This window comes from Streptomyces sp. NPDC004031, from assembly GCF_053604375.1.
In genome coordinates, this window is the sequence record NZ_JBSGHL010000003.1 from 1 (window position 1) to 56,871 (window position 56,871).

The window sequence follows — 56,871 nt, forward strand, 5'->3', positions numbered from 1 at the left end:
CCGGCGCTCGCCGACGTCGGTGACGCGCCCTTCGCCGCCGCCCAGGTCGTCCGGCTGGAGGAGCTGCGCGGCGGTGCGGTCGAGGACCGTGTCGAGGCCGATCTGGCGCTCGGCAGGCACCGCTCGCTGGTCGCGGAGCTGGGCGCGGAGGTCGCCGCCCACCCGCTGCGGGAGCGGCTGCGCGGGCAGCTGATGCGGGCGCTGTACGGCAGCGGGCGGCAGAGCGAGGCGCTGGAGGCGTACGAGGACGCCCGCCGCGAGCTGGCCGAGTCCCTCGGTGCGGACCCCGGGCCCGAACTGGCCGCCGTCCACCTGGCGATCCTCCGCGGTGAACCGCTGGACATTCCGGCGAGCGCTGTTTCACGTGAAACAGCGGAAAACGCACCGAGCCGGGATGTTCCACGTGAAACGCCGACCGGTACCGCATCGTCGATACCCGTCGCGTCCTCGGTGCGGACACCGCCCGCCGTCCCTCCGGCCACCCCGCCGGACACGCCCTCCCCGCAGACCGCGCGGCACGACCTCCCGGCGCAGCTCACCAGCTTCGTCGGCCGTGGTGAGGAACTGTCGGTGATCGGCGAGCAGTTGGCCCGGCGGCGGCTGGTGACCCTCATAGGTCCGGGCGGCGCGGGCAAGACCCGGCTCGCGGTGCAGGCGGGCGCCCGCCATCCGCACGACGTGTGCTTCGTGGACCTGACCGGCGTGACCGAGGGCGCCGAGGTCCCGCAGGCGGTCCTCGGCGCCCTGGGCCTGCGCGACGGAGGACTGCTCCCGCCGTCCGGCCACCCAGGGCCCTCGGGTGCGGCCGATCTTGTGGCCCGGATCGCCGCCGCGCTCGCCGACCGGCCGCTGCTGCTGGTGCTGGACAACTGCGAGCACGTGGTGGCCGACGCCGCGGCGCTCGCCGAACGGCTGCTCGCCGCCTCCCCCTCCCTGCGGATCCTGGCCACCAGCCGGGAGGCGCTCGGCATCACCGCCGAGACACTGTGCCCGGTGCCCACGCTCGCTCTGCCGAGGCCGGGCAGCGACCGCGACCAGGTGCTCGCCTCTCCCGCCGTACGGCTCTTCGCCGAGCGCGCGGCGGCCGTCAGCCCCGGCTTCGACCTGGGCGCCGATCCGGCCACGGCCGACACCGTCCTGCGGCTGTGCACGACCCTCGACGGGCTGCCGCTGGCCATCGAGCTGGCCGCCGCCCGGCTGCGCACGCTGCCCGTCACCGAGATCGCCGCGCGGCTCGGCGCGCTGCCCGCCGACACGGCCCCGTACAGCCTCGGGCCGCGCCCCGATGTGCTCTTCCGGCTGCTGTCGCGCGGCAGCCGGACCGCCCAGCCGCGGCAGCGCACGCTGCGCGGGGTCGTCGACTGGAGCTGGGAACTGCTGCCGGAGGACGAGCGGGCCGTGCTGCGCCGCGCCTCGGTCTTCGCGGGCGGCTGGACCCCGGCGGCCGCCGAGGCGGTGTGCGCGGACGGCGACGGGGCGGAAGGGGGCATCGACCCCGAGGACATGCTCGACCTGATGGCCGCGCTGGTCGAGAAGTCGCTCGTGGTCGCCCAGCACACGGACGGGCCCGGCGGTGTCCGCTACCGGATGCTGGAGTCCATCCGCGCCTACGGCGCCGAGCGGCTCGCCGAGGCGGGTGAGACGGAGCGGACCCACCGCGCGCACGCCGCCCACTTCCTGGGCTTCGCCCTCGCCGCCGACCCCCATCTGCGCGGCGCGGGTCAACTGGAGTGGCTGCGGCTGCTGTCCGACGAGCGCGACAACCTCCAGGCCGCCCTGCACCGCACCCTCGACGCCGGTGACATCCCCGGGGCCATGCGGCTGATCTCGGCGCTCTCCTCGTACTGGCTGCTGCGCGGGGTGCGCTACGAGGGTGTCGGCCCCGCCCGGCAGGTGCTGGCGGCCGTCGGACCGCATGCGCCCGAGGGCCTGGAGGAGGAGTACGCGCTGTGCGTGCTCGCCGTCGTCAACGCGCTGAGCGACCCCTCCGGCTACACCGCGCACGTGGCCGAGGCCGCCGGGATCGTCGAGGGCTTCTACCGGGTGGCGAGCCGCTACCCCGTCCTGACGCTGCTGTGGGCCCCCTTCGCCGGGGCGCCCTCCGCCGACACCGACGACCTCGCCAAGGCCGAGGCACGGCTCGCCGCCCTCGACGACCCCTGGTACGACGCGCTGGGGCAGCTCGGGAGGGGCTTCCAGGCGTGGCTGACCCACCGTGACCAGGACACCGCCCGCGAGGCCTGCGGGACCGCGCTGGCGGGCTTCCGGCAGCAGGGCGACCGCTGGGGCATGATCACCTGCCTGCACCTGCTCGCCGACCTCGCCGACCACGCGGGGGACCTGCGGGCGGCGGTGGCGCTGCACGAGGAGGCGCTGGTGCTCGCCGAGGAGCTGGACTCCGCCCTCGACGTCGCGGAGCTGCTCGCCAACCGCGCCGCCTACCGGCTGCGGGGCGGGGACCTCGCGGGCGCCGAGGCCGACTGCGAGCGGGCCGCCACGCTCTCCCGGCGGGCCGGCGCCCCCGAGAGCCTGGCCGTCGCGCACAGGGGCCTCGCCGACATCGCGCGGCTGCGCGGCGATCTGCCGGGCGCCCGGGAACTGGCCGAGCAGGCCCTCGCCGAATGCCCCACCGGCTGGTTCTCCAGCAACGCGATCCGTACCGGCGTGCAGGTGGCGCTCGCCCGGATCGCGGTGGCCGCGGGCGACACGGAGGGCGCGCGGGACGCGCTGCGGGACGCAGTGACCTTCGACCCCGACGTGCTGCGGATGGCCGCGGAGACCGCGGCCACCGTCGCCGACGCCGCGGCCGCCCTCGCGCTGCTGGAGGGCGATCCCGGGCGGGCCGCCGCGCTGCTCGGGGCCGCCGAGGCCCTGCGTGGCGGCCCCGGCACCGGGCCGGACAGCACCGTCGTCCGGGAGGCGCTGCGGGCCGCGACGGGCGGCACGGACCGTCCGGCGGAGGTGCCCGGCGACCGGAACACCGCGTTCGCGCTGCTGACCTCGTACGTCTGCGGCGGCTGACCGCCACGCGCACCGCCCGCACGGCCCCGCACCACCCGCGGTGCGCGCGCGGTGCGTGAGCGGTGCGCGGACGGTCAGCCGCCGGTCAGCGGTGCCCCGCAGGCTGCCGTGCATGACGAAGACATCGACGCACGACACCACCGGCGCACCGGCCGCCGCCGACCGCGACGGGCGGCGCTGGGCCGTCCTGGCCATCTGCAGCGTCGCCTCCGCGCTGCTCGGCATCGACACCAGCGTGCTCAACTACGCGGTCCCCTCGCTCACCGCCCAGCTCGCACCGTCCGCCACCCAGCTGCTGTGGATCGTGGACGTCTACGGCTTCGTGCTGGGCGGCCTGCTCATCGTGATGGGCAACATCGGCGACCGGATAGGCCGCAAGAAGCTGCTGCTCATCGGGGTGACCGGCTTCGGCGCCGCCTCCGCGCTCACCGCCTACGCCGGCAGCCCGGAGATGCTCATCGCGGCCCGCGCGCTGCTGGGCCTGTTCGGCGCCACGATCATGCCCTCCACGCTCTCCCTGGTGCGGACGGTCTTCACCGACCCCAAGGAGCGCACCGCCGCCGTCGGCATCAGCGGCGGTGTGGCCGCGGCGAGCTTCGCGCTCGGCCCGGTCGTCGGCGGCCTGCTGCTGGACCACTTCTGGTGGGGCTCGGTCTTCCTGGTGAACGTGCCGGTGATGGCCCTGGTGCTGGCCCTGGGCCTGGTCGTGCTGCCGGAGAGCCGCAACCCGAAGCCGGGGCGGCTGGACTGGGCCAGCGTGCCGCTGTCGGTGCTGGGCATGTTCGGCGTGATCTACGCGATCAAGACCGCCGCCCGGGACGGCGTCGCCGAGCCCTCGGTGTGGATCGCGGCCGGTCTGGGCGCGGCGCTGCTCCTGACCTTCCTGCGCCGTCAGACCCGGCTTGCCGAGCCGCTGCTGGACCTCCGCCTGTTCCGCAACCCCGCCTTCTCCGGCGCGATCGGCGCCAACGTCGTGACGATGTTCGCCTCGACCGTGCTCTCCCTCGGCTTCTCGCTGTACTTCCAGGAGGTGCGCGGCTGGTCGCCGCTGACCGCGGGCCTCGCCGTGCTGCCCGGCCCGCTGGCCGCCGCGCTGGTCGCGCCCGCCGCCTCCGCCCTGATCCCGCTCATCGGCCGGGCCCGGACGGTCGCCGCCGGGCTGGTGCTCATGGGCCTCAGCACGGCGGGGCTGGGCCTGGCCACCGAGCACAGCGCGTACTGGCAGCTGCTGCCCGTGGTGATCGTCAACGGCGCGGGTCTGATGCTCACCTTCGCGGTGACCGCCGACACCATTCTCGCCAGCGCCCCGGCGACCCGTACCGGCGCGGCCGCGGCCACCTCGGAGACGGCGATGGAACTCGGCGGTGCCCTCGGTATCGCCATCCTCGGCTCGGTGCTCAACGCGTACTACCGCAGCGGCCTCACGCTGCCGTCCGGGCTGACGGCCGGCCAGACCGGCGCGGCCCGCGAGTCGGTGAGCGGCGGTGTGGCGACCGGTACGCAGCTGGGCGGCGGGCTCGGGCACCAGGTCGTCGAGGCGGCCCGGAACGCCTTCACCGACAGCCTGCACACCACGACCCTGATCGGCGGCGCCCTGATGCTCGCCGGAGCGGTCTTCGCGCTCGTCACCCTGCGCAAGGTGCCCGCGGTGCTGCTGGACCCGGAGCCCGCGACCGCCTGACATCCCGTAGGACGTCGCGGAGCCCTGGCCCCGCACCCCTGCCGAGGGGTGCGGGGCCAGGGCTCTGCGACGTGCCGGTGCCGGGGCGGGGGACGGGCCCCCGCCCCGGCGGGCGGCCTTACGCGCCTTCGGGCTTGTCGTCCTCGGACGACGAGGACTCGGCGTCCGCGTCCGTACCGGCGGAGCCGTCGACGAGGTCGACGTGCGCGCCGCTCTGGCCGTTGACCGACGACGGTGGCCCGTCCAGCGGGTCGACGACGGTCAGCGTGCTCGTACCGCTGATCGTCTCCTCCGGCGCCGGCGCCTCGGTGGCCTCGCCCGGCTCCACCAGCCACTCCGGGTCGGACTGGGCGCTCCACCAGCGCCAGGCGGCGTAGACGGCACCGCCCGCGGCCCCGGCCAGCAGCAGTGTGCGGAAAGCGCGCGCGGTCTGCTGCCGCCGGATCCGCTTGCGGACCAGCCGGTCGATCTCGGCTGCGGTCACCTGGCCGCGCAGCGCGTGCAGGGCCGCGCTGCCGCGCACCAGTGCCTCGGCGGTGACCGGCACGGCCACTGCCCGCGTCGCCGCGACCGCGGAACTCACCCGCGGTACGGCGTAGTCGGCGGCCGTCCGTGCGCCCTGGGCGGTCCGCTTGGCGGCGGTCTCGACCGCCTCCGCGGCCTTCGGCGGCACCGCCGCCCAGGCCTGCTCGCGCGCCTGCTTCACCTGGGCGGCGAGTCTGGCGTCGTAGGCCCGGCGGGCGGACGCGCCCGCCTGCTGGGCATAGACACCGGCCTGCTGTGCGTACCGCGCGGCCTCGTCCTTCGCGGTGTTGGCGTACGGCGCAGCCACCTCCGCGGCGTGCCGCACGCTGTCCTTCGTCATGTCAGCCGCGCTGCGCACGCTGTCGATGCGGGTCACAGGAACCTCCTCCTCGGTGGCGTACGGTTTTCGCCTTTCCATCCGGTTTGAAATCATGCCCGTCTACACCGCGTACGGCATGTGCGGACGCGCATACGGGTCAGTCGGCCCGGTTGCTGCGCAGTCGGCGGGCGCGGAGTGCGGGGGAAGGCCGCGCGGCGGTTCGCGCCGTGCGAGGATCAACCCCTGTCAGCGACGACTATGGAAGGTAGACCGTGGCCGAGGAGCTCTACGCCACCTTGAAGACCAACCAGGGCGACATCGTGATCCGGCTGCTGCCGAACCATGCCCCCAAGACCGTGGCCAATTTCGTGGGCCTCGCCGAGGGCACCCGGGAGTGGATCGACCCGAACACCGGTCGGGCCTCGCACGACCGCCTCTACGACGGCACGGTCTTCCACCGGGTGATCTCCGGTTTCATGATCCAGGGCGGCGACCCGCTGGGGAACGGCACCGGCGGTCCCGGTTACAAGTTCGCCGACGAGTTCCACCCGGACCTGGCCTTCAACAAGCCCTATCTGCTGGCGATGGCCAACGCGGGCCCGGGTACCAACGGCTCGCAGTTCTTCATCACCGTGTCCGCGACCGCGTGGCTGACAGGGAAGCACACGATCTTCGGCGAGGTCGCCGACGACGCGAGCCGCAAGGTCGTGGACGCGATCGTGGGCAGCCCCACCAACCCGCGCACCGACCGTCCGCTGGAGGACGTCGTGATCGAGTCGGTCGTCGTCGAGAAGCGCGGCTGACGTAGGCTGCGGGGTCTCCGGACGGCGCCTGGCGCCGTCCGGCCACCTGATCGAGCGGCGGGCACACGACGGGAACACCGCGCCCCGCCCGCACGTCGGAAGAGCGGGTGGGGCGTTCGGCGCCACGGGGGCGTCGCGACAGGGGAGTGGACTCATGGACCAGCCGGTCTGCTGCTATCGGCACCCGGACCGGGAGACCGGCATACGCTGCACCCGGTGCGAGCGGCCGATCTGTCCCGACTGCATGATCAGCGCCTCCGTCGGCTTCCAGTGCCCGGACTGCGTACGGCAGGGATCGTTCCCCCACACCCGGCAGCGCACGATCGCGGGCGGCGTGGTGGCCCACGATCCCTTCCTCGTCACCAAGATCCTCATCGCGCTCAACGTCGCCGTCTACGTCCTGGAACTGACGGTCGGCAAAAGGATCGCCGAGGACCTCGGACTGTGGGCGGCCTGCGGCCCCAAGGGCACGATCGGCCAGCGGTGCGGCGGTGTCGCCGACGGCGAGTGGTACCGCGTCATCACCTCGGCCTTCGTGCACGACCTGCCGCCCAACTTCACGCACATCCTCTTCAACATGCTGACGCTGTGGTGGATCGGCGGACCGCTGGAGCGCATGCTCGGCCGCAGCCGCTACCTGTCGCTCTACCTGGTCTCGGCGCTGGCGGGCAGTGCCTCGGTGCTGCTGCTGGACCCGGGCGCGCTCACCTTCGGCGCCTCCGGGGCGCTCTACGGGCTCTTCGGCGCGACCGCGGTCTTCGTGAAGCGGCTCAACTACGACATGCGCCCGATCCTGATCCTGCTCGGGCTGAACATCCTCTTCACCTTCACCTGGCCGCATGTGAGCTGGCAGGCGCACCTGGGCGGGCTGGTGGGCGGCACCGCGGTCGCCATAGCGATGTTCTACGCCCCGCGCGAGCGGCGGAACGCGGTGCAGTGGGGGACCACCGCGGGAGTGCTGGTGCTCTCGCTGGTGCTCAGCGTGATCGCTGTGGTCCAGGTCACGTCCTGAGGGCCGTAACCACAGCCGTTGATCACACGTTATCCACAGCGGGTAGGGAAGCCTGTGCGAGTTGTGCACACCCTGCGGAAGGGGTTGTGTGCAGGCGGCCGAGCGTTCGGATTGTCCCGTTTTATCCGGCAAGATCACTACGGTTCGGTGGCGGGACAGCAAACGACCGGTGGCCGTCAGCCGCGGCCACCGGTCGTACCGGCGTCAACCTCGTAGAGGTTATCCACAGATCTTCCGACCTTTTCCCCACTGTGGACATGGTTGTGGATAACTCTGTGGACAACCGTTCCGGCGCTGCCGCCGGAGGTGTCCGCTACTTCCACTGAGTGGAGACGACGAAGCCCCCGGCGATGAAGCCGAAGCCCACGACGATGTTCCAGTTGCCGAACGCGTCCACCGGCAGATCGCCCTGCGTGACGTAGAAGAGCACGATCCAGGCCAGCCCGACGACGAAGAACGCCAGCATCAGCGGGGCGACCCAGCCGCGGTTGCCCAGCTTTATGGCGGTTGCTGCCTTCACCGGGGGCGGGGTGAAGTCGGCCTTCTTGCGGATCCGTGACTTCGGCACGAGGGACTCTCCTGTCGATGCGCTGCGTAACCGCGCGGGGGTGCTGGGCGGTCCTGGCGGGTATGGGACGACGGTCTGCCACCGGCGGGGGCGGTGCCGCCGCCGGGCGTCCGTTAGCGTAGTGCTTCATCTGCTTGTTAAGGAGACAGCGTACGGTGGCGACGGATCCCGGCGGAAGCTCACCCGCCCCCTCCCCTCGCCCCGTCCCGCGCACGGTGGCGCTGCGGCTGGCCAGCGCGGGAGTCTTCGCGCTCGCCGGACTGATCTTCTGGATGAGTTTCGACACCGCCAAGGGCGTCGACATCCGCAGCGACGACCCGCTGCCGAAGCTCTCCGACACCATCCGCACCAAGAACGCCCACAACGAGCAGCTGGAGGACCAGCTCACCGGCGTCCGCGACGACGTGGACAAGCTCACCCGGCAGGGCAGCGGCCTCAGCGCCGCCGAGCAGGCCAGGATCGACGCCCTCCGCAAGGACGCCGGCACCGCCCCGCTCAGCGGCCCCTCCGTCGAGGTCACCCTGAACGACGCCCCGCAGGGCGCGACCCCGCTCATCCCCGGTGTGCCCGACCCGCAGCCCAACGACCTGGTCATCCACCAGCAGGACCTCCAGGCCGTGGTCAACGCGCTGTGGCAGGGCGGCGCCCGCGGTATCCGGGTCATGGACCAGCGGCTGATCTCCACCAGCGCGGTCCGCTGCGTCGGCAACACCCTGATCCTCCAGGGCCGCGTCTACTCCCCGCCCTACCGCATCACCGCGGTCGGCGACCAGGGGAAACTCCGCCAGGCTCTCGACGCGAGCCCCGCGATCCAGAACTACCTCCAGTACGTGGCCGCGTACGGCCTCGGCTGGAAGGTCTCCAGCGCGCGCTCCACCACCCTGCCGGGCTACGCCGGCTCGACGTCCCTTCACTATGCGCAGCCTGTGGACCAGCCCTGAAAAACCCCCGGATCACGGGGTCTTGGGCGCCGGACGCGCAGGTGAAGCCGGGACGAAGCTTTGTCCGGCTACCAACCCACTCCGGGCGATCTCCCCTTACTCTGTTCCGGGGAGCCGGAAGGAAGGGACCGCATGTACGGCTGGATCTGGCGGAATCTGCCGGGCAACGCGTGGATAAGGGCGCTGACCTGCCTGGTGCTGGTGCTGGCAGTCGTCTACCTCCTCTTCCAGTACGTCTTCCCCTGGGCGGAGCCGCTGCTGCCCTTCAATGACGTCACCGTCGACAACGGGATGGCCGCCGTCCGATGAGCACACGCATCCTCGTGGTCGACAACTACGACAGCTTCGTCTTCAACCTGGTCCAGTACCTCTACCAGCTCGGCGCCGAGTGCGAGGTGCTGCGCAACGACGAGGTGCGGCCCGCGCACGCGCAGGACGGCTTCGACGGCGTGCTGCTCTCCCCCGGCCCCGGCACCCCCGAGGAGGCCGGGGTGTGCATCGACATGGTGCGGCACTGCGCGGAAACCGGGGTGCCGGTCTTCGGCGTCTGCCTCGGTATGCAGTCCATCGCGGTCGCCTACGGCGGCGTCGTCAACCGGGCCCCCGAGCTGCTGCACGGCAAGACCTCGCTGGTGACGCACGAAGGGGCGGGCGTCTTCGCCGGACTGCCGTCGCCCTTCACCGCCACCCGCTACCACTCGCTCGCCGTCGAGGGCCCGACCCTCCCGGACCAGCTCCAGGTCACCGCGTGGACGGACAGCGGGATCATCATGGGGCTCAGACACCGGGAGGCGGCTGTGGAGGGCGTGCAGTTCCATCCCGAGTCGGTGCTCACCGAATGGGGGCACCGGATGCTGGCCAACTGGCTCGCCGAATGCGGTGACGCGGGCGCCAGGGACCGCTCGGAGGGCCTCGCGCCCGTTGTCGGGAGGGCGGGGGCGTGACCACGCTCCGCCCGGAGCGCCCCGCCGACGACGGCCCGATGTCGTACGAGAACACCGGGCAGTTCAGAGCTGTCGTGGAACAGCTCGACGATCCGCTGAACGACCCGCTGCCCGGCCGCCCCGCCGCCGTCCAGGAGGAGCCGCCGGAGGCCCCGGGCGCCGACCCGGCCCCGCAGCAGGGCGGCGTTCCGGAGCCGTACGCGGAGCAGGGCCCCGGGCCGGAGCAGGTGTACGCCCCCGCGCCGCAGGCCTTCGCCGGGCCCGCCTCCGCCTCCCCGTGGTTCAGCCCCGCCCAGCCCCTGGAGGCCGCCCCGGCCGCCCTCCCGTACGAGCAGCCCCCCGCCGCGCTGCCGTACGAGGAGCCCCCGGCACCCGCCGCCGCACCGTACGAGGAACCGGCCGCCCCGGCCGCGTACGAGGAGCCGACGCGCCCCGCACCGTACGAGGAGCCGACGCGGCCCGCGCAGTACGACGAGCCGACCGGGCCAGCACCGTACGACGAGCCGCGGGAGGGCGGGGAGGCGGCGGGTGGTGGGGACACCGCGGTGCTGCCGGTCGTGGCGCCCGAACCGGCGGAGCCCGAAGCCCCCGCGGCGGCCGTGGCCGCGGTCCCGGCGGCCGTACCGCCCGCGGACGGCGGACGGGCGGCGCGGCGCAAGGCCGCACGGCAGGGCGGCGGGCACCGGGCCCGCGGGGGAGGCCGGGAGGGCGCCCCCCAGGCCGCGCAGGCGCAGAGCGCGGCCCCGGCCGCACCACTGAGCCGGGTGGAGGCCAGACGGGCCGCGAAAGCCGCGAAGGAGAGCCCCGCGGTCATCGCCAGCCGGGTCGTCGGCGAGCTGTTCATCACCCTCGGCGTGCTGATGCTGCTGTTCGTCACCTACCAGCTGTGGTGGACCAACGTCCGCGCCCACCGCGAGGCCGCGGGCGCCGCGAACAACCTCCAGCAGAAGTGGGACAACGAGTCCTCCGACCCCAACCGGGTGCCCGGCACCTTCTCGCCCGGCCAGGGCTTCGCGATCATGTACATCCCCAAGCTGGACGTCAAGGCGCCCATCGCGCAGGGCGTCTCCAAGCACAACGTGCTCGACAAGGGCATGGTCGGCCACTACGACGGCTCCCTGAACACCGCGATGCCCTGGGACAAGACCGGCAACTTCGCCGTCGCCGCGCACCGCAACACCCACGGCGAGCCCTTCCGCTACATCAACCACCTCACGCCCGGCGACAAGGTGGTGGTCGAGACGGAGAGCGAGTACTACACCTACGTGATCACCAGCTCGCTGGCCAGTACGCCGCCGAGCAACATCAGCGTGCTCAAGCCGATCCCGAACGGATCGGGTTTCACCGCGCCGGGCCGCTACCTCACGCTCACCACCTGCACGCCGGAATTCACCAGCACCAACCGGCTGATCGTGTGGGGCAAACTGGTCGAGGAGCGCCCGCGCAGCAAGGGCAAGCCGGACGCGCTCGTCTCCGGCGACTGACGGATCCGCGGAGCCTTCCCCTCGCCGGCAGTGCCGCAGTGCCATCGGACGGAGAGCTGAACAGCGTGACGACCACCACGACCAGCGAGACGGGCGACCCCGGTGCTCCGGAGAGCGGCGACGGCCAGGCCGGGACCCCGCGCGGCAGGAGCGCCTTCGCCTCCGTCGTGAGCGTCGTCGGCGAGCTGCTCATCACGGCCGGGCTGGTCCTGGCCCTGTTCGTCGTCTACTCCCTGTGGTGGACGAACGTGCTGGCCGACCGGCACGAGGCCAAGGAGGCGGACAAGGTCCGCCAGGAGTGGTCCCACGCACCGCCCGGCGCGCCCGCCCGCGGCCTGGACACCGGCGGCGGCATAGGTTTTCTGCACGTCCCCGCGATGGGCAAGAACTACGAGGTGCTGGTCAAGAAGGGCACCTCCACCAAGGTACTCAACGAGGGGGTGGCCGGTTACTACACCAAGCCCATCCCGGCGGCGATGCCGTGGGCCACGACCGGCAACTTCACGCTCGCCGCGCACCGCGACGGCCACGGTGCGAAGTTCCACAACATCAACAAGATCGACAACGGCGACGCGATCGTCTTCGAGACCAAGGACACCTGGTACATCTACAAGGTCTACAAGATCCTCGACCAGACCTCGAAGTACAACGTCGGCGTGGCCGCCCAGGTGCCGAAGGAGTCCGGCCGCACCAAGCCGGGCCGCTACATCACCCTGACGACCTGCACCCCGGTCTACACCTCGCGCTACCGCTACATCGTGTGGGGCGAGCTGGTCCGCACCCAGAAGGTCGACGCACAAAGGACGCCGCCGCCCGAACTGCGCTAGTCCGGACGGCGGCGCCCCTGGTGCTGCGGTGGGCCCGGGGATGCCCCGGGCCCCGCGGGATCAGCCGCCGCCGGGGCCGCCGCCCATCGTCATCACCTGGACCGTCTGGCCCGGCTGGAGCGGTGTGCCCTGCGGTGTGGTGCTGTTGATCACCCGGGCGTTGTCGCCCTGCGGGCCGCCGCCGATGACCTCGACGTTCACGCCCATCGCCTGGAGCTGCTGCTTGACCTCGCCCAGCCGGTGGCCGGAGACGTCCGGCATGACCGCCTGCTGCGTCGGGTCCTGCGTCTGCTGCGTCGGGCCGGAGGAGACGATCAGGGTGATCGAGTCGTCCAGCTTCGCCGAGGAGCCCGCCTGCGGGTTGGTGCTGATGACCGTGCCGTTCTGATACTGCGTGTCGTCCGAGGGCTGGCGCTGGGTGTGGATGTTGGTGAAGCCCATGTCCTGGAGCTGCTTCTTCGCGCCGGCCTCGGTGTAGCCGGCGAGATCCGGGATCTGCTTCTCCGCCGGCTTGACCGCGACCTTCAGCGTGATGATCGTGTCCTTGGGCTCCTTGATGCCCGCCTTGGGATCCTGGCTGATGACGGTGTCCTCGTCGACCGTGGTGGACTCCTGGTCCACCCGCTTGACCTGGAAACCGGCGTTCGTCAGCTGGGTCTGCGCGTCCTCGAACTTGTCGTTGACGACATCCGGGACGGCCGTGGGCGCCGCACCCTTCGACAGGACGACCGTGACCGTCTTGTCGGACGGGATCGCGCTGTCGGCCGCCGGAGTCTGCGAGCAGATCAGGTCCTTGTCGACCGCGTCGCAGAAGGCGGGGGTGCCCGCGACGATCTTCAGGTCGACATTGCTCGCCGTCGTGTTCGCCTCGTCCATGGACTTGCCGACGAAGCTGGGCACCTTCTCGCTGCTGCCGGCGCCGTTGCCGCCGAAGAGCGCCTTGCCCAGGAAGATCGCGCCGACCAGCACCAGGACACCGGCCAGCACCAGCAGAACGGTGGACGCGTTGCCGCCGCTCTTCTTCTGCCGGCGGCGGTCGGGGCGCTCGTCGTAGCCGTAGCCGCCGTCGTCGTCACGGGCCGGCGGCAGCATCGAGGTGCGCGGGTCGGCCTGCTGCGGTAGCGCCGTGGTGGCGGCGCCGTCCCCGTACGACGGCGGGTAGCCGTAGCCGGCCGCGCCCATCGCGACGGCCGCGGCGACCGGCTGGCCGTCGAGCGCGCTCTCGACGTCGGCGCGCATCTCGTCGGCGCTCTGGTAGCGGTAGTCGGGGTCCTTGGTCAGCGCCTTGAGGACGATCGCGTCCATCGCGGGGGTGACCTCGGGGTCGAAGACCGACGGCGGCTGCGGGTCCTCGCGGACGTGCTGGTAGGCCACCGCGACGGGGGAGTCGCCCACGAAGGGCGGCCGCACGGTCAGCAGCTCGTAGAGCAGGCAGCCGGTCGAGTAGAGGTCCGAGCGGGCGTCGACCTGCTCGCCCTTGGCCTGCTCCGGCGACAGGTACTGCGCCGTGCCGATGACGGCGGCGGTCTGCGTCATCGTCATGCCGGCGTCGCCCATTGCACGGGCGATGCCGAAGTCCATGACCTTGACCTGGCCCGTACGGGTCAGCATCACGTTGGCCGGCTTGATGTCCCGGTGGACGATGCCCGCGCGGTGGCTGTACTCCAGCGCCTGGAGGATGCCCACGGTCATCTCCAGCGCCCGCTCCGGCAGCAGCTTGCGCCCGGAGTGGAGCAGCTCGCGCAGGGTCGAGCCGTCGACGTACTCCATCACGATGTAAGGGATCGAGACGCCGTCGACGTAGTCCTCGCCGGTGTCGTACACCGCGACGATCGAGGGGTGGTTGAGCGAGGCGGCCGACTGGGCCTCCCGGCGGAACCGGGCCTGGAACGACGGGTCGCGGGCGAGGTCCGCCCGCAGCGTCTTCACCGCCACGGTACGGCCGAGACGGGTGTCATGCGCGAGGTACACCTCCGCCATGCCACCGCGGCCGAGCACCGAGCCCAGCTCGTACCGGCCGCCGAGGCGACGCGGCTCTTCCATAGCTCTGCCCTCTCCTCAAACCCGTATCTTGACGTTCACGACCCGAATCCGTTAATCCCTGCCCTGCGCTGCACGGAGCTACGGTACCGGGCATTTCCCGCGGATCCGCGCCCGTGCCCTCCGCCGATACCTGACCGGTATGTGAACAGGGCCGACACCGTGCGTGACGTTGGTCTCACTTGTTGAGCACCGCCTCCATGACGCTCTTGGCGATGGGGGCCGCGAGGCCGCCGCCGCTGATGTCGTCACGGTTGGCGGCGCCGTCCTCGACGACGACCGCGACCGCCACCGGCGAGCCGTGGTCGGTCATGGCGTAGGAGACGAACCACGCGTACGGCGCCTTGTCGTTGTTGACGCCGTGCTGCGCGGTGCCGGTCTTGCCGCCGACCCGCACACCGGGGATCCGCGCGTTCTTGCCGGTGCCGTCGGTGACGACGGTCTCCATCATCGACTGGAGCGCCTGGGCGTTCTTCGGCGACAGCGGCGTGCTCATCTTCTGCGGGGTGGTCTGCGAGATGGTGCTGGTGTTGGGCGCCTCCAGCCGGTCCACCTCGTACGGCTGCATCAGCACACCGTTGTTGGCGATGGCCGACGCGACCATCGCCATCTGCAGCGGTGTCGCGGCCGTGTCGAACTGGCCGATGGAGGACTGGGCGACGTGGTCGATGCTCATCTCGGTGTCGAAGTTGCTCGCGTTGGCGCGCACCGGGACGAACTGCTCCTTGTTGAAGCCGAACTTCTCGGCCTCGTCCACCATGCCCTTCAGGCCGACGTCGGTGCCGAGCTTGCCGAAGACGGTGTTGCAGGACTGCCGCAGCGCGTCACGCAGCGTGGCGTCCTTGCACTTGATGCTGCCCTCGTTCTTCAGCTGCGTGGTGGTGCCCTGAGGGGTGTACGGGTCGGGCGACTGCGTCTTGTCGTCGATGTTGGTGACCTGGCCGTTCTCCAGCGCGGCGGCCGCGGTGACCAGCTTGAACGTCGAACCCGGCGGGTAGGTGATGCGCAGCGCGCGGTTCTGCGTGGGGTCGTCGGGGTCGTTCTTCTTGTCGAGCGCCGTCCACGCGTCGCCGTCATTGCTCCCGGCGATCGTCGAGGGGTCGTACGACGGGGTGCTCGCCATCGCCAGGATCGCGCCGGTGCGCGGGTCGAGCGCGACGACCGCGCCCTTCTTGTTGCCGAGCCCGTTGTACGCGGCCTTCTGCGCCTTGGCGTTGAGCGTCGTCACGACGTTGCCGCCCTGGCGCTGCTTGCCGGTGAGCAGGTCGATGGTGCGGTTGAAGAACAGCCGGTCGTCGTCGCCGGTGAGGAAGCTGTCCTCGACGCCCTCCAGCATCGTCGTCCCGTAGACCTGCGAGGCGTAACCCGTCACCGGGGCCCACATCTTGCCGTCGGTGTAGGTGCGCTTGTACTTGAAGTCGCTGCCGGTGGTCTCGGTGTGGCCGGTGACCGCCTTGCCGTCGACGATGATGTCGCCGCGCGGCTGGGCGAACTGGTTGATCGCCACCCGCCGGTTGTTCTTGTCGTTGTTGAGCTGGTCGGACTGGACGAACTGTACGTAGTTCACCCGCAGCAGCAGCGCGAGGACGAGCAGACCGCAGAAGATCGCAACCCGTCGCAGTGGCTTGTTCACTGGCTCTTCACCACCTGGGTCGCTTCGGCGTCGGGAGATCCGGCGGGGGTCGGGGCGGGCCGGCGCGCGGTGTCGCTGATCCGCAGCAGGATCGCCACCAGGGCCCAGTTGGCGATCACCGACGATCCGCCCTGGGCCATGAACGGCATGGTCATACCGGTGAGCGGGATGAGCCCGGTCACACCGCCGGCCACCACGAAGACCTGCAGCGCGAACGCGCCGGACAGGCCGATGGCCAGCAGCTTGCCGAACGGGTCGCGGGCGGCCAGCGCGGTGCGGATGCCGCGCTCGATCAGCAGCCCGTAGAGCAGCAGGACGGCCATCACACCGGCCAGGCCCATCTCCTCGCCGACGGTGGCGAGGATGTAGTCGCTCTTGGGCGCGATGCCGCCGATGAGGCGGGAGTAGCCCTGGCCCAGTCCGCTGCCGAACAGCCCGCCCGCGCCGAAGGCGTAGCGGGACTGGGCGGTCTCGGTCACACCGCCGTTGGAGGCCAGCGCGAGCGGGTGCAGCCAGTCCTGGACGCGGACCTTCACATGCGGCTCGGTCGAGGCGACCGCGACCGCCCCGGCGGCGCTGAGCAGCAGGCCGAAGACGATCCAGCTGGTGCGCTCGGTGGCCACGTAGAGCATGATCACGAAGAGGCCGAAGAAGAGCAGCGAGGTGCCCAGGTCGGTCTCGAAGATCAGGATGAGCAGGCTCATGGCCCAGATCACCAGGATCGGGCCGAGGTCGCGGCCGCGCGGCAGGTACAGGCCCATCACCCGGCGGCTGGCGAGCGCGAGCGCGTCACGTTTGACCATGAGGTAGCCCGCGAAGAAGACGGTGATCACGATCTTGGCGAACTCACCGGGCTGGAGCGAGCCGATGCCGGGCAGCGTCACCCAGATCCGGGCGCCGTAGACGGCCGGGAAGAACACCGGCAGGACCAGCAGGAAGAGCGCCAGCGCCATGGAGATGTAGGTGTAGCGCTGCAGGATGCGGTGGTCCTTGAGGAAGACCAGCACCGCGATGAAGAGCGCGACGCCGACCGTCGACCACATCAGCTGCTTGGACGCCATCGGGGTGCCCAGGCTCTTCTCCTGGTCGAGCCGCCAGATCAGCACCAGGCCGAGGCCGTTGAGCAGCGTCGCGATCGGCAGCATCAGCGGGTCGGAGTACGGCGCGAATTTGCGCACCAGCAGATGGGCCACCCCGGCCAGCAGGCCGAGGCCCACGCCGTAGCCGAGCAGGCCCGCCGGGACCGAACCCTTCATGGCCAGCCCGACGTTCGCATAGGCGAAGACCGGGATGAGGACCGCGAAGACGAGCAGGGCCAGCTCGGTGTTGCGGCGGTTGGGAGCGCCGATCGACGTGATGGTGGTGGTGTTGCTGGCGCTCATGACGAGCCGAGCCCTCCTGGTCTTACGACTGCCCCGACGGGCAGTTTCGGGCCTTCGCCTGCTCTTCCGGCGACAGGACCTCGGGGGTGGGCGGGGTCGTGGTCTTGCCGGTGTCGGCCTTGTCGGGGCCCGAGGCGTCAGGGCTGTTCTTGCCCGGGGTGGGCGTGCTCGTCGGGTCGCCCACCTCGGGGCCGGCCGCGCCGCCCGCGCCGGTGGACGGCAGGGCGGTGGCCTTCTTCACCTTGTCGAGCGGGCTCGCGGCCTTCTCGTCCTTGTCGGACGCGGTGTCCCCGGTGCTGCCGGACGACTTGGCGCCGTCCTGCGCCTTGGTGGTGTCCTGGGGCTTGGCGGTGTTCTGCGCCTTCACCCGCTCGGCCTTCTCGCACACCGCGACCTGCGTCGCCAGCTCGTCCGCCTTGTCGTCGGCCTGGCCGGCGCTGCTCATCGCGATGGTGCTGGCGACCTGGTTGCGCAGGTAGTCCGGCAGGTAGGCGAGCTTGATGTCGGGGCGGTCCTCGTGGAGCTTCGACATGCTGATCCACACCAGCTTCTGGTCGATGCCCCGGTAGACGGCCACGTGGTCGCCCTTGGCGCCGACGTAGTACTGCGTCTGCGCCCAGGTGTAGAAGCCGTAGAGGCCGCCGCCGGCGACCACCGCGAGCACGACCGCGCCGATCACCGAGCGCTTGACCCATGAGCGGCCCTTGCGCGGCTCGCCCTTCTCGGCGTCCTCGTGCTCGCCGAACGCGCCCAGCGGGGCGCCGGGGACCGGACCGCCGCTGCCGGGCGGGCCGAACGCGCCGGCCGGACCCGCCTGCTGCGGGGTACGGCCCAGCTCCGCGGCGCGGCCGGCCGGGGTCTGGAGGTGGCGGGCGTCGCTGAGCGGCAGCTGGGTGTCGGCGACCGCGCCGACCACCACGGGGGTGTCGTTGAGCTGTCCGGCCAGGGTGTCGCCGTCGTCGGTGTCCAGGACGTCGGCGACGATGCAGGTGATGTTGTCGGGGCCGCCGCCGCGCAGCGCGAGCTGGATGAGCTCCTGGACCGTCTCGTGCGGTGCCTGGTAGCCGGCCAGGGTGTCTTCGAGGGTCTGGTGGCTGACGACGCCGGACAGGCCGTCGGAGCAGATCAGGTAGCGGTCGCCGACCCGCACCTCACGGATGGACAGATCGGGCTCGACCCGCTCGCCGCTGCCCAGCGCGCGCATCAGCAGCGAGCGCTGCGGATGGGTGGTCGCCTCCTCCTCGGTGATCCGCCCCTCGTCCACCAGCCGCTGCACCCAGGTGTGGTCCTGGGTGATCTGGGTGAGGACGCCGTCGCGCAGCAGGTACGCGCGGGAGTCGCCGACGTGGACCAGGCCGAGCCGCTGGCCGGTCCAGAGCAGGGCGGTGAGCGTGGTGCCCATGCCCTCCAGCTGCGGGTCCTCCTGGACCATCTGCAGCAGCTGGTCGTTGGCGCGCTGCACCGCGGAACCGAGCGACGTCAGGATGTCGGAACCGGGAATGTCGTCGTCGAGCGAGACAATGGTGGAGATCACCTCGGAGGAGGCGACCTCTCCGGCGGCCTGGCCGCCCATGCCGTCGGCGATCGCGAGCAGACGGGGACCGGCGTAGCCGGAGTCCTCGTTCCCCTCGCGGATCATGCCCTTGTGCGAACCGGCGGCGAAACGCAGGCTCAGAGACATGCGTACCTCCCCCGTCGGCTCCGGGTACATCCGCACGCTGCCCACCCTCTCGCTCGCGCGTCGTGGCTCCGCTCGCTCATTGTGCGACTACTTCCGCAGCTCGATGACGGTCTTGCCGATGCGGATCGGAGCACCCAGCGGGACCGGGGTCGGCGTGGTGAGCCGATTCCGGTCGAGATAGGTGCCGTTCGTGGATCCGAGGTCCTCCACGATCCACTGGCCGTCCCGGTCCGGGTAGATCCTGGCATGCCGGCTGGACGCGTAGTCGTCGTCGAGGACGATCGTCGAATCGTGCGCCCGGCCGAGCGTGATCGTCTGGCCCTGCAGTGCCACCGTGGTGCCGGCGAGCGACCCCTCGGACACCACCAGCTTGGTGGGGGCGCCGCGCCGCTGGCGCGGGCTCTGCTGGGGCTGCTGCTGCTGCGCGCGCTGCGGCTGCGGGGCGGCCTGCTGGCGCTGCTGCGGCGGACGCGTCCCGGCGTCGCGGCGTCCCGCGCGCTGGGTCACCCGGGTCCCGAAGAGGTCACTGCGGATCACCTGCACCGCGACGATCACGAACAGCCACAGCACGGCGAGGAAACCCAGCCGCATGACCGTCAGGGTCAGCTCTGACATTGGCCCCGCTTCACCCTTCGGCTTGCCGGTAGACGATGGTCGTGCTCCCCACGACGATGCGGGAGCCGTCGCGGAGCGTAGCGCGCTGAGTGTGCTGTCCGTCCACCACAATGCCGTTTGTCGACCCGAGGTCCTGCACGAGCGACGGCATACCGACCCTGATCTCGCAGTGTTTGCGCGATACGCCCGGGTCGTCCACCCGGACGTCGGCCTCGGTCGAACGCCCCAGCACCAGGGTCTGCCGGGTGATCTGGTGGCGCGTCCCGTTGATCTCGATCCAGCGCCGCATGGACGCGCCGGGGGCGCCGGCCGGGACACCCGTGCCCGGGAGCCGGGTGACGGGCGCGCCGGGCCGCGCGCCGCCGCCGGGCGGCGGCGCGGCGGGCATGGGAGGCGGTGCGGCGGGGCGCGCCCCGGCGGAGGGGAGGGCCGGCGGTCCGCCGGCCGGTGGGTAGGGGGCGTGCTGCGGCGGATACCCCTGCGGGGCCTGCTGCTGGTGGGCAGCAGGCCGTTGCTGGCGCTCCGGCGGGAACTGCTGGGCCTGCTGCGGATTCTGGGGGTGCTGGGATTCGCTGGACGCCAGGGTGCGGCTGCGCACCCGGTAGAGCCCGGTGTCCAGGTCGTCGGCCCGCTCCAGGTGCACCTTGATGGACCCCATGAAGGTGTAGCGCTGCTGCTTGGCGTAGTCGCGGACCATCCCGGCCAGCTCGTCGCCCAGCTGGATCGCGTACGGGCTCAGCCGCTCGAAGTCGGTGCCGCTCAGCTCCACGATGAAGTCGTTGGGGACGACCGTGCGGTCGCGGTTCCAGATCGTGGCGTTGTTGTCGCACTCGCGCTGGAGCGCGCCCGCGATCTCGACGGGCTGCACCTCGCTCTTGAACACCTTGGCGAAGGTGCCGTTCACCAGTCCTTCCAGGCGCTGCTCAAAGCGCTTCAGCACTCCCACGGGGCACCTCCCTCCTCGGGTCTTCCTCCGAGTCGAATCCGATACTGCTTACTGATCGTATCCACGCGCGGGAAAAACCTGCGGTTCCCCGAACGCCCTGGACAGGGCAGTGTCAACCCTCACACGCCCGCGCTCGCGCGCCGTTCCCCTTGTCCCCCTTCGCCCAGCTCCACAGCGATGGTAGGTCCGGCTCCGTTCCAAGTGTCCCCAGTCTCCCGCACGACCGCGTACCCCCGTGCCGACTCCCGCAACCTGTCGCCGTGTTCCCGCCACCCTTTCCGCCACCGTCCCCGCCGTCCCTCCGGCCTGCATCCCGCCCGGCACCGGTCCGGCTCGGTCCGGCTCGGTCCGGCTCGGTCCGGTCCGCTTCCGGGGTGCGGCCGGTGTGCGTCCGGCCCAGGTCAAACGGATGTGATTCCACCCCGGACCCCGTGCTAATCTTCTGCATGTCGCAAGGCGCTCACCGCCACCGGACCGGACAGTCCACCGGATGTGTGAGAATCGAACGACAGCACCCATGCGCGGGTGGCGGAATAGGCAGACGCGCTGGATTCAGGTTCCAGTGCCCGAAAGGGCGTGGGGGTTCAACTCCCCCCTCGCGCACAATATGTGAGCACTCGGCGTGAAAGTGTGACCGAGATCTCATCACCCCCGCTCCGGATTCCTTCCGGAGCGGGGGTTTTTCGTGCTGCCGTGCCGTGCCGTGCCGTGCCGTGGGCTCAGGCGAGGCGGGCGCGGACGCGCTCGGGGTAGCGGGCGGTGACCGACTGTTCGACTCCTCGCTCGCCAACGTCTGGCCCGCCACGCAGAGCCAGGTCTACGGCGAGCTGGGGGAACTCGCGAGCGCCGGGCTGCTGGAGGTCGCCGCGGAGGGCCCGCGCGGCCGCAAGGAGTACACGATCACCGACCGCGGGCTCGCGGAGCGGCTGGAGGCCTCGGTCGACCGGGGGGAGGACAGGATCTCCGTCCACGGCCGACTGGCCCTGGAGTACGGGCTGCGGCTGACGGCTATGCGGCAGGAGTGGGCGGAGTGGGCCCGCGGCCAGGTGGCCGAGCTCGGCTGACCGCGTACGGTGGCAGCCCGCCGGGAACCGGGGCAGGGTGGTGTCCGTTGGAGCCATTGGGCAAAGAAATCGTCAAGTGGCGCGGCCCGCGCCGGATTGAGCAGGGAGATCCACCATGGGTGTCAGCCTTTCCAAGGGCGGCAATGTCTCACTGACGAAGGAGGCCCCCGGACTCACGGCGGTCGCCGTCGGCCTGGGCTGGGACGTTCGCACGACCACGGGCACGGACTTCGACCTCGACGCGAGCGCGCTGCTGCTCGACGCGTCGGGCAAGGTCGTCTCGGACAAGCACTTCGTCTTCTTCAACAACCTCAAGAGCCCCGACGGCTCGGTCGAGCACACCGGTGACAACCTCACCGGTGAGGGTGAGGGCGACGACGAGACCATCAACGTCAACCTGGCGGGCGTGCCCGCCGAGGTCGACAAGATCGTCTTCCCGGTCTCGATCTACGACGGCGAGACCCGGCAGCAGAGCTTCGGCCAGGTGCGCAACGCCTTCATCCGGGTCGTCAACCAGGCCGGTGGCGCCGAGATCGCCCGCTACGACCTGACCGAGGACGCCTCGACCGAGACGGCGATGGTCTTCGGTGAGCTGTACCGCAACGGGGCGGAGTGGAAGTTCCGCGCCGTCGGCCAGGGGTACGCCTCCGGCCTGCGCGGCATCGCGCAGGACTTCGGCGTCAACCTCTGACGTACGCCTCCGGCCTGCGCCTCGGCGTACGCGTGCCGCAGGTGTGACAGCCCCGTCCGCCGCCTTCCCGGGCGGTGGGCGGGGCTCACGCGGACAGGGCCGCCTCGGATCGGGGCGCGGGCGGGCTCAGGGGTGCGCCGCGGCGTCCTCGTTGTAGCGGACGAGGTAGCGCGCGAAGCGTTCCAGGTCCTCGGGGTCCCACGCGGCCAGTCGCGCCTGGATGGACTCCTGGCGGCTGCGGCGGGCGGAGGTGAGGATCTCCCTCCCGCCGGGTGCCAGGTGCAGCACCTGCACGCGGTGGTCCTTCTCGTCCACCCGGCGCTCGATGAAGCCCAGCTTCTCCAGGGCGGCGACCTGCCGGCTGACGGTGGACTTGTCCAGCATGTAGTGGGCGGCCAGGTCGGTCGCCCGGCAGCCCTGCTGCTCCTCCAGATGTGCCAGGATCGTGTACGACACGAGCGAGAGCTCGGGGTGCATGCGTGCCGCGGTGGCCCGCGCGCGGCGGGCGAACGCGGTCAGCTCGCGCTGGACGATGTCCAGGGACGACGGCTCCCGGGCATTCATGGCTGCGACTCCTCACACCGGCACTCCCGCCGGCCGTCCGACCAGGTGGTCCGGTGACCGCCCGCCGACGTTGAGTGTTGTAGAGTGCAACAATATCAGCTGGGTAGTGGAAGTTCGAACCACACGACCTTGCCCACCGCCTTGCGGCTCGTCCCCCAGCGCCGCGACATGTGTGACACCAGCGCCAGCCCGCGCCCCTCGACGTCGTCCGCTTCGGCGCGCTGCAACTGCGGCAGGTTGTGGTTGTCGTCGCTGACCTCGACCAGCAGCGTGCCGACGCGCATCAGCCGCAGCTCGACCTCGTAGGACGCCGCCCGGATCGCGTTGGTGACCAGCTCGCTGACCAGCAGTTCGGTGGTCTCGCTCAGCCGTTGCAGGCCCCAGCAGTCGAGCTGGCGCCGGGTCAGGTCGCGGGCCCGCGCGACATCGGACTCGTCCACCCGCAGCCGCCACTGCACCACGTCGCGCGGCGCGATGCCCTCGAACCTGGCGACCAGCAGCGCCACGTCGTCGCGCCGGTCCTCGGAGTGCACCCGCTGCAGGATCTGCGCGCAGACGTCCTCGGGTGTCTGCTCGGGTTCGATCACGTTCGCGCACAGCGCGGCGAGTCCGGCGTCTATACCCTGGCCGCGCACCTCCACCAGGCCGTCGGTGCACAGCACCAGCCAACTGCCGTCCGGTACCGGGATCTCCACCGTCTCGAACGGCACCCCGCCCACCCCGATCGGCGCGCCGCCGGGGATCGTCAGCAGCTCGCTGCGCCCGTCGTGGCCGGCCAGGACCGGCGGGATGTGCCCGGCGTTGGCGAGCGTGAGGGTGCGGTTGATCGGGTCGTAGACGGCGTAGACGCAGGTCGCGAGGTGGTCGGTGCCCAGGCGGTGGGCGAGGTTGTCCAGGTGCCGCAGCAGCTGGGCCGGTGGCAGGTCGAGGGCGGCCATGGTGATCACCGCGGTGCGGAACTGGCCCATCACGGCCGCCGCCTGGAGGCCGTGGCCCATCACGTCGCCGACGATCAGCGCGACCCGCCCGCCCGGCAGCTGGATCGCGTCGAACCAGTCGCCGCCGACCTGGGCCTGCCGGTCGCCCGGCATGTAGTGGTGGGCGATGCGCACGCCCGGGATGCGGGGCGGCCTGGTGGGCATCATCGAGCGCTGGAGGGTCGCGGCCGCGCGCGACTCCAGCCGGTGCAGCCGCGCGTTGTCGAGGTGGACGGCCCCGCGGGCGGCCACCTCGGCGGCCGTCGCCGCGTCCCGCGCGTCGAAGGGGCGGCGCCCGGGACCGCGGACGAAGCAGATCCGGCCCAGGACCGTACCGCGGGCGGTGAGCGGCGCGAGGATCAGCGAGTGGCCGGCCAGCAGGCCGCCGAGCCCCGCGACCCCCAGGTCGGCGGCGATGTCGGGGGCGAGCGAGGGGTCGACGACCGGGACGAGGACCGGGTCGCCGAGCCTGGGCACCGCGTCCTGCGCGGGCAGCGTCAGCAACTCGCCCTCCGGGAGCGCCGTCTCCCAGGCGGGCCAGGCCGTGGCGGGCTCGGGCTGGTGGGCGAGGGCGATCCGGCGGACCACGACACTGTCGGCCGCGCGGTCGTCCTTGAGCGGCTCGGTGTCGGAGAAGAGCTGGTCGACGACGAGCACGCTGGCCAGGTCCGCGAAGCGGGGGACGGTGACCGAGCAGAGTTCGCGCGCGGTCAGCTGGAGGTCCAGGGTGGAGCCGACGACGGAGCCGGTCTCGCGCAGCAGCGACAGCTGCTCGTCGAGCGCGCTGCCGGGCGAATTGCCGCGCCGTGCGGTCCGGGCGGCGGGACCGGCGCCGGGCGGTGGCATGGGCCCCGCGGAGCGTCCGGGGCGGCCCGGATCCGCGGGCGGTGGGGTGGCGGGGGAGACGGACGCGGGACGGCCGGGGGTGGGAGGCGGCACGGCGGTGAGCGCCGACGCGCTTGAACGGTCCGCACTTTGGGTAGTCGAATGACTGCGGGGAGTCGTCGGTTCGGGAGTGGCGGCCGGGTCCAGGCGGGGACCGGGCAGCAGTTCGCGGCGGGCCGCGCGGTCGGCCCGAGCGGCCGCGGCGACCTGCGCGTAGTCCTGCGGGGTGACGGGCAGCCGGACGCCGCCCTCGATCTCGATCGCGGGGTGCCCGAGCGGGGCGATCTGCCGGACGATGCGGTCCAGCCTGCCGGGGCTGACGCCGGGAAGCACGGTGCCCAGCCGGGCGGTCAGCGCGTGGCCCTGCGCGGGGTCGGGCGCGGGGGAAAGGACGGCGGCGACGGCGATGTCCTGCCGCCGCGGGCCCTCCGCGACGTAGGGCAGCAGCCGGCCGCCCACCGCGATGCGCAGCCCGCCGGTGCGCAGCGGCCTGCCGTGCGTGGCGATGGCGAGCAGGCTGCGCCCGCCGGGTTCGGTGATGCGGTACGTCCACCACAGCACGTCCTTGACGGTGCCGTCCCGGTCGGCGGCGGCCAGCGCGCCGGACCAGGCCGAGGTGGTGAGGTCGTCGAGGACGTCGAGGGTGTCCTGCCGCGTGGTGCCCGAGGCGGTGTGCAGGGCGCCCGCCGCGGTGCGGGTGGGGGTGAGCAGGCCCGAGGCGCGGTGGCCGAAGACGTGCTCCCAGCGGTGGCCGAACAGCTCCTCGGCGCCGCGGTTCCAGTACGAGATCCGGCCGTCCGGGTCGACGCACAGCACGGCGAGGCGGAGCAGCGCGGTCATGCCCGGGAGGCCGCCCGGCACGTCCGTGGGGGCGCTGCCGAACGGCTCGGCGGCAGGTGGCCCCGGGACGCCGTCGGCCGGGTGCGGCGGCGTGCCGTTCGCCGCGGGGCGCGCTCCGGCTAACCGGCGGGCGGCGGGGCGTGCCTGGCCGTCACGCTGCTCTTGGGGTGTGGGACGTTCCGTGTGATCATCTGCATCGGTGGCTGCGGGATGCCGGTTGATGTCGTCCAACGTCGTGCACCTGCGGTTCGCCGCTGAGTAGGGTCCTCTGGACTCAAGGCAAGCACGGATCGGGCGGCGGGGGCGGCCGAACAGCCGGATTGACCCCCGCAGTGGGTTACATCACGTGATGTCCGCTGACGCGGGCGGCTGGGGGGAGTTGTTCGGTGCACGCACGGGTGCCGCATGTGGCGGGGTTCGCGCGCTGGCCGCACGAGCGGTCGGCGAAACAGCAGGGCAAGGCGCTGCGCGAGAGCGTGCCGCGGGACGTCTTCGGACGGCCCGAGCTGTGGACGTGGCGGGAGCGGGAGAACGCGGGCGCCGGGGGCGGCGCGGCCGCCGTCGCCGCCGTCGAGGAGTCCAACGCCGGGCGGATACCCGAGCTGGTGCCGCTGCGCGTGGGGCGGATGGCGGCGAGCCCGTTCGCCTTCCTGCGCGGTTCCGCCGGGCTCATGGCCGCCGACCTCGCCGACCGGCCGGTGACCGGCCTCGCCGCCCAGATATGCGGCGACGCGCACGCGGCGAACTTCGGCCTCTACGGCGACGCCCGCGGCGGCCTGGTGATGGACATCAACGACTTCGACGAGACCGCGCGCGGCCCCTGGGAGTGGGACGTGCTGCGGCTCGCGGTGTCGCTGGTGCTGGCCGGGCGCGAGGCGGGCGCGGCCGAGGACGTCTGCCGGGCGGCGGCGTACGACGCGGTGGGCGCCTACCGGCGGACGATGCGGCTGCTGGCCAAGCTCCCGGTGCACGAGGCGTGGAACGCCATCGCCGACGAGCGGCTGGTCGCGCACGCCGGGGCCCACGACCTGGCCGGGACGCTGGAGCAGGTCTCCGCGAAGGCCCGGCGCAACACCAGCGCGAAGTTCGCGGCGCGCTCCACCGAGACGCTGGACGGGGGCGCGCGGCGCTTCACCGACGCCCCGCCGGTGCTGCGGCGGATACCGGACGCGGAGGCCGCGGCCGTCGCGGGCGCACTGGACGGCTACCTGCGCACGGTCGGCGAGGACCGGCTGCCGCTGCTCGCCCGCTACGCCGTGCACGACGTCGCCTTCCGGGTGGTCGGCACCGGCAGCGTGGGGACCAGGTCGTACGTGGTGCTGCTGCTGGACCACCTGGGGGAGCCGCTGGTGCTCCAGGTCAAGGAGGCCCGCGCCTCGGCGCTGCTGCCGCACCTGGCGAAGGCCGGTTTCGCCGCGGAACCCGCGGGGCACGAGGGGCGCCGGGTCGTGCTCGGCCAGAAACGGATGCAGGTCGTCAGCGACCTGCTGCTCGGCTGGACGGACGTGTCCGGTGTGCCGTACCAGGTGCGGCAGTTCCGGAACCGGAAGGGCAGCGTGGACCCCGCGACGCTGCCTCCCGGGCTGCTGGACGACTACGCCCGGATGACCGGTGCGCTGCTGGCCAGGGCGCACGCGCACAGCGCGGATCCGCGCGCGGTGGCCGGTTACTGCGGCAAGAACGAGGAACTGGACGACGCGGTGGCGGCCTTCGCGGTGGCCTACGCCGACCGGACCGAGGCCGACCACGCCGACCTGCTCGCGGCCGTCCGCAGCGGGCGGCTGGCCGCGGAGACGGAGGGCTGAGCCCGGTTGTGCGCGGTGCCGGGCCGGGGGCGGGGCGCGGGGCCGTGCCCGCCCGGCGCTTTCGGCGCGTTCGGCGGGACAGGGCCTAGGCTGTCCGGGTGACGAACACCTTCGGAACCGAGTCCGCCGCCGCGTCCGGCCCTGCCGCCGTGCCCGGTGCCGCGCCCGCGTCGGCAGGGCAGGAGCGGCTGGCGAAGGCGGTGCGCGCGGCCGAGCAGGCGCTGATCGAGTTCGAGATCGCCGTGGAGACCTTCCGGGTCGAGGTGGAGAACTTCTCGCGGCTGCACCACCAGCGGCTCGGCCCGATGTACGCGCGCCTGGACGAGCTGGACGCGCTGATCGCGGAGGCCGTCGCGGCCCACAGCGGGGACCGGGCGGACATCGAGCGGGCCTGGGAGGCCCGCGCCCTCGTCATGCCCATGCCTGGTGTGGAGGAGCTGTTCGGCGGGCTGCTCGGCTCGGACGGGGTACGCCCGGTGGAGGACCCCAACCCGCCGCGCCGGGTCCGCCCCGGCAAGGAGGCCCAGCGCCTCTACCGCGAACTGGTCCGCAAGGCCCACCCCGACCTCGCGCAGGACGACGAGGAGGAGAAGGAGCGGCGCAGCGCCTTCATCGCCCGCGTCAACGAGGCCTACGCCTACGCGGACGAGGACGCGCTCCAGGCCCTGGCCGAGGAGTGGGAGGCCGGGCCCGTACCGCTCGCGGACCTGCCCGGCGAGGCGGAGGTGCTCTACGCCCGGCTGGAGTGGCTGGCCGAGCGCAAGGAGATGCTGGCCGCCATGGTCACCGAGCTGGACGAGAGTGCGATCGGCCAGATGATGCGGCTCTCGCCCGAGGACCCGGACGCGCTGCTCAACGAGATCGCCGAGCAGCTTCTCGGCCAGGTCGCCCAGCGTGAGGCCAGGCTCGCCGAACTCGTCCAGGACCCCGCCGGCGGCTGAGGTAGCTTTGCGGGAGCCCACGCGTCACCGCGTTCTCCCGCGCCCCAGGAGGCCGACCCGATGTTCCGTTCGCAGCTGCCCTCGGTGGATGCCGCCGCCGTACCGGCCGGCGCCGTCCTGCTCGACGTCCGTGAGGACGACGAATGGGCGGCGGGCCACGCCGAAGGCGCCGTCCACATCCCCATGGGCGAGGTCGTCGCCCGGATCGACGAGGTGCCCGAGGGCGCCCCGCTCCATGTCGTCTGCCGGGTCGGCGGCCGGTCGGCCCAGGTCACGCAGTATCTGATCGCCCAGGGCCGGGACGCGGTGAACGTCAGCGGCGGCATGCTCGACTGGGAGGCCGCGGGCCGCCCTGTCGTCACCGGCGACGGCGCCGCGGGCTTCGTGGTCTGACGCTCCGCCCCGCGTCCGGCCCGTCCCGCGTCCGGCCCGTCCCACGGACGGCCGGTCCGCGGACCGCGGCCCGGCCGATGCGACCCGTCCGCCGGTCAGGCGTCGAAGTCGACCTCGACCTCGGGGGTGAGCGGGTGCGACTGGCAGGCCAGTACGTAGCCCGCCTCGGTCTCCTCCGGCTCCAGCGCGAAGTTGCGGTCCATCCGCACCTCGCCGGACACCAGCCGGCTCCGGCACGTCCCGCACACCCCGCCCTTGCAGGCGAACGGGGCGTCCGGCCGGTTGCGCAGCACCGTCTCCAGCACGCTCTCCCCGGCCTGCGAGCGCCAGCTGCCCGCCCGGCCGTCCAGCGTCGCCCGGACCGTGCCGCCGCCGGGTATCGCCGCGGCGGCGCCGGGCGCGGGCGGCTCGTCCACATGGAAGATCTCCTGGTGGACCCGCGACCGGGGCACGCCGAGCCCGCGCAGCGCGCGTTCGGCCGCGCCGACGAGGCCGAGCGGACCGCACAGATACCAGCCGTCCACCTCCGCGACGGGCAGCAGCGCGGGCAGCAGCGCCGTCAGGCGGTCGGTGTCCAGCCGCCCGGTCGGCAGCCCCGTCTGCTGCTCCTCCCGGGAGAGCGCGGAGACCAGCTGGAAGCGGTCCGGCCAGCGGTCCTTGAGCTCGGCCACCTCGTCCAGGAACATGGTGGAGGCCGCCGAACGGTCGCTGCGGACCAGGCAGAACCGCGCCCGGGGCTCGCGCGCCAGCAGTGTCGCGGCCTGCGACAGCACCGGGGTGATGCCGCTGCCGCCGACGACCGCGGCGAAGCGGCCCGGCCGCGGCTCCAGGACGAACCGGCCCGCGGGCGTCATGACGTCCAGGACGTCCCCGGGCGCCAGCTCCTTGAACGCGTACGTCGAGAACTCGCCCGTCTCCACCAGCCGCACCCCCACCCGCAGCCGCCGCGGCCCCGGGTCGGGGCCCGCGGCCACCGGGTCGCACAGCGAGTAGGTGCGGCGGATCTCCGCGCCGTCCACCCTGCGGCGGATCACGATGTGCTGGCCGGGCGCGTAGCGATACGCCCCGCGCAGCTCCTCGGGGACCTCGAACGTGAGGGTCACCGAGTCGTCGGTGAGCGGGCTGACCTCGGCCACCCGCAGCGGATGGAACATTCACACCTCCTTGAAGTGGTCGAACGGCTCGCCGCAGGACTCGCAGCGGCGCAGCGCCTTGCACGCCGTGGACGAGAAGCGGCTCAGCAGCACCGTCTCGGTGGAGCCGCAGTGCGGGCAGCGCACCGCCAGGTCGACGGCGACGGGCGTGCCCCGGTCGCCCGCGGCCGCGCCCGGACCGGCACCCGGCCGCGGTGGCGCGACGCCGTGCTCGGCGAGCTTGCGGCGGCCCTCGGCGCTGATCGCGTCGGTCGTCCAGGCGGGCGCCAGTACGGTGCGGACCTCCACGTCGGACATGCCGTGCTCGGTGAGCACCCGGGTGATGTCGGCCGCCATCGTGTCCAGCGCCGGGCAGCCCGTCCACGTCGGGGTCAGCTGCACCTCGACCCGGCCCGGTCCGGTGACCTCCACGCCGCGCAGCACCCCCAGGTCGGCGAGCGAGACCACCGGCAGCTCCGGATCCGGGACCTCGCCGACCAGCCGCAGCAGCTCGCGCTCCAGCGGGCTGTCGCTCACCATGACGCCCCCGGGTGGGCGCGGTGCAGATACTGCATCTCGGCCAGCAGGCGCCCGAAGGCCTCGGTGTGGACGCCCTGCCGTCCGCCGCCCGCCGACCACGCCGTGCGGTCGCTGCCCTGCGGCACGGCGAGGGTCGCCCGCTCCAGGACCGCCCCGATCCGCTCCAGCCAGGCCCCGCGCAGCGCGGGCAGCTCCACCGTAAGCCCGTCCAGCGGGTCGAACAGCTCCGCGGTGTACGGCCACAGCTCCTCCAGGGCGCGCTGCATCCTGCGGTGGCTCTCCTCCGTCCCGTCGCCGAGCCGCAGCGTCCACTGCTCGGCGTGGTCGCGGTGGTAGGCGACCTCCTTGACCGCCTTGGCGGCCAGCGGCGCCAGCTCGCCGTCGCCGCCGGCGAGCGCGCCGTACAGCAGCTCCTGGTAGACCGAGAAGAAGAGCTGGCGGGCGATGGTGTCGGCGAAGTCGCCGTTGGGGTGCTCCACCAGCTGGACGTTGCGGAACTGGTGGGCCTCGCGGCCGAAGGCCAGTTCGTCCTCGTCGCCGGTCAGGGAGAGCAGGGTGCGGGCCTGGCCGAGCAGGTCCAGGGCGATGTTGGTGAGGGCGACGTCCTCCTCCAGTACGGGGGCGTTCCCGGCCCACTCCCCCAGCCGCTGGGCGAGCACGAGGGCGTCGTCGCCCAGGGCCAGGGCGGCGGCCGCGGTGGCCGAGGGGCCCGGCGCGGTGGTCGGCGGGGTCACGGGCGCGGTCACAGGTGCTTCACCCCCTCGGGGATCGCGTAGAACGTCGGGTGGCGGTACGGCTTGTCGGCGGCGGGCTCGAAGAAGGCGTCCTTCTCGTCGGGGGAGGAGGCGGTGACCGCCGCGGACGGCACCACCCAGATCGACACGCCCTCCGCCCGCCGGGTGTAGAGATCCCGCGCGTTGCGCAGGGCCATCTCGGCGTCCGGGGCGTGCAGGCTGCCCGCGTGGGTGTGGCTGAGCCCGCGCCGGCTGCGGACGAAGACCTCCCACAGCGGCCACTCGCCGCCCGGCTGCTGCTGCCCGCTCATGCGTCCTTCTCCTGCCGCTGCTGTTCCTGCTGCCGCTGCCCGTTCGTGCGCCCATGCCCGTCCGCGCCCTCCGGTCCGGAGGCGTGCTTGGCGGCGTAGGCGGCCGCCGCCTGTCGCACCCAGGCGCCCTTCTCGTGGGCCGACCGGCGGCGCTCCAGCCGCTCGCGGTTGCACGGTCCGTTGCCCCGCAGCACCTCGCGGAACTCCGTCCAGTCGATCGGCCCGTGGTCGTAGCCGCCGCGCTCCTCGTTCCACCGCAGGTCGGGGTCGGGGAGCGTCAGGCCGAGGATCTCCGCCTGCGGGACGCATATGTCCACGAAGCGGCGCCGCAGCTCGTCGTTGGAATGGCGCTTGATCCGCCAGGCCATCGACTGGGCGGAATGCGCCGACTCGTCGTCGGGCGGGCCGAACATCATCAGCGAGGGCCACCACCAGCGGTTCACCGCGTCCTGCGCCATGGTGCGCTGCTCGGGGGTGCCGCGGCTGAGGGCGAGCAGCAGCTCGTACCCCTGCCGCTGGTGGAAGGACTCCTCTTTGCAGATGCGCACCATCGCCCGCGCGTACGGGCCGTAGGAGCAGCGGCACAGCGGCACCTGGTTGGTGATCGCGGCGCCGTCCACCAGCCAGCCGATGGCTCCGACGTCCGCCCAGGTGAGCGTGGGGTAGTTGAAGATCGAGGAATACCGCTGGCGGCCCGCGTGCAGTTTGTCCAGCAGGTCGTCGCGGCTGACGCCCAGGGTCTCGGTCGCGCTGTAGAGATAGAGGCCGTGGCCCGCCTCGTCCTGGACCTTGGCCATCAGTATCGCTTTGCGGCGCAGCGAGGGGGCGCGGGTGATCCAGTTGGCCTCGGGCTGCATGCCGATGATTTCCGAGTGGGCGTGTTGCGCCATCTGGCGGACCAGCGTGTCCCGGTAGGCGTCCGGCATCCAGTCGCGCGGCTCGATCCGCACCTCGTCGGCCACCGCCGCGTCGAAGGCCTCCGTGAGCGCTCTGACGTCCTCAGCGGCGGCCGCCTGGGCGGTCGCTCCGGTCGCTCCGGTCGCCCGGGGCGCGGCCGTGCCCGTCGTCGTCGCCGTGGTCGTCATGCGGACGCCTCCTTCGCGCGGATGCCCTGTCCTGCTCTGCCGGATGCACCACCGACCGATCGTTCGGTCCGTTCCATGGTCGATGGCCGGTCATGGGGGTGTCAAGGCATTCCGTCACCTGTGGATAACTCGGTAAGGTCACCGCCGGACTTCGGGATCGGTAGCGTGCTGCCCGGCATGAGCGCGCCTGGTGCGACGACGTGAGAGCGGAGAGACGATGGAGTCAGCGGAGGGGTCGACGCCCCAGGTGGCGACGTTGTCGCTGCCCGCACGAATAACGGTGGCGGTGACCGTCGGCGTCGTCGCCGTGGGAGCGCTCTTCCACCTCGGCATGGTGTTCCTGCACGTCTCGCCGTCGAACACGCTCAACACCCAGCACGCCGCGGCGGTGAGCGACTACATCTATCCCGAGTTCGAGCAGAACTGGAAGCTGTTCGCGCCCGATCCGGTCCAGCAGAACAATCATGTGCAGGCCAGGGCGGAGGTCCGCAAGCCGGACGGCAGCACCCAGACCACCGGATGGGTGGACCTGACGGCGCAGGACGTGGCGGCCATGCGGCACAACCCGATCCCCAGCCACACCGACCAGAACGAGCTACGGCGCGCCTGGGGCTACTACACCGACACCCACAACGACCAGAACCAGCCGACCTCGGGCAACGGCAGCGACCTGAGCGACACCTACCTGCGCAACATCATCTCCGAGCGCCTCGGCACGCACCTCGACGGCGGGACGGTCGTCCGCATCCAGGCGCGGGCGGCGGTCACCCCGGTCGCCAAGCCGGACTGGAGCGGCCAGGCCCCCAGCGCCACGACCACTTACCGTGAACTGCCGTGGTGGGTCCTCCCCACGGCCCCTGCCGGGCAGGAGAAGGCCTCGTGAGCGACCCACGCACCCCCGCCGGATCCGCCGCTCCCGACGCCCCCGGTGTTAGTGCCGGTACCGGTGCCGGTGCGGGTGGCAGCCACGCCGCGGCCGACGCTCCCGGCAAGGACGACGGGCCCGTGCCCTCGCCCTTCGCCGGGCTCGGCGCGGCCGTCGACCGCGGTATCGCCCAGGGCCTGGCCAAGGTCACCGGTTCCGCCCTCGGCCCCTACCAGGTCGCGATCGTCCGCATCGGCTTCGCGCTGACCTGGCTGCTCTTCCTGCTGCGCGAATTCCCGCACCGCTCGGAGCTGTACGGCCCCGACAGCCCGTGGAGCTTCGACCTCGCCAAGCGGCTGATCGCCGGCAACCACGCCTTCACCGCGCTGATGTGGAGCGACAGCCGCGGCTGGTTCGAGCTGGTCTACGCGGTGGCGATCGTCAGCAGCGCCATGCTGCTGGTCGGCTGGCGCACCAGGACCGCGTCCGTGCTCTTCATGATCGGCGTGCTGTCGCTGCAGAACCGCAGCGTCTTCATGGGCGACGGCGGCGACAACGTCGTCCACCTCATGGCCATCTACCTGGTCTTCACCCGCTGCGGCCAGGTCTGGTCGGTCGACCGCAGGCTCGCCGACCGGGCCGCGGCCAGGGCCGGGGCGCGGGGCGTGGTGGAGCCCGAACTCTCCGCCGACCTGCTGCCCGCGCGCACCGGGAGCGACCCCGTGGGCGTCGGGCTGTGGGTGCTGCTGGCCGCGGGCCTGGTCCTCGCCACGTCGATGGGCAAGCTCTCCACCGAGTGGAAGGTGGCCCTGTGGGCGGGCCTGCTGGTCCAGGCGCTGTGGTGGGCGGTGCGCCGCTACGCGCCCGGTGAGCCGCGCTCGGTGCTCGACATCATGGCCAACGTCATCCACAACGGCGCCATGCTGGTGATCGTCGTGGAGGTCTGCCTGATCTACTCCACGGCCGGCTGGTACAAGATCCAGGGCAGCCGGTGGGAGGACGGCACCGCGCTCTACTACCCGCTCCACCTGGACGACTTCACGCCGTGGCCCTCGCTCTCGCACACGCTGGCGGGCAACTCGCTGATGGTCATGCTGATCACCTACGGCACCGTCATCGTGCAGGTCGCCTTCCCCTTCACCCTCTTCAACCGCAAGGTGAAGAACGTGCTGCTGGGCGCGATGATGCTGGAGCACGCGTCGATCGCGATCGTGCTCGGGCTGCCCATCTTCTCGCTGGCGATGATCGCCGCCGACTCCGTCTTCCTGCCCACCAACTTCCTGCGCTGGATCGGCCAGCACGTGGCCCGGCTGCTGCGGCTGTCCACCGGTCCGCGCGAGGCGGCCGCGGTCCCGGGCAGCAGGCAGGCCGGCGACGTCCCCGCGGGCGGCACACCGGTGGCCGAGCCGGTGACCGACCTGACCTGAGGCCCCCGGGCCTGTCCCTTCCCGAGCCGCCCCGGCCTCCCGGACCACACCCGGGAGGCCGGGGCGGCTCGGCGTCCGGCCGTAGGCTGGGCGCCATGAGCGACGAGCAGGCCGCGATCCGGCTGTCCGGGGAGCGGTCCGCCGTGATCCGCTGGCACGAGCACGCCGCGGACGCGGTGCTGCTCGACGGCTTCCACGCCCTCAAGCACGCGCTGCGCTTCGGCGCCGACGTCCTCGTCGCGGTCAGCAGCGACAAGGAGGCCGTGCTGCGGCTCGCCGCCGACCTGGCGCCCGACCTGACGGCCGCCCTCAGGGCGTGCGTGACCGAGATCCCGGCCGCCGAGCTGCGCGGCCTGGTGGCCAGGGTCCACCCCACCGCGGTGGCCGCCCTCGCCGCCGCCCCCGACCCCGCGCGCCGTACCGCGGCGCTGACCGCGCTGCCCCGGCGCGCGCCCGTTGTCGTCCTCGACCGCCCCCGCAACCTCGGCAACGTCGGCGCCGTCGTCCGGCTCGCCGCCGGTTTCGGGGTGACGGGCGTGGTCACCACGGGCGACCTGGACCCCTGGCACCCCAACGCCGTACGCGCCGGCGCCGGACTGCACTACGCGACCGCGGTGGCCCGCACCGGCCCGGAGGGGCTGCCGCCGGGCCCGCTGCACGTCCTCGACCCGGAGGGCGAGGACATCCGGGCCGCCGAGCTGCCGGACGACGCGCTGATCGTCTTCGGCTCGGAGCGGCACGGGGTGTCCGAGGAGCTGCGGGCCCGCGCCACCGCGCTGGTGGCGCTGCCGATGCGCCCGCAGGTGTCCAGCTACAACCTCGCCACCAGCGTCGGCATGGCCCTCTACCACTGGGCGGCCACCTCGGCTTCCGTGCGGGTGCCGGGCCGCTCCTGAGCACCGGCGGGCCGCGGACGGGGCGCAGGCGGGCGGCGCGCCCCGGCCCCGGCCTGGTGCGGCTCAGGCGGGCCTGCGCACCTCCACCGTCCGGAAACGGCCCGCGACGAAGGCCGCGTCGCACAGGGCCGCGTTGGCCGCGGGATTGCCGCCGGAGCCGTGCAGGTCGGAGAAGGCGGCCGTCTGGTTCACGTACACCCCGCCGGTCAGGTTGAGCGACAGCTGGGCGCACTCCTCGAAGCACACCTCCTCCAGCCGCCGTTCGACCTCGGGCGAGGTCGTGTAGCCGCCGACCGTCATGGCGCCGTGGTCGCGGACGGTGCGGCGCAGCAGCTTCAGCGCCTCGTCGGTGGAGTCGACGGCGACGGCGAACGCGACCGGGCCGAAGCACTCGGCGGTGAAGAGGGCCTCGCTGTCGGGCTTGGCCGCGTCCAGCCGGACCAGGGCCGGGGTGCGGACCACAGCGTCGGGGAAGTCGGGGTGGACGACCTCCCGGGAGGCGAGCGCCACCTCGCCCATGCCGGGGGCGGCCTCCACCCGGGCCCTGACCTCCGGGTTGACCAGGGCGCCGAGCAGCGCGTTGGCCCGCGCGTCGTCACCGAGCAGCTTCTCCACGGCGGCGGCGAGGTCGGCGACCACCTCGTCGTACGTCCGCGGTCCGGCCTCGGTGCTGATGCCGTGCCTGGGGATCAGCAGATTCTGCGGCGTCGTGCACATCTGGCCGCTGTAGAGGGACAGCGAGAAGGCCAGGTTGGCGAGCATGCCGCGGTAGTCGTCGGTGGAGTCGACGACCACCGTGTTGACGCCGGCCTTCTCGGTGAAGACCAGCGCCTGCCGGGCGTTGGCCTCCAGCCAGTCGCCGAAGGCGGTCGAACCGGTGTAGTCGACGATGCGGATCTCGGGTCGCAGCGCCAGCGTCTTGGCCAGGCCCTCGCCGGGGCGCTCCACGGCCAGGCACACCAGGTCGGGGGAGAAGCCCGCCTCGGCCAGTACGTCACGGGCGGCGGACACCGTCAGCGCGAGCGGCAGCACGGCCTGCGGATGGGGCTTGACCAGCACCGCGTTGCCGGTGGCCAGCGAGGCGAAGAGACCCGGGTAGCCGTTCCAGGTCGGGAAGGTGTTGCAGCCGATGACCAGGCCGATGCCGCGCGGCACCGCGGTGAAGGACTTCCGCAGCTCCAGCGGATCGCGTTTGCCCTGCGGCTTCACCCACTCGGCGGTGCCGGGCACGCGGACCTGTTCGGCGTACGCGTAGGCCACCGCTTCCAGACCGCGGTCCTGGGCGTGCGGGCCACCGGCCTGGAAGGCCATCGTGAAGGCCTGGCCGGAGGTGTGCATGACGGCGTGGGCCATCTCGTGGGTCCGCGTGTTGATCCTGGCCAGGATCTCCAGGCAGACCAGTGCCCGGGTCTCCGGTCCGGCCTCCCGCCAGGCGGGCATCGCCGCGCGCATCGCGGGCAGCAGGACGTCCGGGTCGGGGTGCGGATAGCTCACGCCCAGCTCCACGCCGTACGGCGAGCGCTCGCCGCCCGTCCACTCGTCCGTGCCCGGCTGCTCCGCCGCGAACGGGAAGGGCCTGCCGGGCAGCGCGTCGAACGCGGCCTTGCCTTCCTCGGCGTCCCCGTACGCCTTGGGGTGCTCGGGGTAGGGCGACCAGAAGCCGCGCGTCCTGATCGTGTCCAGCGCCGTGTCGAGGGTGGCGCGGTGGCGTTCTGCCAGGGACTGGGGGGAGAGACCGGCGGACAATGGGACCAACTCCTCGTCGAGCTGCGCGGAGTGAGGGCGACACAGCTAGATTAACCGAATGGTCGGTCGGGACAAGGCGGCCGTCCCGGGCCTGTGGAAAACTCTCCGGGCCCGTCGCGCCCCCCGGCCACCGGGCACCGCGAGCGCCGCGACGGGCCGGGACGGGGACGGCCAGGGAGGGGCGGAACGTGGACGGGCAGGCACGGGCAGGACGCCGCGAGAGGGAACAGGGGACAGTGTGACCGGGATCGACCGCACCAGCACCGTGGCCGTCGTCGGCACCGGCACCATGGGCCAGGGCATCGCGCAGGTCGCGCTGCTCGCCGGCCACCGGGTGCTGCTGCACGACGCCCTTCCGGGACGGGCCGAAGCCGCCGCCGACGGCGTGGCGGGCCGCCTCGACCGGCTGGTCGCCAAGGGCAGGCTCGGCGCGAGCGAGCAAAAGGAGGCGCTGGCGCGGCTCGTACCCGTGGAGAGCGCCGCCGAGCTGGCGGACGCCGCGCTCGTGGTGGAGGCCGCCGTCGAGGACCTGGCCGCCAAGCAGGCGCTCTTCGCGGGCCTGGAGGACGTCGTCGCGGACGGCTGCCTGCTGGCGACCAACACCTCCTCGCTGCCGGTGACCGCCATCGGCGGCGCGCTGCGGCTGCCGGGCCGGCTGGTCGGGATGCACTTCTTCAACCCGGCCCCGCTGCTGCCGCTGGTCGAGGTGGTCGCGGGTGCGGAGAGCTCCCCGGCGGCCGTCTCCCGCGCCGCGGACACGGCGACCGCGTGGGGCAAGACACCGGTGCGCTGCACGGACACCCCCGGCTTCATCGTCAACCGCATCGCGCGACCCTTCTACGCCGAGGCCCTGCGGCTGTACGAGGAGCGGGTCGCGGACCCGGCGACCATCGACGCCGTCCTGCGCGAATGCGGCGGCTTCGCCATGGGGCCCTTCGAGCTGATGGACCTGATCGGCCAGGACGTCAACGAGGCGGTGACCCGTACGGTCTGGGAGGCCTTCTTCCACGACCCGAAGTTCACCCCGTCGGTGGCCCAGCGCCGCCTGGTGGAGTCGGGCCGGCTCGGCAGGAAGTCCGGCCGCGGCTGGTATCCCTATCCGGCGGACGGCCGCCCCGGCGGCACCGCGGACCCCGGACACCAGCCGCACACCGCCGAACCCGCCCTGGCGCCGACCAGGGTGCTGGTGCGCGGCAGCCTGGGGCCCGCGCGGGAGGTGGTGCCGATGCTGCGGGAGGCCGGTGTCGAGGTCGCCGAGGACCCCGAGGGCGGTGACGGCGGCCTCGTGCTGCCCGACGGGACGCTGCTCCGCCTGGCCGCGGGCCGGGAGAGCGACGAACCGGAGATCAGCTTCGACCTCGCGGCCGACTACCGGGCCGCCACCCGGATCGCGCTGGCACCCGAACCGGGGGTGCACGCGGACGCGGTGGCGCACGCGGTGGGCCTCTTCCAGGCGCTCGGCAAGGAGGTCAGTGTCGTCAACAGCGCTCCCGGCCTGATCGTGGCGCGGACCGTCGCCATGCTGGCCGACCTCGCGGCCGACGCGGTCGCGCGCCAGGTGGCCTCCGCCGAGGACGTCGACACCGCGATGCGGCTGGGGGTTAACTACCCGCTGGGCCCGCTGGAGTGGTGCGACCGTATCTCGGCGCAATACACGGTGGATGTGCTGGAGGGGATGCACGACATGTACCCCACCGGGCGCTACGCGCCCAGCCAGGGGCTGAGGCGGCGCGCGTGGCGGGAGCAGGATGTGATCTCCTCATGACCATGCCGAAGCGCGACACCTATACGCCGGACTCGCTGCTCGCCGTGGCCGTGGAGGTCTTCAACGAGCGCGGTTACGACGGCACGTCCATGGAGGACCTCTCCCGCGTGGCCGGGATCTCCAAGTCCTCCATCTACCACCATGTGCGCGGCAAAGAGGAGCTGCTCCACCGGGCGGTGGGGCGCGCGCTCGACGCGCTCTTCGGCATCCTGGAGGAGCCCGCGGCGCGGGAGGGTGCCGCGGTGCGGCAGCTGGAGTTCGTCATCCGGCGCACGGCCGTGGTCCTGATGGACGAACTCCCCTATGTGACGCTGCTGCTGCGGGTGCGCGGCAACACCACGACGGAGCGCTGGGCCATGAAGCGCCGCCGGGAGTTCGACCAGCGGGTCGCGGAGCTGCTCAAGGCCGCGGTGGCGGAGGGGGACCTGCGGACGGACGTGGAGGCGCGGCTGGCGACCAGGCTGCTCTTCGGGATGATCAACTCCATAGCCGAGTGGTACCGGCCGGCCGCCAAGGGCGCGCTGGACCGGGAGCAGGTCGCCGACGCCGTGGTGCGGCTGGCCTTCGACGGGCTGCGCGCGTAGGAGGCAGGCGCCTGACCTCGCCTCGCTGTCACCCGAACGGTCGAAGGCGGGCCGCGAGCCGTCGGGAGCGGCGGCCGGACCGGGCGGCGCCGGGCCCCTGCCGGGCGTCCGGGTCAGTCGCCGACCACCAGGTCCGTCTCCTCGAAGACCAGCAGCGTCCTGCTGCTCAGCACCTCCTCGATCAGCTGGAGGCGGGTGAGGACCAGCTCCCGCAGGCTGCGGTTGTCGACGGTGTGCACCAGCAGCAGGACGTCGAAATCGCCGCTGACCAGGGCGATGTGGACGACGCCGGGAAGGGCCACGAGCTTTTCCCGCACCGTCCGCCAGGAATTCTGGACGATCTTGAGGGTGATGTAGGCGGAGGCGGCATGCCCGGCCCGCTCGTGATCCACCCGGGCCGTGAAGCCGCGTATCACCCCGTCCTCGATGAGCCGGTTGATCCGGGCGTACGCGTTCGCCCGGGACACGTGCACCCGTTCCGCCACCGACCGCACCGAGGCCCTGCCGTCCTCCTGGAGCAGCCGGAGGATCGTGCGGTCCGTCGGGTCCAGCGGCCGCGCTGCGGGCTCCTGGTCGGCCATCTGTTCTCTCGCCATCCCCCCGGGGCTCCCTACCATGGACGTACTGGCTCCATCTCAGGCTGTGCAGAACCGTTTGTCCACAGGCGGAACCACCCCGTAGCCAAAATGCCTCCGGCGACCGAACAATCGGTAGGGAGAGCGGAACCCGCTCGCGCTCCCGACTGCTGACGGTCACCGACCACAAGGAGGTGCTCGCGATGACCGTGCTGGACACCCCCGCCTGGCGGCCTCGCGCCGACGCCGCGCCGCTGCTGCCCGACCCGGAGCCCTACCGGTTGCTCGGCACCCCGGCCGCCGCGCGTCTCGACCCCGCGCTGCTGCGCGCCCTGTACGCGCAGCTCGTCCGCGGTCGCCGCTACAACCGGCAGGCCACCGCCCTGACCAAGCAGGGCAGGCTCGCCGTCTACCCGTCCAGCACCGGCCAGGAGGCCTGCGAGGTCGCCGCCGCTCTCGCCCTCGCACCCGCCGACTGGCTGTTTCCCAGCTACCGCGACACCCTCGCCGTGGTGGCCCGCGGGGTGGACCCGGTCGAGGCGCTGACGCTGCTGCGCGGCGACTGGCACACCGGGTACGACCCGCGCGTCCACCGCGTCGCCCCGCTCAGCACGCCGCTCGCCACCCAGCTGCCGCACGCCGTCGGCCTCGCCCACGCCGCCCGGCTCAGCGGGGACCCGGTGGCCGCGCTCGCCATGGTCGGTGACGGGGGTACGAGCGAGGGCGACTTCCACGAGGCACTCAACTTCGCCGCCGTCTGGCGGGCGCCGGTGGTCTTCCTGGTGCAGAACAACGGCTTCGCCATCTCCGTCCCCCTGGCCAAGCAGACCGCGGCCCCCACCTTCGCGCACAAGGCCGTGGGCTACGGCATGCCGGGAAGGCTGGTGGACGGCAACGACGCACCGGCAGTCCACCAGGTCCTCACCGAGGCGCTGAACCGCGCGCGGGACGGCGGCGGCCCCACTCTGGTCGAGGCGGTCACCTACCGGATCGACGCGCACACCAACGCCGACGACGCGGGCCGCTACCGCGAGGAGGCCGAGGTCGCCGCGTGGCGCACGCACGACCCGGTGGAGCTGCTGGAAAGGGAACTGACCGGCCGCGGGCTGCTCGACGAGGCGGGGCGGCAGCAGGTGGCCGACGAGGCGGAGACGCTCGCCGCCGACCTGCGGGCGCGGATGCACGAGGAGCCCTCGCTCGACCCGATGGAGCTCTTCGCGCACGTCTACGCCGAGCCCACGCAGCAACTGCGCGAACAGGCCGAGATGCTGCGCGCGGAGATAGCGGCAGAGGCGGCGGAGGCAGCAGAGGCGACGGAGGCCGCGGAAGCAGCCTCGGCCGCTCCCGCTGAGGCGCCGGCGGCGGAGCGCCGGCCATGACCACTGCCACCACCGACGCGGGCCGCACGGCGCCGCCCGCCCGTAAGCAGACCACCATGGCGCAGGCGCTCAACCAGGCGCTGCGGGACGCCCTCGCGGCGGATCCGGCCGTGCACGTCATGGGGGAGGACGTCGGCACGCTGGGCGGGGTCTTCCGCATCACCGACGGTCTGACCAGGGATTTCGGCGAGGACCGCTGCACGGACACGCCACTCGCCGAGGCCGGGATCCTCGGCGCGGCCGTCGGCATGGCGATGTACGGGCTGCGGCCGGTCGTCGAGATGCAGTTCGACGCCTTCGCCTATCCGGCCTTCGAGCAGCTCGTCAGCCATGTCGCCCGGATGCGCAACCGCACCCGGGGCGCGCTGCCGCTGCCCATCACCGTGCGGATCCCCTACGGCGGCGGCATCGGCGGTGTGGAGCACCACAGCGACTCCTCGGAGGCCTACTACGTCCACACCCCGGGCCTGCACGTCTACACCCCGGCCACGGTGGAGGACGCCTACGGCATGCTGCGGGCGGCCATCGCCTCCGACGACCCGGTCGTCTTCCTGGAGCCGAAGCGGCTGTACTGGTCGAAGGCCGACTGGTCGCCCCGGGAGCCGGCGGCGGTGCCGCCGCCGGGACAGGCCGCGGTGCGCCGGGCCGGGCGCACGGCGACGCTGGTGACCTACGGGCCGTCGCTGCCGGTGTGCCTGGAGGCGGCGGAGGCGGCAACGGCGGAGGGCTGGGATCTGGGCGTGGTGGACCTGCGCAGCCTGGTGCCCTTCGACGAGGAGACCGTCGCGGCGGCCGTGCGCGCCACCGGGCGGGCCGTCGTGGTCCACGAGGCGGCGGGGTTCGCCGGGGCGGGCGCGGAGATCGCCGCCCGCATCACCGAACGCTGCTTCCACCACCTGGAGGCACCCGTGCTGCGGGTCACCGGCTTCGACATCCCGTACCCGCCGCCGATGCTCGAACGGCACCACCTCCCCGGTGTGGACCGCATCCTCGACGCGGTCGGCCGACTCCAGTGGGAGGACGACTGATGGCCGTGGTGCGCGAGTTCACCCTCCCCGACCTCGGGGAAGGGCTGACGGAGGCGGAGATCGTCCGCTGGCTGGTGGAGGTCGGCGACGTGGTCGCGATCGACCAGCCGGTGGTCGAACTGGAGACGGCCAAGGCCGTGGTCGAGGTGCCGTGCCCCTACGGAGGCGTGGTCACCGCGCGGTTCGGCGAGGAGGGCGAGTCGCTCGCCGTCGGACGGCCGCTGGTGACCGTCGCGGTCGGGTCCGCCGACGCGGACGCGGCCGGTGGTACGGACGGCGCCGCCCCCGCGGGAGCCGCGGACGGCGGACAGGGCTCCGGCAACGTGCTGGTCGGCTACGGCACCGCCGGTGCCGCGGGCCGTCGCCGGGGGCGGATCCGGGCGGGCGGCCGCCGGGCCGCACCCGGCGCCGCCCCGGTGGCGGCCGGTCCCGCGCCCGCGGCGGTCGCGCCGCCTCCGGCTCCCGCTCCCCCGCCGACGCCCGTGCCCGACGCGCCGGCCGGGCAGGGCAGGCCCGACGGCGGCGCTGACGGTGCGGACCGCGGGCCGGTGGCCGTCATCTCGCCGCTCGTGCGGCGGATCGCCCGCGAGCACGGGCTGGACCTGCGGACGCTGGCCGGAAGCGGGCCCGAGGGACTGATCCTGCGCTCCGACGTCGAGCGCGCGATCACAGCGGCCCCCACCGCCATTCCCCCCGCCGCCACTCCCGCCGTCCCGGTTTCCGCCACCGCCCCCACGGCCGTACCGGAGGGCGCGGAGCGGGTGCCGCTGCGCGGGATACGGCGGGCCGCCGCGGAGAAGCTGGCCCGCAGCCGCCGCGAAGTGCCCGACGCGACCTGCTGGGTGGACGCCGACGCCACCGAACTGCTCGCGGCCCGCGCCGCGATGAACGCCTCGGGACAGCGCCGGATCTCCGTGCTCGCGCTGCTGGCCAGGGTGGTCACGGCCGCGCTGGCCCGCTACCCGGAGCTCAACGCCACCGTGGACACCGAGCGTTCGGAGATCGTGCGGCTGCCCGCGGTGCACCTCGGCTTCGCCGCGCAGACCGACCGCGGCCTCGTGGTGCCCGTGCTGCGCGACGCCCACACGATGACCACGGCGGCGCTGTCGGACGGGATCGCCCGGCTCACGGAGTCCGCCCGCACCGGAACGCTGGCACCGGCCGAGCTGACCGGCGGGACGTTCACGCTGAACAACTACGGTGTCTTCGGTGTCGACGGCTCCACGCCGATCATCAACCACCCCGAGGCCGGGATGCTCGGTGTGGGCCGGATCGCCCCGAAGCCGTGGGTGCACGAGGGCGAGCTGGTGGTGCGCCAGGTGGTGCAGCTGTCCTTCACCTTCGACCACCGGGTGTGCGACGGCGGCGCCGCGGGCGGCTTCCTGCGGATGGTGGCCGACTGCGTCGAGCAGCCCGCCGTGCTGCTGGCAGCCGTCTGACCCGCCCCGGCCCGCTGCCCGGCCCGCTCCCCCGGCCGTGTCGCGCACCTGCCGGGGGATACTCGGCGTCATGACGACGAGCTACGACGCGGTGGTGCCGGCCGGCGGCGCGGCCCGGCGGCTGGGCGGCGCCGACAAGCCCGCGCTGGCGGTCGGCGGCCGGACGCTGCTCGACCGGGTGCTCTCGGTGTGCGCGGACGCCGACCGCACCGTCGTCGTCGGCCCGCGCAGGCCCACCGCCCGGCCGGTGCGCTGGACCCGCGAAGAGCCCGCGGGCGGCGGCCCGCTGCCCGCGCTGGCCGCCGGACTCGCCGCGCTCGACGGCCCGGACCGTCCGCCGGTCGTGCTCGTGCTCGCCGCCGACCTGCCCTTCCTCACGGTGGACACGGTCGCGGCGCTCACCGGCAACCTCACCGGCGCATGGGAGGGTGTGCTGCTCACCGACGCGGGCGGCCGCGACCAGCCGCTCGCGGCGGCCTACCGGGCCGAGCCGCTGCGCCGCGAGGCCGCGCTGCTCCGGGCCGAGTACGGCACCCTGTCGGGCCTTCCGCTGCGCCTGCTCACCTCGGCTCTGACGCTGCGCCGGATCCCCGACCCCTCCGGCCGGGCGAGTTTCGACTGCGACACATGGGAGGACGTCGCCGTCGCGCGCTCCCGCCTGGACCCGCGCGGCGGCCTGCCCGGCGTCTGACGCCCCGTCGGCACCGCTGCCCATGGGCGCGGGTGGGCCGGGCGGGGTGTCCACGGGGTGAGCCTGGGTGGCTTGCGGGGGCGGATCGGGGACCATGGGCGTGTGGTGGACGAATGGATCGCAGCAGTCAAGACCGAACTGGGCATCGACCTCGACGTGGACACCGGTGTCCTGCTCGACCTGGCCCGTGACGCCGCGCACGGTGTCGCGCGCCCGGCGGCGCCGCTGACCACCTTCCTGGTGGGCTACGCGGCCGCGCAGGCCGGTGGCGGGCCGCAGGCCGTGCGGGAGGCGGCGCGCAAGGCCGCGGACCTGGCCGTGCACTGGCCGGAACCGGAGGAATAAGCCGGATGAACCGCCCCCGTGACCGCGGCCCGAGCGGTGAGGACGCCGCCGACCGCGCCCTGGACGACGCCCTCGCGCTGGCCAACGGGCCCCGGGGCAGGGCGGGCCGGAGCGCGCGGCCGCCCGCCAACGACCCGCTGGCGGTCGCGCTCGGCCACGAGCCGGTGCGCGCGCCCGAGCCCGCCCCGCCCGCGGCGAGTACCGTCTCCTGGCCGGAGGCGCGGCGTATCGCCCGCCGGGCGGGGCGCAGGCTCGACGCGCGGGCGCTGCCGCTCGGCGAGGAGGTGCTCGGCATGGCACTGGCGCGGCCGCTCGCCGCGCTGACGGACCTGCCCTCCTTCGACTCCTCCGCGATGGACGGCTGGGCGGTCGCGGGCCAGGGGCCGTGGCGGCTGAAGGGGCAGGTGCTCGCCGGGCAGCGGCGGCCGTCCGACCCCCTGCTGGGCGGCCACGCGGTGCGTATCGCCACCGGTGCGGTGCTGCCGCCGGGCACCACCGCGGTGCTGCGCAGCGAGCACGGTGGTGTGCGGCAGCGGACCGACGGCGAGTGGCTGCACGTGCTGGCGCCGCACTCCCCTCCCGGGCCCGGCCAGGAGATACGGCGCAGGGGCCAGGAATGCCGCAGCGGTGACGAACTGCTGCCCACGGGGGCGCTGGTCACCCCGGCGGTGCTCGGGCTGGCCGCCGCGGCGGGATACGACGAGCTGACCGTCGTCATGCGCCCCCGGGTCGAGATCCTGGTGCTCGGCGACGAACTGCTGGACCAGGGGCCGCCCCGGACCGGGCGGGTGCGCGACGCGCTCGGCCCGATGCTGCCGTCGTGGCTGCGCGGGCTCGGCGCGGACGTCACCGGGGTGCGGCGGCTCGCGGACGACGCCGACGTGCTGCACGCCGCCCTGGCGTCGAGCACCGCCGACCTGGTGGTGACCACCGGCGGGACGGCGGGCGGCCCGGTCGACCATGTGCATCCCGTACTGGCCCGGCTCGGCGCAGGGCTGCTCGTCGACGGGGTGGCGGTGCGGCCGGGGCACCCCATGCTGCTCGCCCGGCTGCCCGCCGGGGGCCTGCTGGCCGGGCTGCCCGGCAATCCGCTCGCGGCCGTCTCCGGCGTGCTCACCCTGGTCGCCCCCGTGCTGCGCACGCTGGCCGGACGGCCGCTGCCGGCCCCGTACGCGGCGCCGCTGACCTCGGACGTGCCGGGCCATCCGGTGGACACCCGGCTCGTGCCTGTCGTCTTCGACGACGAATCGGCCGCGCGGCCGCTGCACTTCACCGGTCCGGCGATGCTGCGCGGGCTGGCCGCGGCGGACGGTATGGCGGTGATCCCGCCGGGCGGCGGGAGGGCCGGGGAGGAGACGGCGGTGCTGGACACCGGGGTGCTCGCGCCCGCGTGGGGGAGCGGTACATGACCCCGCCGGAGGGGCCGGGCGGCGGGGACGAGGCGCCGCCGCCCGACGCCACGCCCGGCGGACACGTGGTGGCCTTCCCGCACCAGGCCGCGGGCCCGCTGGTGCAGGTGAGCAAGCGGCTGCTGCTCGCGCTGCTGGTGCTCGCCGTCACCGTCGTCCTCGTCTACACCGACCGCCGCGGCTACCACGACGCCGCCGACACCTCGGTGGGCTTCCTCGACGCGCTCTACTACTCGACGGTCACGCTGTCGACGACGGGCTACGGCGACATCGTCCCGTACAGCACCAGTGCGCGCCTGACGACCACCTTTCTCGTGACGCCGCTGCGTGTGCTCTTCCTGATCATCCTGGTCGGCACGACGCTGGAAGTGCTGACCGAGCGGACCAGGGAGCAGTTCCGGATCACCCGTTGGAGGAGAACGGTGCGCGATCACGTCGTCATCGTGGGGTACGGCACCAAGGGCCGGTCCGCGGCGCGGACGCTGCTGGGGCGCGGGGTGCCGAAGGAGCAGATCGTGGTCGTGGACCCGAACCACAAGGCGGTGCACGGCGCGACCGAGGAGGGGTTCGTCGCGGTCGCGGGCGACGCGACGCACAGTGAGGTGCTGCGCCGTGCCGAGGCGCAGCGGGCGCGGCAGATCGTCGTCGCCGCGCAGCGCGACGACACCGCCGTCCTGGTCACGCTGACCGCGCGTCAGCTCAACCCGACCGCGCACATCGTCGCGTCCGTCCGCGAGGACGAGAACGGGCCGCTGCTGCGGCAGTCGGGCGCCGACTCCGTCATCACCAGCTCCGGCTACGCGGGGCGGCTGCTGGGGCTCGGCGTGCTCAGCCCCAGCGTCGGGCAGGTGATGGACGACCTGATCACCTACGGCAGCGGGCTCGACCTCATCGAACGGCCGGTAACGGCGTCCGAGGCGGGCAGGGCGCCGCGCGAGTGCGGCGATCTGGTGGTGTCGGTCAAGCGCGGCTCGCGCCTTCTCGGCCACGACGACCCGGACGCCTCGCCGCTACGCCCGGGAGACCGGCTGATCACCATCCACCGGGCGACCGGCGGTACGGAGACCGCGCCGCTGGACTGACCGCGGGATCCAGCACCGCAGCACGGCGCGACGGACCGCCGCGAGCGCTTCCCGTAAGGTCGGGGCATGCGTGCGATCACCATTGCCGAGCCCGGCGGGCCCGATGCGCTGGTCCTCTCCGAGGTGCCCGACCCCGAACCGGGTCCGGGCGAAGTGCTCGTCGAGGTCGCGGCCTCGGCCGTGAACCGCGCCGACGTCCTGCAGCGGCAGGGCTTCTACGACCCGCCGCCCGGTGCCTCCCGCTACCCCGGCCTCGAATGCTCCGGGCGGGTCGTGCGACTCGGCCCCGGCGTGGCCGGCTGGGCGGTCGGCGACGAGGTGTGCGCGCTGCTGTCCGGCGGCGGCTACGCCGAGCTGGTGGCGGTGCCGGTCGGGCAGCTGCTGCCGCTGCCCCAGGGCATCGACCCGGTCACGGCGGCGGGGCTGCCCGAGGTGACCGCGACGGTCTGGTCCAACGTGTTCCAGATCGCGCACCTGCGGCCGGGCGAGACACTGCTCGTGCACGGCGGCTCCAGCGGCATCGGCACCATGGCCATCCAGCTCGGGAAGGCCGTCGGCGCGACGGTCGCGACCACCGCGGGCACGGCGGAGAAGCTGGCCTTCTGCGGCGAGCTGGGCGCCGACATCCTGGTCAACTACCGGGAGCAGGACTTCGTCGAGCAGCTCGGTGACCGGGGCGCCGACGTCATCCTGGACGTGGTCGGGGCGAAGTACCTGGACCGCAACCTCGACGCCCTGGCCCTGAACGGGCGCCTGGTCGTCATCGGCATGCAGGGCGGCGTCAAGGCGGAACTCAACCTCGCGAAGCTGCTCGCCAAGCGTGCCGCCGTGATCGCGACCAGTCTGCGGGCCCGGCCGGAGCCGGAGAAGGCGGCGATCGTCGCGGCTGTCCGCGAGCACGTCTGGCCGCTGGTCGAGGCGGGCACCGTCCGCCCGGTCGTCGACCGGGCCTTCCCGCTGGCCGAGGCCGCCGCGGCGCACCGGCTGATGGAGAGCAGCGAGCACGTCGGCAAGATCCTGCTCACCGTCTGACCGCCAACACCCCGCTCCCCGCCCGGGATGCCGGAATTGTCGCTTCGTGTGACGCTGATCCCACCGAGAGTCCGGCGGAGAGGCGAGGGACGTGCGGTGGGCATCCGGCAGGCGGGGGTCACTCCCCGGTGCCTCGCACCCCGTCCGTCCGGTCGCCGCCGCGGCCTTCCGGGCGGCGGCTCCCGCGCTGCTCGCCGTGGCCCTCCTCGGCCCCGGTGCCACGGGGCGTCCCGTCGCGCCGGAGGGGACGGCACCCGCCTCCGGGCAGCGTGCGTCGCCGCAGGCCGCCGCCCCTGGCGCGGCCCGCCCGCCCCGGCCGGTGCACGACCAGCGGCCCGGCGGTCCGCAGCCCGGCGGGGCCGCGGACCTTCCGCCGCCAGGATCCACCGGTCCCGGCCACCCCGTACGACCCGTGGCACCGCCGCAGCCCGCGCGGCCCTCGCCGCCCGGACCGGGGCGCCCGTCCGTGAGCGGCCCACACCCCGGCACGCGGCGTCCACCCGCCACTTCCGGCATGCCTGCCATGCCGTCACCTCCTCGCTCGCTCCCGCCGGCCTCCGCCGGCTCGTCCGGGCCTCCCCGTCCTTCCGGGAAGCCCGCCCGTTCCGATCCCGCCCGTCCCGATCCGGCGCGGGCGCCCGCGCCGTCGGCTTCCCGCGGCGCACCGCTGAGGCCTCCCGCGCGACTCTCCGCCGACGGATCCGGCCGGGGCGTCCACGCGCAGCACCGCGCCTACGAGGACCGGCCCCGGCAGCGCCGCTACGACCACGGCTTCCGCGAGCAGGCACCCTCGCTCCTGCCCGGCGCGGGCTCCACCGGCCCGGGGCCGACGGCGACCACGCTTCCCGCGCCGGCCGCGGTGCAGAGCGACCCGCCGCCGGCCACCACCCGCAAGCCCCGGGTGCTCCGGGTGCTGCCGCTCGGGGCCGGGATGATGCTGGTCGGGCTCGGTCTCGGCTTTCTCGGCCTCCGCCTGCGCCGGACCTGACGGCCCGGCACTCGATCGAACCGCACCCGACAGCCCCGGATCGCCAGGCCCCCGATCGCACCGGCGCCCGACCCCCGGGCCCCCGATCGCCCGGGACCTGGCCGACCGGCCGCCCACCCTGTTCTCCCCCGCACGCCCGCGCCTGCGCGCGTGCCCGCGGGCGCACGCGTACCCGCCCGCGCGAGAGCTTCCGTCCCGGCCGCCCCGCCGTCGCAGGTGACCGTTCCCGATCATGATTGCCTGCGGCGCGGCCGCTCGAACATCGAACGCCCTTCGTTCATTCGTTCGAGTGAAGAGGGGTCCCGGCTCCCCGATCGCTCTTGCCGGAGGCGACCTTACTCGGTATACATACTGAGTATGTCGATCCGTCACGGCCTGCTGGCCCTCCTCGAACGAGGGCCGCGTTACGGCTACCAGCTACGCACCGAGTTCGAGTCGCGCACCGGTTCCACCTGGCCGCTCAACGTCGGGCAGGTGTACACCACCGTCGCCCGGCTGGAGCGTGACGGCCTGGTCGTGCCCGCGGGCGAGGACGACGCGGGGCACGCCCTCTACGCCATCACGGAGGACGGGCGCGACGAGCTCAGACGCTGGTTCACCACGCCGGTGGACCGCGCGAGTCCGCCGCGCGACGAGCTCGCGATAAAGCTCGCGATGGCGGTGGGGACGCCCGACGTGGATGTCCGCACCGTCATCCAGGCCCAGCGCGCCCACACCATCCAGGCCATGCAGGACTACACGCGGCTGAAGGCGCAGGCGCTGGAGGCGGCGAGCGCCCGCCCGGGAGTCTTCGACCCGGACGACGTGGCCTGGCAACTGGTCCTGGACCAGATGATCTTCCAGGCCGAGGCGGAGGCCCGCTGGCTGGACCACTGCGAGACCCGGCTCGTCCGGCTCGCCCCGCAGGCGGTCGCCGACCGGCAGCGGAAAGAAGAGGAAGAACAAGAGGACGGCCCGGGTGGGGGCGGCGCGGCGGAGCGGACGGGCACCGCATCGCAGCAGGGCGCGGCGCGGGCCGGCGGGCTGCGCGGCGCGCTGCGGCGGCCCCGGCGCTGACCGCCCGCCAGCCCGCCCGGTCCTGACGGAGGACGAGCGGGAGACGGGGTCGCGCTCGGGCCCGCTCGGGCCCGCACTCGGGGCGGGCCCACGGCCTGCACCCGCCGCGCACACGGCCGCGCCGCAGGAGCGGCGCGGAGCGGGCCCACGGGATGACGTACGCGAGGAGCACGACGAACAGTCCGGACCTGGACGGCCCGGACCGGAAGCAGGGGGAAGTCCGATGTCCAGTCAGTCCACACCGCCGGCCGAGCCGGAGAAGGCGTCCGGCGTGCCCGGCCGGGCCGGGGCGAGCGGCGGCGCCCGGGAGGCGGAGCCCGAGGTGGAGCCCGTGCTCCGCATCGAGGAGGTGACCCGGGTGCACGGCACCGGCGCGGCCGAGGTGCACGCGCTGCGCGGGATCGATCTCGACGTCCACGCGGGGGAGCTGGTCGCCGTCATGGGGCCCTCGGGCTCGGGGAAGTCCACGCTGCTGACGCTGGCCGGCGGGCTCGACCTGCCGACGTCCGGCCGGGTGCTGGTCGAGGGCACCGACCTGACGGTGGCGAGCCGGAAGGAACTGGCGGCGCTGCGGCGGCGGAGCATCGGCTACGTCTTCCAGGACTACAACCTGATCCCCGCCCTGACCGCCGCGGAGAACGTGGCGCTGCCCCGCGAGCTGGACGGGCTCGGCAGCCGCAAGGCCCGCCGGGAGGCGGTCGCGGCGCTCGACGAGATCGGGCTGGCCGACCTCGCCGATCGCTTCCCGGACGAGATGTCGGGCGGGCAGCAGCAGCGGGTGGCCATCGCCCGCGCGCTGGTGGGCGACCGGCGGCTGGTGCTCGCCGACGAGCCCACCGGCGCGCTGGACTCGGAGACCGGTGACGCGGTGCTCGCGCTGCTGCGGTCCCGGTGCGACGCGGGCGCGGCCGGCATCCTCGTGACGCACGAGCCGCGGTTCGCGGCGTGGGCGGACCGGGTGGTCTTCCTGCGGGACGGCTCGGTGGTCGAGTCGACGCTGCGCTCCAGCGCGGAGTCGCTGCTCGCGGGCGGAGCGGGGCGGTGAGCGGGCGGCGCTGGGGCGCGGTGCCGGGCGCCGGGCGGCTGCACGCGTGGCGGGTGGCGGTGCGGATCGCCCGCCGGGACGCCCTGCGGTACAAGGCCCGCAGCCTGCTGGTGCTGGCCATGATCGCGGTGCCCATCATGGGCGTGAGCGCGGCCGATGTCACCGTCCGCAGCTCGCAGCTGTCGGTCGGGGAGAAGGCGACGCGCGAGCTGGGGGCCGCGGACGCGCGGCTGTCCGATCCGGGGTACGGACCGCAGCCGGTGTACGAGGACCCGAAGGACGGCGTCGGGATGCCCCTGAAGCACCAGGATCCGGCCGACGGGGAAGGCCCCGCGGCCGACCCCGTGGTCGACCCGCTGACCGCGCTGCCGGCCGGGGCGCGCTGGCTGAGCGACGTCCACGCCTACGCACCGGTCATGGGGAAGTACGGGCTGCTGGACACCGAGGTCAGGGAGCTGAAGGCCGGTGACCCGATGGCCAAGGGCATCACCCGGCTGCTCCGGGGCCGCTATCCGAGGACACCGGACGAGGCGGGCGCCACCGGCCAGTTCCTCAAGTACAGCGGGCTGGACATCGGGTCGCGGGTGAAGGTGCGCGGTCTGAGCCGGTCCTACACGATCGTCGGCGTCTACGAACTGCCGAGCGACCTGAACGACGCGCAACTCAACGTGCTGCCCGGTGCTTTCGTCGCGCCCTACCAGGCGGCCGCGGACACGATGAAGGACAGGTTCTCCCCGGGACGTCTCAGCTATCTGGTGTCCTTCCCGGGGGATTTCACCTGGGAGATGGTCAAGCACGCCAACACGCTGGGCGTGGTCGTCGATTCGCGGCAGGTGCGCGAGCACCAGCCGCCCGCGGCCGAGGTGCCGCTCTACCGGGCGAGGCCCGAGAGCGTGCGGCTGCTGTCCGACGGCAGCGACACGCGGGCCGAGGCGGTCGCCGTGATAGTGACGATCGTCGGGCTCAGCATCGTGGAGATCTGCCTGCTGGCCGGTCCGGCCTTCGCCGTCGGGGCGCGCCGCTCAAGGCGCCAGCTCGGGCTGGTGGGTGCCAACGGCGGTGACCGCAGGCACATCAGGGCCATGGTGATCTCCAGCGGCCTGGTGATCGGCGTGGGGGCGGCCGTGGTCGGGACGGTCCTGGGGGTCGCGCTCACCCAGTTGCTCCGCGGGCCCCTGGAGGAGCACGGCGGCGCGCGCTTCGGCGGGCTGACGCTGCGGCCGCTGGAGCTGGCGGCGATCGGCGGGCTGGCGGTACTCACCGGGGTGCTGGCGGCGATGGTGCCGGCGGTGTCGGCGGCGCGGCAGAGCGTGCTCGCCTCGCTCACCGGCCGGCGGGGGGTGCGGCGCGCGAGCCGTGTGCTGCCGTTGATGGGGGCGGGCGTGATGGTCATCGGGGTGGCGACCACCGTCTACGCGACGACCCGCACCGACAGCATCTACTCGGCGGTGCTCGGTACGAGCCTCGCGGAGATCGGGCTGGCGATGACGACCCCGGTGCTGATCGGGCTGTTCGGCCGGCTCGGGCGGTGGCTGCCGACGGCGCCGAGGCTGGCGCTGCGGGACACGGTCCGCAACCGGGGCCGCACGGCGCCCGCGGTGGCCGCGGTGCTGGCGGCGGTGGCCGGGTCGGTGGCGGTCGCGACCTACACGGCGAGCAAGGGGCAGGAAGACCGGCAGGCCCACCACGCGATGCTCCCATACGGGTCGGTGGCGGTGTCGGGACTCGGCAGCGCGTCCGGCGATCTCGCGCGGGTGCGGGCCGCGGTGGAGAAGGACTTCCCGGTCACCGGGCGGGTGGACGTGTCGCGGATCTACATCGGGGCGCCGTCCTGCGCGGTGGACGAGGAGGAGGGCTGCGGCGCGGTGCAGGCGGAGATGCCGGACGCCAACCGGTGCCCTTCGGCGCCGCATGAGGGCGGCCCGGCCGTACGGCCCACGTCGGTGGAGGTGCTGCTCGCGGACTGGCGCTGCACGAGGCCGAACAGAGCGACCGCGATGCCGAGCGACGGCGGGATCATGGTCGGCGGGGCCGATGTGCTGCACGCGCTGGGCATCCGCGACCCCGCGGCGGAGCAGGCGCTGGGCCGTGGGGAGACGGTGCTGTTCGACCGGGCCTACGCCGACCACGGCACGCTCCGGGTCACGGTGATCGCGGACGTCACGAAGACCGACGTCGGGGAGGGTTCGGAGCCCGCGGGCAAGGTGAAGGTGCTCCCCGCGTATCTGGCCGCCGAGGACACGCCGTACGGGCTGATGGCGCTCGTGCCGCCACGGGCGGCGGAGGCGGCGGGCTTCCGGACCGTGGCGCTGGGCTCCTTCTACACGACGGCGAGGATGCCGAGCGGGAAGGAGCAGCAGACGCTCGACCTGGACGTGGCCAAGATCGGCACGCAGGCGAGCGTGTACGTCGAGGACGGCTACTCCCGGCATGACGGGGTACTGCTGCTGGCGCTGGCGATATTCGCGGGGCTGGTCACGGTCGGGGCGGCCGGGATAACGACGGGGTTGGCGCAGGCGGATGCCGGCCCGGACCTCAGGACGCTGGCGGCGATAGGCGCGAGCGGGGGCATCCGGCGGACGCTGTCCGGTTTCCAGTGCGGGATCGTCGCCGTGATGGGTGTGGTGCTGGGCTCGGTCGCCGGGGTGCTGCCCGCGGTAGCGCTGCGGCGGGTCGAGCGGCGGCACCGGTGGGCGCAGTTCCGGCGCGATCTGCTCCACGGCTGGACGGACGCGAGCAGTGTGCCCCACGTCCCGGTGGCGATCCCCTGGGGGACGCTGACGCTGCTGGTGGTGGCGGTGCCGCTGGGAGCGGGACTGCTGGCGGCCCTGGTCACCCGGTCCCGTCCGCAGCTCGGCAGACGCGCCGACGGCTGAGCGGCGGGGGGAGGAGGAGGGCTGACCGGAGCCACGGCTGAGGGGAGTAGGCACGTACCGGGGTGCCGGGAGGGCCGGGACGTGTTCGGGGGCGTGCGGGCCGTGTGGACGAGGAGGGGGCCACACGGCCCGCGCGGACCGAGGTGCGGGACAATGGCGACATGGAGATGCCGATGAACGAACGCTCGCCGGAGAGCTCGCAGAATCCGCAGGTCCTGGTCGTCGGGCCGGACGGCATGGCCCTCGGCGGGGCCGGGGGCGGCGACGGCGAGGAGGGGCGCGAGATCCCGGTCACGGAGATGGTCGAGCAGCCCGCGAAGGTGATGCGGATCGGCAGCATGATCAAGCAGCTCCTGGAGGAGGTGCGGGCGGCTCCGCTGGACGAGGCGAGCCGGGTGCGGCTGAAGGAGATCCACGCCAGCTCGGTCAAGGAGCTGGAGGCCGGGCTCGCACCGGAGCTGGTGCAGGAGCTGGAGCGGCTGTCGCTCCCCTTCACCGACGACAGTGTGCCCAGCGAGGCCGAGCTGCGGATCGCCCAGGCGCAGCTGGTCGGCTGGCTGGAGGGCCTCTTCCACGGCATCCAGACCGCGCTGTTCGCCCAGCAGATGGCCGCGCGCGCCCAGCTGGAGCAGATGCGGCGGGCGCTGCCGCCGGGGGCGCTCGGGCACGAGGAGGAGCTGGACACCGGTCACCCGGGCTCGCGTTCGGGCCCCTATCTCTGATCGCTGTCTCCGACGGCACCGCCGGTCTGCGGCACCCGGGGGGTGGCGCGGGCCCGTGTCCCAGGAGAAGCACCGCGGGCCCGGCCTCTCGGAAGAGGCCGGGCCCGCGTGCTGAGCGCCACCGGACGCCCGGCGGCACAGGTGCGAGAGGGCGAAGGGCCGAAAAGGCTAAGGCCCAGGCCCCAGGGGCTAGTTGGAGCCCTTGCCGGTGGAGACCCAGATGGTGATCTTGTCGCCGGAGCTGGCGTCGAAGTCGTCGAGCGGCTTCGGGTTCTGGGACGTGATCGTGCCCTTGCCCCACTGCTGCTCGTCCATGTCCTTGATCTCGTACGGCCAGTTGGCGGCCTTCATGCAGGCGACCGCGGAGTCGACGTAGATCGAGGTGAAGTCGGGCATCGTCATGAGGTTGGGCTTGCCCGGGTTGATCAGCTCGTTGTGCGCCTTGGTGCACTCGCTGGTCTCGATGGTGCGGGTCTGGTCGCCCATGACGACGCCGTCGCCGGTGGCGGTGGGTTCCGCGGTCCCGGTGGTCGCCGTGGGGTTCGGGGCGGCCGTGGGGTCGGGGTCGGGCTTGCCGCCGCCCTGCGTCGCGAGCACGACGGCGACGATGACGACGATCACGACGCCGACCACCGCGGCGCCCACGATCAGCGGGGTGTTGCGCTTGCGCCCGCCGCCGGGGCCGCCCGGACCGCCCGGGTTCATGCCGCCGCCCGGGTGGCCGCCGCCCATGTGCTGCTGCGGGATGCCCTGTATGGAGGGCGGCGCGCCCATGCCGTACGCGGTGCTCGGCGGCGGGGTCTGGGCGTGGCCCTGCTGCGGGTAGCCGTAGGCGGAGGGCGGCGGGGTGTGCGGGGCGTAGCCGGACTGCGGGGCGGGCGTCGTCGGCGCGTACGGCGTCTGGAGCTGCGGCGGCGGGGTCTGCACCGGCCCCTGCGCGGACGGGAAGACGGAGTTGGCGACGCCTTCACCGCGGCTGCCGGTCGCGGCCTCGCCGGAGAGCTGCGGTATCGCGTTCTGCGCGGTGGCGGCGAGGACGCGGTCGGTCTCGTCGTGCATGGCGTCGGCGGTCGGGAAACGTTCCGCCGGGTTCTTGCGCAGCGCGCGGGCCACGAGCGCGTCGGCGGCCGGGCTCAGCGCGCGGTTGAAGGCGGACGGGGCGGGCGGCGTCTCCTGGACGTGCTGGTACGCCATCGCGAGCGGCGAGTCGGCGTCGAACGGGAGCCGTCCGGTGAGGAGTTCGAAGAGCATGCAGCCGACCGAGTAGAGGTCGGAGCGCTCGTCGACGCCGCGCCCGAGGGCCTGTTCGGGCGACAGGTACTGCGGGGTGCCGACGACCATGCCGGTCTGCGTCATGGAGGTGACGCCGGACTGCATGGCACGGGCGATGCCGAAGTCCATGACCTTGACGACGCCGCGCCGTGTGATCATCACGTTGCCGGGCTTGATGTCCCGGTGGACCAGGCCCATTTCGTGGCTCACGGCGAGGGCGGCGAGCACGTCGCCGACGATCTTCAGCGCCTTGTCGGCGGGCAT

The 56,871-nt window shown here is 73.3% G+C and carries 48 protein-coding genes, 1 tRNA gene and 2 pseudogenes (1 of these 51 only partly in view); 33 read left to right on the forward strand and 18 right to left on the reverse strand.

All coding sequences use genetic code 11. From position 1 onward, the window contains the following. Both ACWERV_RS02200 and ACWERV_RS02205 read left to right on the forward strand, forming a co-directional pair. Positions 1 to 3,021, forward strand: a 3,021-nt coding sequence (locus ACWERV_RS02200) for an ATP-binding protein (RefSeq protein WP_452927615.1), incomplete at its 5' end; no start/stop codon positions are given. Between the two features lie 112 nt (positions 3,022 to 3,133). Next, a complete protein-coding gene (locus ACWERV_RS02205; RefSeq protein ID WP_398175105.1) occupies positions 3,134 to 4,702 on the forward strand; it encodes an MFS transporter in 1,569 nt (522 codons plus the stop codon). A gap of 118 nt (positions 4,703 to 4,820) precedes the next feature. Here ACWERV_RS02205 and ACWERV_RS02210 read toward each other — a convergent pair whose 3' ends face one another. After that, positions 4,821 to 5,603 carry a DUF5324 family protein gene (locus ACWERV_RS02210; RefSeq protein WP_452927619.1) on the reverse strand — a complete coding sequence of 261 codons (783 nt, stop codon included), beginning with the start codon at positions 5,601 to 5,603 and terminating at the stop codon, positions 4,821 to 4,823. A gap of 215 nt (positions 5,604 to 5,818) precedes the next feature. On the opposite strand from ACWERV_RS02210, the gene ACWERV_RS02215 reads away from it, so the two are divergent. Next, positions 5,819 to 6,349 (forward strand): peptidylprolyl isomerase, encoded by a 531-nt coding sequence (locus ACWERV_RS02215; protein ID WP_398175101.1) that lies wholly within the window; start codon positions 5,819 to 5,821, stop codon positions 6,347 to 6,349. A 154-nt stretch (positions 6,350 to 6,503) separates the two neighbouring features. Continuing rightward, positions 6,504 to 7,361 carry a rhomboid family intramembrane serine protease gene (locus tag ACWERV_RS02220; RefSeq protein WP_452927621.1) on the forward strand — a complete coding sequence of 286 codons (858 nt, stop codon included), beginning with the start codon at positions 6,504 to 6,506 and terminating at the stop codon, positions 7,359 to 7,361. 313 nt (positions 7,362 to 7,674) lie between these two features. Here ACWERV_RS02220 and crgA read toward each other — a convergent pair whose 3' ends face one another. After that, on the reverse strand, positions 7,675 to 7,929 hold the full coding sequence (gene crgA, locus ACWERV_RS02225) for a cell division protein CrgA (protein WP_398175097.1): 255 nt from the start codon (positions 7,927 to 7,929) through the stop codon (positions 7,675 to 7,677). A 272-nt stretch (positions 7,930 to 8,201) separates the two neighbouring features. Between crgA and ACWERV_RS02230 the strand changes: the two genes are divergently transcribed. From ACWERV_RS02230 to ACWERV_RS02250, 5 genes are all read left to right on the forward strand, one after another. Then, positions 8,202 to 8,870 carry a DUF881 domain-containing protein gene (locus ACWERV_RS02230; protein ID WP_452928057.1) on the forward strand — a complete coding sequence of 223 codons (669 nt, stop codon included), beginning with the start codon at positions 8,202 to 8,204 and terminating at the stop codon, positions 8,868 to 8,870. 132 nt (positions 8,871 to 9,002) lie between these two features. Then, the gene (locus ACWERV_RS02235) at positions 9,003 to 9,179 is read left to right on the forward strand and encodes a hypothetical protein (protein WP_398175094.1); all 177 of its coding nucleotides are present in this window, start codon (positions 9,003 to 9,005) and stop codon (positions 9,177 to 9,179) included. Further along, positions 9,176 to 9,814: an aminodeoxychorismate/anthranilate synthase component II gene (locus ACWERV_RS02240; protein ID WP_452927625.1), complete on the forward strand. Its 639-nt coding sequence runs from the start codon at positions 9,176 to 9,178 to the stop codon at positions 9,812 to 9,814. Before ACWERV_RS02235 ends, ACWERV_RS02240 begins: the two co-directional genes overlap by 4 nt. Continuing rightward, complete coding sequence (locus ACWERV_RS02245; RefSeq protein ID WP_452927627.1) at positions 9,811 to 11,298, forward strand: class E sortase; 1,488 nt, start codon at positions 9,811 to 9,813, stop codon at positions 11,296 to 11,298. Before ACWERV_RS02240 ends, ACWERV_RS02245 begins: the two co-directional genes overlap by 4 nt. Before the next feature lie 65 nt (positions 11,299 to 11,363). After that, entirely contained in the window at positions 11,364 to 12,125 is a 762-nt protein-coding gene (locus ACWERV_RS02250; RefSeq protein WP_452927629.1) for a class E sortase, read from the forward strand. A gap of 60 nt (positions 12,126 to 12,185) precedes the next feature. On the opposite strand, the gene pknB is transcribed toward ACWERV_RS02250, so the two are convergent. The 6 genes from pknB to ACWERV_RS02280 form a co-directional block, all read right to left on the reverse strand. After that, complete coding sequence (gene pknB, locus ACWERV_RS02255; RefSeq protein WP_452927631.1) at positions 12,186 to 14,168, reverse strand: Stk1 family PASTA domain-containing Ser/Thr kinase; 1,983 nt, start codon at positions 14,166 to 14,168, stop codon at positions 12,186 to 12,188. A 175-nt stretch (positions 14,169 to 14,343) separates the two neighbouring features. Next, positions 14,344 to 15,798 carry a peptidoglycan D,D-transpeptidase FtsI family protein gene (locus ACWERV_RS02260; RefSeq protein ID WP_452927633.1) on the reverse strand — a complete coding sequence of 485 codons (1,455 nt, stop codon included), beginning with the start codon at positions 15,796 to 15,798 and terminating at the stop codon, positions 14,344 to 14,346. Then, on the reverse strand, positions 15,795 to 17,180 hold the full coding sequence (locus ACWERV_RS02265) for an FtsW/RodA/SpoVE family cell cycle protein (RefSeq protein ID WP_452927635.1): 1,386 nt from the start codon (positions 17,178 to 17,180) through the stop codon (positions 15,795 to 15,797). Before ACWERV_RS02265 ends, ACWERV_RS02260 begins: the two co-directional genes overlap by 4 nt. A gap of 22 nt (positions 17,181 to 17,202) precedes the next feature. Beyond that, positions 17,203 to 18,861 (reverse strand): Stp1/IreP family PP2C-type Ser/Thr phosphatase, encoded by a 1,659-nt coding sequence (locus ACWERV_RS02270; RefSeq protein WP_452927638.1) that lies wholly within the window; start codon positions 18,859 to 18,861, stop codon positions 17,203 to 17,205. Between the two features lie 87 nt (positions 18,862 to 18,948). After that, positions 18,949 to 19,476, reverse strand: a complete 528-nt coding sequence (locus ACWERV_RS02275; RefSeq protein ID WP_452927640.1) for an FHA domain-containing protein FhaB/FipA — start codon at positions 19,474 to 19,476, stop codon at positions 18,949 to 18,951. Between the two features lie 10 nt (positions 19,477 to 19,486). Beyond that, entirely contained in the window at positions 19,487 to 20,422 is a 936-nt protein-coding gene (locus ACWERV_RS02280) for an FhaA domain-containing protein (protein ID WP_452927643.1), read from the reverse strand. 519 nt (positions 20,423 to 20,941) lie between these two features. Between ACWERV_RS02280 and ACWERV_RS02285 the strand changes: the two genes are divergently transcribed. The 3 genes from ACWERV_RS02285 (at position 20,942) to ACWERV_RS02295 (ending at position 22,177) form a co-directional block, all read left to right on the forward strand. Then, positions 20,942 to 21,025: transfer RNA gene (locus ACWERV_RS02285), tRNA-Leu, on the forward strand. A gap of 110 nt (positions 21,026 to 21,135) precedes the next feature. Further along, a complete protein-coding gene (locus tag ACWERV_RS02290; protein ID WP_452927646.1) occupies positions 21,136 to 21,486 on the forward strand; it encodes a hypothetical protein in 351 nt (116 codons plus the stop codon). 115 nt (positions 21,487 to 21,601) lie between these two features. Continuing rightward, complete coding sequence (locus ACWERV_RS02295; RefSeq protein ID WP_398541419.1) at positions 21,602 to 22,177, forward strand: TerD family protein; 576 nt, start codon at positions 21,602 to 21,604, stop codon at positions 22,175 to 22,177. Between the two features lie 126 nt (positions 22,178 to 22,303). On the opposite strand, the gene ACWERV_RS02300 is transcribed toward ACWERV_RS02295, so the two are convergent. After that, positions 22,304 to 22,741 (reverse strand): MarR family winged helix-turn-helix transcriptional regulator, encoded by a 438-nt coding sequence (locus tag ACWERV_RS02300; protein ID WP_452927649.1) that lies wholly within the window; start codon positions 22,739 to 22,741, stop codon positions 22,304 to 22,306. Between the two features lie 95 nt (positions 22,742 to 22,836). After that, positions 22,837 to 25,443: a SpoIIE family protein phosphatase gene (locus ACWERV_RS02305; RefSeq protein ID WP_452927651.1), complete on the reverse strand. Its 2,607-nt coding sequence runs from the start codon at positions 25,441 to 25,443 to the stop codon at positions 22,837 to 22,839. Positions 25,444 to 25,829: 386 nt separating this feature from the next. Between ACWERV_RS02305 and ACWERV_RS02310 the strand changes: the two genes are divergently transcribed. The 3 genes from ACWERV_RS02310 to ACWERV_RS02320 all read left to right on the forward strand — a co-directional run bounded on the left by ACWERV_RS02310 (position 25,830) and on the right by ACWERV_RS02320 (position 28,582). Then, the gene (locus ACWERV_RS02310) at positions 25,830 to 27,248 is read left to right on the forward strand and encodes a DUF2252 domain-containing protein (RefSeq protein ID WP_452927654.1); all 1,419 of its coding nucleotides are present in this window, start codon (positions 25,830 to 25,832) and stop codon (positions 27,246 to 27,248) included. Positions 27,249 to 27,346: 98 nt separating this feature from the next. Beyond that, complete coding sequence (locus ACWERV_RS02315) at positions 27,347 to 28,189, forward strand: hypothetical protein (protein ID WP_452927657.1); 843 nt, start codon at positions 27,347 to 27,349, stop codon at positions 28,187 to 28,189. A gap of 60 nt (positions 28,190 to 28,249) precedes the next feature. After that, positions 28,250 to 28,582 carry a rhodanese-like domain-containing protein gene (locus ACWERV_RS02320; RefSeq protein WP_398175044.1) on the forward strand — a complete coding sequence of 111 codons (333 nt, stop codon included), beginning with the start codon at positions 28,250 to 28,252 and terminating at the stop codon, positions 28,580 to 28,582. A gap of 95 nt (positions 28,583 to 28,677) precedes the next feature. On the opposite strand, the gene ACWERV_RS02325 is transcribed toward ACWERV_RS02320, so the two are convergent. Genes ACWERV_RS02325 through paaA form a run of 5 tightly spaced genes read right to left on the reverse strand, consistent with a single transcriptional unit; the run spans position 28,678 to position 32,385 of the window. Then, on the reverse strand, positions 28,678 to 29,736 hold the full coding sequence (locus tag ACWERV_RS02325; protein WP_452927660.1) for a 2Fe-2S iron-sulfur cluster-binding protein: 1,059 nt from the start codon (positions 29,734 to 29,736) through the stop codon (positions 28,678 to 28,680). Next, positions 29,737 to 30,255 (reverse strand): 1,2-phenylacetyl-CoA epoxidase subunit PaaD, encoded by a 519-nt coding sequence (paaD, locus tag ACWERV_RS02330; RefSeq protein ID WP_452927663.1) that lies wholly within the window; start codon positions 30,253 to 30,255, stop codon positions 29,737 to 29,739. Next, a complete protein-coding gene (gene paaC / locus ACWERV_RS02335; protein WP_452927665.1) occupies positions 30,249 to 31,001 on the reverse strand; it encodes a 1,2-phenylacetyl-CoA epoxidase subunit PaaC in 753 nt (250 codons plus the stop codon). The genes paaD and paaC overlap by 7 nt, the downstream gene beginning before the upstream one ends. Next, positions 30,998 to 31,300: a 1,2-phenylacetyl-CoA epoxidase subunit PaaB gene (gene paaB, locus ACWERV_RS02340; protein WP_398175032.1), complete on the reverse strand. Its 303-nt coding sequence runs from the start codon at positions 31,298 to 31,300 to the stop codon at positions 30,998 to 31,000. Before paaB ends, paaC begins: the two co-directional genes overlap by 4 nt. Continuing rightward, positions 31,297 to 32,385 (reverse strand): 1,2-phenylacetyl-CoA epoxidase subunit PaaA, encoded by a 1,089-nt coding sequence (gene paaA / locus ACWERV_RS02345; RefSeq protein WP_452927669.1) that lies wholly within the window; start codon positions 32,383 to 32,385, stop codon positions 31,297 to 31,299. Before paaA ends, paaB begins: the two co-directional genes overlap by 4 nt. 217 nt (positions 32,386 to 32,602) lie before the next feature. On the opposite strand from paaA, the gene ACWERV_RS02350 reads away from it, so the two are divergent. From ACWERV_RS02350 to ACWERV_RS02360, 3 genes are all read left to right on the forward strand, one after another. Further along, entirely contained in the window at positions 32,603 to 33,268 is a 666-nt protein-coding gene (locus tag ACWERV_RS02350; RefSeq protein ID WP_398175026.1) for a DUF5819 family protein, read from the forward strand. Positions 33,269 to 33,390: 122 nt separating this feature from the next. Then, positions 33,391 to 34,677 (forward strand): HTTM domain-containing protein, encoded by a 1,287-nt coding sequence (locus tag ACWERV_RS02355; RefSeq protein ID WP_452927672.1) that lies wholly within the window; start codon positions 33,391 to 33,393, stop codon positions 34,675 to 34,677. A 95-nt stretch (positions 34,678 to 34,772) separates the two neighbouring features. Continuing rightward, a complete protein-coding gene (locus ACWERV_RS02360; protein WP_452927674.1) occupies positions 34,773 to 35,573 on the forward strand; it encodes a TrmH family RNA methyltransferase in 801 nt (266 codons plus the stop codon). 63 nt (positions 35,574 to 35,636) lie between these two features. Here the strand turns inward: ACWERV_RS02360 and paaN are convergent, their stop codons facing one another. Then, on the reverse strand, positions 35,637 to 37,319 hold the full coding sequence (gene paaN / locus ACWERV_RS02365; protein WP_452927677.1) for a phenylacetic acid degradation protein PaaN: 1,683 nt from the start codon (positions 37,317 to 37,319) through the stop codon (positions 35,637 to 35,639). A gap of 238 nt (positions 37,320 to 37,557) precedes the next feature. On the opposite strand from paaN, the gene ACWERV_RS02370 reads away from it, so the two are divergent. Further along, on the forward strand, positions 37,558 to 39,084 hold the full coding sequence (locus ACWERV_RS02370; protein ID WP_452927680.1) for a 3-hydroxyacyl-CoA dehydrogenase: 1,527 nt from the start codon (positions 37,558 to 37,560) through the stop codon (positions 39,082 to 39,084). Next, a complete protein-coding gene (locus ACWERV_RS02375) occupies positions 39,081 to 39,668 on the forward strand; it encodes a TetR/AcrR family transcriptional regulator (RefSeq protein WP_398175011.1) in 588 nt (195 codons plus the stop codon). Before ACWERV_RS02370 ends, ACWERV_RS02375 begins: the two co-directional genes overlap by 4 nt. A 113-nt stretch (positions 39,669 to 39,781) precedes the next feature. Here ACWERV_RS02375 and ACWERV_RS02380 read toward each other — a convergent pair whose 3' ends face one another. Further along, on the reverse strand, positions 39,782 to 40,264 hold the full coding sequence (locus ACWERV_RS02380; protein WP_398175008.1) for an Lrp/AsnC family transcriptional regulator: 483 nt from the start codon (positions 40,262 to 40,264) through the stop codon (positions 39,782 to 39,784). Between the two features lie 182 nt (positions 40,265 to 40,446). Here ACWERV_RS02380 and pdhA point away from each other — a divergent pair, with 182 nt between their 5' ends. From pdhA to ACWERV_RS02445, 13 genes and pseudogenes are all read left to right on the forward strand, one after another. After that, positions 40,447 to 41,622 (forward strand): pyruvate dehydrogenase (acetyl-transferring) E1 component subunit alpha, encoded by a 1,176-nt coding sequence (pdhA, locus tag ACWERV_RS02385; protein WP_452927682.1) that lies wholly within the window; start codon positions 40,447 to 40,449, stop codon positions 41,620 to 41,622. Next, the gene (locus tag ACWERV_RS02390) at positions 41,619 to 42,650 is read left to right on the forward strand and encodes an alpha-ketoacid dehydrogenase subunit beta (RefSeq protein ID WP_452927685.1); all 1,032 of its coding nucleotides are present in this window, start codon (positions 41,619 to 41,621) and stop codon (positions 42,648 to 42,650) included. The genes pdhA and ACWERV_RS02390 overlap by 4 nt, the downstream gene beginning before the upstream one ends. After that, complete coding sequence (locus tag ACWERV_RS02395) at positions 42,650 to 44,089, forward strand: dihydrolipoamide acetyltransferase family protein (RefSeq protein WP_452927687.1); 1,440 nt, start codon at positions 42,650 to 42,652, stop codon at positions 44,087 to 44,089. Before ACWERV_RS02390 ends, ACWERV_RS02395 begins: the two co-directional genes overlap by 1 nt. Positions 44,090 to 44,159: 70 nt before the next feature. Then, a pseudogene (gene mobA / locus ACWERV_RS02400) lies at positions 44,160 to 44,744 on the forward strand (molybdenum cofactor guanylyltransferase); the annotation flags it as partial. Positions 44,745 to 44,861: 117 nt separating this feature from the next. Continuing rightward, positions 44,862 to 45,125: pseudogene (locus ACWERV_RS02405) on the forward strand (DUF6457 domain-containing protein); the annotation flags it as partial. A gap of 5 nt (positions 45,126 to 45,130) precedes the next feature. After that, positions 45,131 to 46,534 (forward strand): molybdopterin molybdotransferase MoeA, encoded by a 1,404-nt coding sequence (locus ACWERV_RS02410; protein WP_452927689.1) that lies wholly within the window; start codon positions 45,131 to 45,133, stop codon positions 46,532 to 46,534. Then, positions 46,531 to 47,616 (forward strand): potassium channel family protein, encoded by a 1,086-nt coding sequence (locus ACWERV_RS02415; protein WP_398174993.1) that lies wholly within the window; start codon positions 46,531 to 46,533, stop codon positions 47,614 to 47,616. Before ACWERV_RS02410 ends, ACWERV_RS02415 begins: the two co-directional genes overlap by 4 nt. A gap of 66 nt (positions 47,617 to 47,682) precedes the next feature. Beyond that, positions 47,683 to 48,648: an NAD(P)H-quinone oxidoreductase gene (locus tag ACWERV_RS02420; RefSeq protein ID WP_452927691.1), complete on the forward strand. Its 966-nt coding sequence runs from the start codon at positions 47,683 to 47,685 to the stop codon at positions 48,646 to 48,648. A 523-nt stretch (positions 48,649 to 49,171) separates the two neighbouring features. Then, positions 49,172 to 49,636 (forward strand): hypothetical protein, encoded by a 465-nt coding sequence (locus tag ACWERV_RS02425; RefSeq protein WP_452927693.1) that lies wholly within the window; start codon positions 49,172 to 49,174, stop codon positions 49,634 to 49,636. Positions 49,637 to 49,993: 357 nt separating this feature from the next. Beyond that, entirely contained in the window at positions 49,994 to 50,692 is a 699-nt protein-coding gene (locus tag ACWERV_RS02430; protein ID WP_452927695.1) for a PadR family transcriptional regulator, read from the forward strand. Between the two features lie 223 nt (positions 50,693 to 50,915). Continuing rightward, positions 50,916 to 51,737: an ABC transporter ATP-binding protein gene (locus ACWERV_RS02435; protein WP_452927698.1), complete on the forward strand. Its 822-nt coding sequence runs from the start codon at positions 50,916 to 50,918 to the stop codon at positions 51,735 to 51,737. Next, on the forward strand, positions 51,734 to 54,613 hold the full coding sequence (locus ACWERV_RS02440; RefSeq protein WP_452927701.1) for an FtsX-like permease family protein: 2,880 nt from the start codon (positions 51,734 to 51,736) through the stop codon (positions 54,611 to 54,613). The genes ACWERV_RS02435 and ACWERV_RS02440 overlap by 4 nt, the downstream gene beginning before the upstream one ends. Positions 54,614 to 54,774: 161 nt before the next feature. Then, a complete protein-coding gene (locus ACWERV_RS02445; RefSeq protein WP_452927703.1) occupies positions 54,775 to 55,335 on the forward strand; it encodes a bacterial proteasome activator family protein in 561 nt (186 codons plus the stop codon). A 189-nt stretch (positions 55,336 to 55,524) separates the two neighbouring features. Here ACWERV_RS02445 and ACWERV_RS02450 read toward each other — a convergent pair whose 3' ends face one another. Continuing rightward, positions 55,525 to 56,871, reverse strand: the 3' portion of a protein-coding gene (locus ACWERV_RS02450) for a protein kinase domain-containing protein (protein WP_452927706.1). The gene runs 369 nt beyond the window's last position; 1,347 of the gene's 1,716 nt are visible here — the last part of the coding sequence; the start codon falls outside the window, past its right edge; its stop codon occupies positions 55,525 to 55,527.

Excerpts from the sequence above, each read along its gene's own strand:
- ACWERV_RS02205 (WP_398175105.1), top strand. The coding sequence starts at position 3,134 with ATGACGAAGACATCGACGCACGACACCACCGGCGCACCGGCCGCCGCC.
- ACWERV_RS02220 (WP_452927621.1), top strand. The coding sequence starts at position 6,504 with ATGGACCAGCCGGTCTGCTGCTATCGGCACCCGGACCGGGAGACCGGC.
- ACWERV_RS02230 (WP_452928057.1), top strand. The coding sequence starts at position 8,202 with ATGAGTTTCGACACCGCCAAGGGCGTCGACATCCGCAGCGACGACCCG.
- ACWERV_RS02235 (WP_398175094.1), top strand. The coding sequence starts at position 9,003 with ATGTACGGCTGGATCTGGCGGAATCTGCCGGGCAACGCGTGGATAAGG.
- ACWERV_RS02240 (WP_452927625.1), top strand. The coding sequence starts at position 9,176 with ATGAGCACACGCATCCTCGTGGTCGACAACTACGACAGCTTCGTCTTC.
- pknB (WP_452927631.1), bottom strand. The coding sequence starts at position 14,168 with ATGGAAGAGCCGCGTCGCCTCGGCGGCCGGTACGAGCTGGGCTCGGTG.
- ACWERV_RS02265 (WP_452927635.1), bottom strand. The coding sequence starts at position 17,180 with ATGAGCGCCAGCAACACCACCACCATCACGTCGATCGGCGCTCCCAAC.
- ACWERV_RS02270 (WP_452927638.1), bottom strand. The coding sequence starts at position 18,861 with ATGTCTCTGAGCCTGCGTTTCGCCGCCGGTTCGCACAAGGGCATGATC.
- ACWERV_RS02275 (WP_452927640.1), bottom strand. The coding sequence starts at position 19,476 with ATGTCAGAGCTGACCCTGACGGTCATGCGGCTGGGTTTCCTCGCCGTG.
- ACWERV_RS02295 (WP_398541419.1), top strand. The coding sequence starts at position 21,602 with ATGGGTGTCAGCCTTTCCAAGGGCGGCAATGTCTCACTGACGAAGGAG.
- ACWERV_RS02300 (WP_452927649.1), bottom strand. The coding sequence starts at position 22,741 with ATGAATGCCCGGGAGCCGTCGTCCCTGGACATCGTCCAGCGCGAGCTG.
- ACWERV_RS02305 (WP_452927651.1), bottom strand. The coding sequence starts at position 25,443 with ATGACCGCGCTGCTCCGCCTCGCCGTGCTGTGCGTCGACCCGGACGGC.
- ACWERV_RS02320 (WP_398175044.1), top strand. The coding sequence starts at position 28,250 with ATGTTCCGTTCGCAGCTGCCCTCGGTGGATGCCGCCGCCGTACCGGCC.
- ACWERV_RS02325 (WP_452927660.1), bottom strand. The coding sequence starts at position 29,736 with ATGTTCCATCCGCTGCGGGTGGCCGAGGTCAGCCCGCTCACCGACGAC.
- paaD (WP_452927663.1), bottom strand. The coding sequence starts at position 30,255 with ATGGTGAGCGACAGCCCGCTGGAGCGCGAGCTGCTGCGGCTGGTCGGC.
- paaB (WP_398175032.1), bottom strand. The coding sequence starts at position 31,300 with ATGAGCGGGCAGCAGCAGCCGGGCGGCGAGTGGCCGCTGTGGGAGGTC.
- paaA (WP_452927669.1), bottom strand. The coding sequence starts at position 32,385 with ATGACGACCACGGCGACGACGACGGGCACGGCCGCGCCCCGGGCGACC.
- ACWERV_RS02350 (WP_398175026.1), top strand. The coding sequence starts at position 32,603 with ATGGAGTCAGCGGAGGGGTCGACGCCCCAGGTGGCGACGTTGTCGCTG.
- ACWERV_RS02360 (WP_452927674.1), top strand. The coding sequence starts at position 34,773 with ATGAGCGACGAGCAGGCCGCGATCCGGCTGTCCGGGGAGCGGTCCGCC.
- ACWERV_RS02375 (WP_398175011.1), top strand. The coding sequence starts at position 39,081 with ATGACCATGCCGAAGCGCGACACCTATACGCCGGACTCGCTGCTCGCC.
- ACWERV_RS02380 (WP_398175008.1), bottom strand. The coding sequence starts at position 40,264 with ATGGCGAGAGAACAGATGGCCGACCAGGAGCCCGCAGCGCGGCCGCTG.
- pdhA (WP_452927682.1), top strand. The coding sequence starts at position 40,447 with ATGACCGTGCTGGACACCCCCGCCTGGCGGCCTCGCGCCGACGCCGCG.
- ACWERV_RS02390 (WP_452927685.1), top strand. The coding sequence starts at position 41,619 with ATGACCACTGCCACCACCGACGCGGGCCGCACGGCGCCGCCCGCCCGT.
- ACWERV_RS02395 (WP_452927687.1), top strand. The coding sequence starts at position 42,650 with ATGGCCGTGGTGCGCGAGTTCACCCTCCCCGACCTCGGGGAAGGGCTG.
- ACWERV_RS02410 (WP_452927689.1), top strand. The coding sequence starts at position 45,131 with ATGAACCGCCCCCGTGACCGCGGCCCGAGCGGTGAGGACGCCGCCGAC.
- ACWERV_RS02415 (WP_398174993.1), top strand. The coding sequence starts at position 46,531 with ATGACCCCGCCGGAGGGGCCGGGCGGCGGGGACGAGGCGCCGCCGCCC.
- ACWERV_RS02420 (WP_452927691.1), top strand. The coding sequence starts at position 47,683 with ATGCGTGCGATCACCATTGCCGAGCCCGGCGGGCCCGATGCGCTGGTC.
- ACWERV_RS02425 (WP_452927693.1), top strand. The coding sequence starts at position 49,172 with ATGCCGTCACCTCCTCGCTCGCTCCCGCCGGCCTCCGCCGGCTCGTCC.
- ACWERV_RS02430 (WP_452927695.1), top strand. The coding sequence starts at position 49,994 with ATGTCGATCCGTCACGGCCTGCTGGCCCTCCTCGAACGAGGGCCGCGT.
- ACWERV_RS02435 (WP_452927698.1), top strand. The coding sequence starts at position 50,916 with ATGTCCAGTCAGTCCACACCGCCGGCCGAGCCGGAGAAGGCGTCCGGC.
- ACWERV_RS02445 (WP_452927703.1), top strand. The coding sequence starts at position 54,775 with ATGGAGATGCCGATGAACGAACGCTCGCCGGAGAGCTCGCAGAATCCG.